The organism is Metallosphaera sedula DSM 5348 (genome assembly GCF_000016605.1).
GTDB lineage: Archaea > Thermoproteota > Thermoprotei_A > Sulfolobales > Sulfolobaceae > Metallosphaera > Metallosphaera sedula.
On the sequence record NC_009440.1, the window covers coordinates 790,390 to 847,737 of the forward strand.

Genomic DNA, 57,348 nt, shown 5'->3' on the forward strand with positions numbered 1-57,348 from the left:
AAAACCGTGTTAAACAGGAAACCAAGGGCAATGGAGTGAATGTAAGCGTCGTAATTTCCCTGCACAAGTGCGGAGATCAAGAGCCATGTCCATGCAGTGGTTAAGGCTATCCTAGGATAGAGCCTTCCCTTTGACCAAGGAATTCCTGAACTGTGAAGCGATAAACCCCATCCTATCACGATGAGAATTGGAGAGATCACGGTACCGTAGCTCAAGATACCTAGGGCTAGCGAAACGTATGCTAGGGTCATCTCATCCTGATTAACTCTCTTTCCCCCAAGAACGAGTCCCAGGTCCCTGCTCATTACCGCGAAAATGGTTAGCGCGGGAAAGGCTAATCCCAGCCAAGGTAAGCCGAAGACGGCCTGGAAACTCACGATAATTGATGTGATGATAAGTGTGTAGAAAAGAAGGTAATTGTAGGCTGTGGGCTTAAGTCCAATCCTTGAGGGAGAGAGGTACACCCTTGAATAATTGATGAGGAGAACGAGTGCAACGATCACTAGATAATAGGACAGAGGATTGTTGAGCTCGTCAAGCAAATTCGATATCAAGGTTAATATCCCAAAGGGCACGATTAACCAAGTAGGAGCTGAAGTTCCTCTCCATTCGTTACTTAAGGCAACAAGTAACTCGTTTCCTATGAGCAGAAGAAAGAAACCATAGACCATCACGAACCAGTGGGCCTGAAAGAAGGTTGTGGGAAGCGGGTAAGGGAAGCCTTGATTATCCATGAAGTTAAGTACTGCTGGTATTCCGCCCAGAAGGAGAAGCGCAATCCCCATTATCAGCAATATAAATCCTGGTTTCATGAGTCCAGTGTAGGAAAAACAAAATATCTATTAATACCCTTAACCTTAAGGGTTCTATCGCTTCACGCGAACCTAGGAACTTGTGGCATGAAGTCCTGATAAGAAAGGCAACGAGGGTATAGTCACGCCAACTATTCCCACAACGTGATACAGAATTAATGTGATTACCAAAAGCGTAAACAAGGCTATAGTCCTCTTGCTTCCCCTCTTTCCCAGATCCCTTATCTCTGAGGCACTTCTCAACTTTTCTCCAGGTCTGAAGAATCTGACACTAGGCTCGATCAGACTGATTGCCAGGGGAGGAAAGAGAAGGGAGAGAGCTCCGGTCACGATCAGGGAAATGCCCCACATTCCCCTGACCACGTTAGCCCCAATGTTCCTGAACGGTAATTTATATTCGACGTAGAGCGCCTCCACCAGGGTATATGCGCACCACACCATGTAGACTGAGATGTCCAGGAGAGTCACGCTCTTGACCACGGAGATCCAAGGTAATAGTAAGGAGGACAGGCCCAACGTTCCCAGTACCTGCGGTAACACGTTAACCTTGGAGTATGATAAGGCGATGGAAAGAAGGAATATCGTGGCTGGAATCAAGAAGTAAGGCCTGAAGAAGAAAAGATAAGGAACCGCGTTAATAATCATCAGGCTCACGTCAAACTTTCCGAGCTTTCTGGCCAACATTTTACTGTACGTGAGGTCCACAGTGACGGCATGAAGCGCTACAAGGGGAGCAAAGAGCAGGAGGAATGGTTTGAGCGAACCAGCTAGAGCTAGTATGTAAGTCAAAAGTAACATGAAATATGCAGCGTGATTTCTCGTCCTCTGCATGTGCAAACTTTCTCGTGGGAAAAAGATAAGATATGACCCTTAAAGATTAGGTTGTGCTAGGTTTAGTTGTTCCCTCTATCTTCTCGACCCTAACCTCCTTCCCTCTAGAGGCTGAGAGCACCAGGGCCACGAGCAGGATGAAGAGTGCTACCACCAAAGCTGCCTTAATACCGTTGAGGAAAGACTGCTCCACACCACCTAACAGATCCGTGGTTCCTAGAAACACCTCAAAGGCCACATACCTGGGTATTGATAGCGACGCAACAGTTAGGGTTAGGACGTAGCTGGACAGCGTTCCTAGATTGGCGAGGGTCCTGAGAAGACCGTTAGCCCCTCCGTAGAACCCCCTCCTAGCGTTTGCCATAACGGCACTGTTGTTTGCTGGATAGAACATGGCTGAACCTAAACCACCTATAACGGAGGCTATAATGATCATGTACAGTGGGGTAGTAATTGTGAGGGTGAGGTAAACCAGTATGGCCCCCATCATCATTGCTATACCTAGCGTAGCTGGTATCCTAGCACCTATCCTGTCTGAAAGCCTGCCAGCAATGGGACCTAGGGCACTGGCAACCACGTAACCTGGGACAAGTAGAAGTGAGGCGTTCAGTGGACTCAAACCCCTAATTCCCTGGAGGTACATGATGATTACGAAAACCACAGAGAGGTATCCAGTGCTCTGGAAAAAGGACGCCAGTATGGAAAAGGAGAGCACCCTGTTCTGAAACGCCTTCAGGTCAATTATGGGGTTTTCAGCTCTCCTCTCGTAAGCCAACATCACCGCAATTAGTATTGCCCCCACACCGATGAGAGATCCGTTAAACAGATCTATGCCTCTCCCAGCCACGTCAGATGCTCCATAGGTTATTGCTGAAAGTCCAGCTAGCAATAGGACCATTCCTGGAATGTCAAGTTTTTGCTTCCTTCTCTCTTGAACGTCTTTGACGTATTTTACCCCTAGAAGGATTGCCACAATTCCGATGGGAACATTGATGTAAAAGATGTATCTCCATCCAACTAGGGTTGTCAGGATTCCGCCCACCACTATCCCAAGAGTTGCCCCCACGTTCCAGCCTATGGAGGTGTAACCGTAAGCCCTTCCCCTTTGATTTGGGGGGAAGGTGTCAGCTATGATTGCCCCAGAATTGGCCTGAAGCATGGAGGCCCCAAAGGCCTGTACAGCCCTAAAAGCTACTAACATGTCAGCGGTAGGAGATAAACCGCAGAGCGCAGATCCCACTGTGAAAATTGCGAAACCTAGATTGTACATCCTAGATCTTCCCAAGATGTCACCAATTCTTCCGAGCTGAGTTGTCATCACTGCGACTACCAACAGGTAAATCAGGATAGTCCAAATGGCGAGATCGAGGTTAGTTCTTAAGTCGGTGGTGATCGTGGGAAGAGCCAAAAGGACGACGGTTGAATCTACGGCAGCCATTAACGTTCCCAGCACTAGGACAAAGAGGATAATCGATCTATTCATAGCTTTAATTCGAGTTCAATCCTTAAATCCTTTGGTTTCAGATGATTAACGAGTTAACGAGAACGCCCAGTGCGTCTCATTGTGAAAATTTATCTTGAGATATTCATTCATGTCCATATGTTAAAGACCATTATCTCCCTCCTTCTCATTTTCCTTTTGGCTGCCCTATCCGTTTACTCCATTAGCTTTGTCTTGCCCTCTCTTTCCTCGATTTACGGGCAAGGAGTATACTTCACCGTTCCATTAAGCTGGATAGGGGGTTCCATAGGCGGAGTTGCCCTCTCCGTGTTAGCCGATAGGTGGAGCAGGAGGCTCTCTCTTCTGGTTTCCATCGTCCTGTTCGTAGTCCCCCTTCTTTTGAACGCCTTTGTGAAGAGTTTGTTCCTGCTTTACGTCCTCTGGTTTCTCATAGGTTTTGGCGTTAATGGTGAAAACGGAATCAGTTACGCCTACGCGGCGGAGCTCTCTCCCCCAAGGTATAGGGGATTTGTGGGGAGTGTGATGCAGGGATTGTACTTTATAGGGGGTCTCTTGGGCCTGCTATGGGCATTTCTCTTTAGGAATCTAGAGATTTACTTCCTATCTCTAGGACTCGTGTCACTGGTCTCGTTTATCCTCTGGTTTCTTATTCCTGAATCAACGCGGAGAAGTCACTCTACCTCAAGAAAGGTAAGCATCTTCAAGGTGCTTATACTCGGATCAATTTTTGCCGTAGGCTCCTTCCTCTTTGTGGTTCCCTTGGTCTCGCTCTCCTTCACATTACTTTCTTCACTCAGGATAGATGCCTTTCTTATCATCTCGATTGCGTTGGCAGTGGGCATGATCAGCTTCACCCTAGCAGGGAGAATCTCGGACAAGATTGGAAGGAAACGGACCACCTTCCTATTCATCGCGATCTCAGTCCCGTTCTCTCTTCTAATGTTACTCACTGCCAACCCCCTTTTGCTGAGCATTTCCCTGATCATACTCATGATTGGTTCCTCATTCTTCGCGTATTTCGGGGTCTGGATGAGTGAGGTCTTTCCGCCTGAGATGAGGGCCACTGGAACAAACCTGGTGTTTTTCCTGGGTAGACTTGTGGGCGGAGGTTTCGGGGTTAGCATAGTCCTTTTGATGCCCTTTGGGCTCAAGAATGACCTGGGAATTGCGTTGATTGCATCGTCTTTACTGGTGTTAGGTTCGGTTATCGGCCTCCCTGAAACCGTGAAGAGGTAGGGGTAATACGGTATACTCCGGTATTTAAGGTAATTCCATGAAGCTAATTAACATGGTCCAGGATAGTGACGTCCTTAACGAGATCCAGAGACTCTACGACGGTAAACCAGTTACCGTATCCCGTTTGAAGAGGAAGTTCCAGGGAGAGGGACTAGAGGAAGTCCTCAAGAGGCTAGAGGAACAGGGAAAGATAAGATCTATTCCCGTTAAGGGTGGGAAGGCTTACGAGCCATCCCTCGATAAGTTGGATCAGGTGCTCAAGGAGATATCTAACCTGAGGGATGAAATAAGGAAATTACAAGAATACCTATTAGAGAGAACCAAGGTTAGTACAGATTCCTTTGACGAGATCTATGAAAGAGTGAGAGATAACCTGGGCTATGCCCATCTTCAGGCAATTCGTGTGGAGATGGGTTTGGGTAAGGAGGAGTTCTACTCGACCCTCCGCGACCACATAGAGAGCCGTTATGACCTAATCGCCGGAGGGGACGAGGGGTACGTGAGGAAGGGCTCCATCTACGGGATAGTTAAGAGAAAGAGGTAAGAACATGATATGCACTGTACCCAAGGTTACCGTAACCACGTGGAACGCTAAGAACGTGGTTCTGGCCGGGCCAACTTACAGGAGATATCTCGAGAAGACCTTACTTGCGGTCAAGAATAAGGACATCGCCTCGGTGATAGGGCAACCTGGAATGGGAAAGACTACCATCCTCAGGAAGACTCAGGAGGAAGCTCCAGGTCTCACCTTCTTCCTAGACCTAGCTAGTAAGGCAGAGATTGAGGACGAGTTCTGGGGTAAGGTGGACCAATTCAAGATAAGGGAACTGGTTCTCCCCACTCTCAGGGGCAAAGCTAACAAGCTAGGTTACGGTTTCCTTAGAAGGCTAACCGGTGTTAAGCTAGAGGATTGGCTACTCAAGGTCTGCAACAAGTATGACGACATACATCTCAGGCTATTCTGTTCGAATTACCCCAAGGACTTTGACGGAATGTTGAAGTTCCTCGGGGACCTGAAGAACGTGATTGACGTTAACCTCATGGTAGATGAGGTGAGGGACTCTCACATACCCAAGATCCACAGGCTGATTAACGCTGGTCTCGGTATCCCAGTAATCATGGCAATTCCCACGGATTCCTACAGTAAGGTTACCGATTTGGCCGTGAGAAGAAGATTGGATGAAAGCAGGGTATCTCTCGATACGGTGCTTACCCAGGAGGACATCAAGGAAATCATAGATGCTTACTGTCATCCCCTAGCAGAGGACCTCTTCCCCATCATATACTCCCTATGGAGTGGGGGAGAACTCAACACAGTCAGTTCCATGTTGCAGTACGTGAAATCACAAGTTGAGAATTTTGAGAGGGAATGTGGGGATAACCTGGATTGTTTCAGGGAGAAACTGAGAAGCTCACACTCCCTTAAGAACCCTGAAGAAGACTCAAGGGAGATGGAGAAGATGGTGAGGGAAGTTCTGTCATCCGAGGGAAAGGAGATGGGTATCTCTTACGTCCATCCAAGGGGGAAAAGGGTTGAGGCCAACGGCAAGTTCATGGTGGTGGGAATATTCTTCATAAAGGACGAACAGGCGGTACTGGGTCAGGTGAAGCTCATGAAAGATGACAGGGAGAGCGATGACGAGATCAACCTTCTGCCTGAGGTAAGGACGGTGGAGCATGAGAAGAGGAACTATCCCGTGGGTAAGAGGTTCGTGATCACGAACTCAGCCAAGTTAAAGGTACCCAACTCCGTGAACAAAATAGAGATCTCAACCTTCGAGGCCGTGCGTATACTTAGAGGGGATGGTGAAATTCTCAGGGAGATAGTCAGACCCCTTCAAGATTTACCTGGTGCAGGGCGAACCCCTGTAGAGAGCACAGCTTAGCTCAAATTTGGCCCATCTATTTTTATCAGGTGCTTAATCCCAGGATTAAATGGAGCTCAAGGAAGTTTGGAAATCTATTTGATGTCATCCTTCATCTTTTCTTCAGTGACACCTTCCTGTTCAAGGAGATTCCAGTTGATGTGGATCAACTTCTTGTGACCTGGGACGGTAAGCTAGTCTCATGTCTTCCCACGGGCACCAGGGGGAACTACCTGTGTAAGGTCTCCTCTCCTCCAGGAGTTCACAGAGTTAGCGTGGAGGTCATTTATGGAGGGAGGAGAATCGTGAAGACGGAAAATGTTCCCCTCATAGATTTCGATATTTCCCTCTCCCTGGATAAGAATTCCTTACTGGTCAAGCTTCTAGGGTATAGCGACCCTGACACGATTTCAGTTAAATTGAATGGAACTCCTCTAACCCCATCGCGTATAGGTCCAGGGGAGTACAGGGTTGATATCACTGAACGTGGAGTGGCTGAAGTTGAGGTATGCATCTCGGGAATTTGTAAGAGGTCAATCATAAACGTCGAACCACACCTATCCCTGAGTGACTGGGATCCATCAGTATGGGTTGGGAGGAACCTCTACGGCTATCAGGTAATGGAATTTCTAGGCGAAGGGGGTTTCAGTTACGTCATGAAAGCCTCCTCTCCCGGAGGAGTTGTGGCACTCAAGATACCGAAACTGACCCAGTCCCCAGCCTCAGGTCTAACTAGAAACGTGATCAATGTCCTGGATGACCTATTCAAGGAGCAGAGTGCCCTCCTCGAGTTGAGTGACTCTCCCTACCTGGTTAAACTTGTGGGCGTTCATTTGGATCGGGACTCAGTGAGGAGGGCCTTGACTGAACCTAGATACTATCTAGAGTATCCACCCATGATAGTTATGGAGTTCATGGCAGGAGGATCCGTGAGTAGATTAGTTAAGGATGACGTCCAGTTTTACTCTGACAACTGGAAGACCGCGGTTTTCATGATAATTTCAAGGATATCCAGCGGTTTGCTCAAAATACACGAGAAGGGTTACGTTCACTGTGACGTGAAGCCATCGAACATTCTTCTAGACAGGGAACCCCCTCCTACAGCAGGTGAGCTATACGAGAGAATGAAGAGGAGGGAGGTTAACCCCAAGCTTGCTGATCTGGGATCAGCGGTTAAGATAGGGGGAGTTCCTCCAGGAGTTACCCTGGAATACTCGTCGTTGGAACAGGTGACCTCCACGAGATACGGCGGGGTCAATCCACGGGACGACGTGTACTCCCTGGGGGCCACAATCTATTACCTTCTCACGAAAAGGTACCTTAATTCCCCCATGATACCCTTCATGGAGAAGGCGCTAGGAGGCGGAGGCCTGGACAACTCGGTGTACGCGTTGAGGGATTACTCTACCCTTGAGGCTGTTGGTCTGGACTCAAAGATAGTGAGGTTCATTAAGGACATGACATCCGAGAATAGGGACAAGAGGCCTAGTTCCTTAGAGGTTTTCAACTTTTTTACGTCGCTGGTGAACTAGGGCGGGAGATCGTGGATGATGACACCTTTGTCGTCTATCCTCTCGAGCTCCTTGTCCAAGGTAAGGAATTTCATGTTGAGGGAAAGGGCTGTGAAGTAAAGGGTAAGGTCTATCATGTCCCTATGTCTATCCTGGTTCAGCCTCGCTAGGTAGAACACCCTAAGGGGAGTTTTGACGCGTTTGAAGCCTGAGAGGCTGAGGAGCCCTTCCTTCACCCTTTTCATGTCCACCCGAGTTCCGGATTTGCTCATCTTCTTGAGTACCCAAAGGGCCTCGAGCATAGAGATCTCGGAGAAAAAGACCTCGTGGGAGGAGAGCCTCTCCAGAGAGCTCTCCGTGCCCTTAACCTCAACCCCCAACACGGGGAGAACGAAGCTGGTGTCGAGAAGAACCCTCATTCCCCCTCGGTCCTAGACTGTTCTTCCTCGCTAATCCTTTCCACTTCTTCTGGCGATATAGTGGCGAACTTCTTGCCGTGAATTGCCAGCCACACAGGATCCCTGATGGGTTTCAGGATCATTTCGTCCCCCCTCACCCTAAGAATGAACCTGGTCCCTTCCTTGAGATCCAATTCCTCGGCAATCCCCTTGGGAATCCTTATCATGTATTTCTTGCCCAATTTTACTTGAGTCTTCATCATTGTTAATTAGTCAGACTAAGTTAAAGGTCTTGCTAAAGAGTGAAGAAAAGTTGGACTCACCACAAGGAAGCCTGACTGTGATATGCTTCAGTTCCTAATAATATAAAAGTACATGAACGTGACTGGAAATACAAAAAAGTTCTAAAGTGATAAAATCACGCAGTCTCTACACTTACTTCTCTAGAGGACTCTTCCAACGGTTTCCTCTTCGTTTCAGGTATGGCTACTAAAGTTATGACCGCAGCAATTGCCGCTATGGTTGCAAGGAAATACACAGCAAACGACTCGCCGTACTCATGGAAAAGTGATGGAAAGACGAAGGATGTCAGAGTGGCTCCTATTCTTCCTGATGCCACTGTTAGTGACTGCACCAGTCCTCTTACCTTGGTTGGAGCAAGCTCTACCCCAAGAATTCCTGATGCGGATACTGAGCCAGGTCCAGCCTGTGACCCCAAGTTCTGCAGTCCGTAAAGGAAGAAGGCTATAATAGGTGAGAAAGATGCCCCAGCTGAACTCTTGTAAAAGGCAAAGGACATTAAGGCAACTGCCATTACCACGAATCCTACAACCTGCAGTGGTTTCCTTCCAACTCTGTCAATCAAGGACAGAGCTATTATCCCTCCAGGTATGGTGAAGGCTCCTTCAATTAAAAGTTGAAATACTCCTGAATTAATTCCTAGACTGCTCGCAATGAGGCTTGGACCAAACAATATTCCCGAGTACGCCACTATGTCAAAGAGGAACCAAAGTATACATGCCGATAGGAAAAGTGCCCAGTTCCTCCTGAAGTACTCGCCGAAGCTAGTGTTATCCTTGAGATTAGAGGTGAGATTTACCTCGGTTCCCGTGACTTCCCTAATTACTCCCTTCACTCCCTCAGTATCTCCCCTTATCCTTCCAAGGAATCTCGCAGTTTCAGGAATCTTTCTTCGCAGATAGATCACAGAAGCTGAGGGTATCGCACCTGCTGCCAGCACAATTCTCCAGACTAGTGAAGGAGGTACCCCTGCCGCCTGTAGGGCAAGATATAGAATAGCTGCTAGCGTCGCGCCAAATCCCCAAAACAAACCAAATCCTAGAGCAATTATCTTTCCCCTATCCTTGGCGTTAGCGTGCTCAGCCATGATCATGGGAGATAGAACGTAGTCGGCACCGACTCCTAGTCCTAAAAGGAACCTAACTATTATCAACTCTGTGGGATCTGTCACGAAGGCCTGTAAGAGGGCTCCCACTGTCATGAGGGTTACGTCGATCCCGTAAAACTTCTTCCTTCCCTGGTTAGATAGCAAACCAAAGATTATGGCGCCTATTGCAGCCCCTGCTAGCGCGGATCCGGAAATTGCCGCAGTAAGGGAAACGTAATCTGGGCTCTTTGACGTTATTCCGAACTCCGAGAGGACTAACAGGAGGACAATACCAATGGAGGAAAGGTCATATCCATCGGTGAAAACACCCATTCCCGTGGTCACAAGGGATTTGATATGGAAAAAGGAAAGCCTTTTCTCGTCTAACGGTTTAAATATATCCTTCATACACCTCACGTATTTTCTATATTTTTTAGCATTATGTATATAATCAATATATGACTCTATAACTCTCTAGTTGCTATATAGTCTATGTATATGGTACGTGCTTGTCCAGAAAAGTTTGCTAAATCAGGATCTTGAACCTACATTTTCAATATGAAACCATAGATCTCGATCAGACTTTTATTCTAGGGCTTAGGTCTAGGCTTATGAATATTGGTCTCATTATATCAATCATTTTCATCGTGATTGACATTCTCATATCCCTATGGAACAGCTATAACGCGGGACAGATATTCAGGGCGAGGAAGACGTTGGGCTTGATTTTCTACTTCTTTGGTGGTTTCCTTCCCATGGGCTACATGGTCTTGCTCGCCCTTACCCTAATACTGGGTTACCTAGGTTATCTCTCGTTCTCTACCTTCACTTTCCTCTTTTCCTTCAGTTTCCTGTTCTTCGGTCTCACGTTCATAATATGGGGGATCATCGCGACAGTAACCTCGGCCATGGCGTTCTCAAGGACCCATAGCTGGACCTCAGGTCTTATCACCATTTATGATGCAGTGGTCACGATCTTTGACGCTTGGGAATACATCTCAGGCTTTTACTCTGCCTGGAAGAGCGTACGTAGAGCCGTAGACAGCAGTGACTTCTCTATTATAGACGTACTTGCCATAGCAGCTCTAGCCTTGGCCATTGGTTTCATTATTACTTATGTTGCCTTCAGGGAGGGAGAGAAGAACTCGAGAATTGCCACCTGGTACTAGCCTCAAACGTTAATATTTTCGATATCGTAATTGATATCATGTTTGGCCAATGGCAAAGGAAGAGAGGGCTCGCAAACCTGATTCTAACGCTTCTGGACTCTAAGGGGGAGATGACAGGAGCCCAGATAATGAGGGAGATTGAGAAGGTCACGCAGGGTATCTGGAGGCCCTCTCCAGGAGCGGTTTATCCGGCACTGGATAAAATGGAGTCAGAGGGTCTCATCACGGTATCAAAGGTGGAAAGGTCACAGCGTTACTACGCAATCACAGAAAAGGGGAAGAGGTTGCTCTCGCCTCAGGGCAGTCTGGAGGTAGTAATAGGAGACCTAGAGTATAACGTTAGATATCTTCTGGATAATAGGGATCTCCTCACCCCAGATCTTAAGGAGAAATTGAAGGAGATCCTCGAGGAGATGGAGGCGATTCTCAAGTGATAGATGTGTCCCACCTATCGAAGACCTTCCAAGTGAAGGGGAAAGAGATCCACGCGTTGAGCGATATAACGTTCGAGGTGAAGACAGGTGAGATATGTGGCCTTGTGGGACATAACGGAGCTGGAAAGACTACCCTTGTAAAGATCCTTTCAACCCTAATAATTCCAGACAGTGGAGAGGCCAGGGTCGAGGGTCATGACGTGGTTAGCGAGGCCAATATTGTCAGAAAGTTGCTGGGCGTTATGACTGTCAGCGAGAGGGCCTTCTACTACAGGCTCACGGGAATGGAGAACCTCATGTTCTTTGCGTCAATCCGAGGTCTTTCCCTAGGGGAGTCAAGGTCAAGGGCGAAGGAACTCTTGGAAATGGTAGGACTCCTAGATTGGAAGGACATCCCTTACATGAAGTATAGCACAGGGATGGCCAGAAAACTCGCTCTAGCCAGGGCATTGATCACCGACCCTCCCGTGATCCTCATGGACGAGCCAACCCTGGGAATGGACCCAATCTCCTCGAGGGAATTTCGTAGGCTAGTTGAGGGGTTGGCCAAGAGAAAGACCGTATTAATGACGTCACATAACATGGCCGAAGTGGAGGACCTGGCCCAGAGGGTAGTAATCCTGAACAGGGGTAGTGTAGTTGCCAGCGGTTCTCCCCAGGAACTAAAGGAGAGGGTGGGAACCATGAAGTTGGTTAGAACAAGGTCACCCGATGCGAGGCTAAGAAAATTCGTTGTGGGACTATCAGATCAGTACTTCTTGGTACGGGTCCCGGAGCACTTCAACGTTGAGGGAGATGAGGTTAGAAGGGAACCCGCCACGTTGGAGGACGTTTTCGTGTCTCTTACGGATGAAGCAGATTCCACGACCAACAGATCTAGGGGAGGTGGAGGTTGGAGAAGATGGGCATCCTAACCAAGTTATATGCCTACATCTACCTGAGAGGATTTAGGATCTGGAGCAGTTACAAGACTCAGATGGTTCTAAATGTTCTATCGTGGGTTTTACCCGTTTTCACCTACTACTTTGTGGGCACTTCTTTGGGCGGAGACCTCGAGAACTTCACAGGTGTTACCAACTACACGGCATTCGTGGTGATTGGGCTAGCGTTTCAAGGTTACGTGTCCTCTACAATAACCACCATAAGTCAGAGACTTAGAAACGAACAGCTTTACGGCACCATAGAGTACTACGTGCTATCAGAGGGTGGAGTTCTCTCCTTTCTTGTTTACTCCGCGTTGTGGGGTTTCACAATAAATTCCGTTAATGCGGGAGTCATCCTGGGGATTGGGGAGATGCTACATGTTCACTTCGAGATTAATCCAGTATCAACCTTGGTAGTTTTCGCCCTACTCCTGTCATCTGCCCTGGGGCTCTCAATGATTTCTGCAGGTTTCACCATGTTGGTGAAGCAGGGAAACCCAATCTCCTTCTTCTTCTCTACCTTTACCACGCTGATGTCGGGGACGGTTTTTCCAGTCACGGTATTGCCAAGCTGGATAAAGGAGATTAGCCTAGCCATACCCCTAACCTGGGCCCTAAACGGTCTCAGACTCACAATGTTAGACGGTTACGGAATAGGCGGAGTGGGGGAGATCGTGTTAGTTCTCGTGCTCTTCAACGCAGTTCTCTTACCGCTGGGTGGATGGTTCTACCTTTACTCCTTTAACAGGTCCAGGAGAAAGGGAACCTTGAGCGAGTATTAACTAAACAGTGAGGGTAGGTTAACTTATACTTGTACATCTCTTTACATCACATGATAAAGATCAAAAGGGTATACGACGAGGCCTCGAGCGACGATGGAGTCAGGGTATTGGTTGATTTGCTGTGGCCCAGGGGACTCAGGAAAGAGGAGGCCAAGATTGACCTCTGGATGAGGCAAGTCGCTCCTTCAGATGAGCTGAGGAAGTGGTTTGGTCACGATCCTAGAAGGTGGGAAGAGTTCAAGCGAAGATATCTAGATGAGCTGAGAAACAACCCCGCCGTGAAGGATCTAGTGGAGCTTGCCAGTAACAGGGATGTGACGCTCCTATTCTCAGCCAGGGACAGGGAAAGAAACAACGCAGTCGTGTTGAAGGAATACGTGGAAGAGGAACTGAAAAGTAGGGGAAAAGGGCTTAAATAAAAAACGTCACTCTTTCTTTTCTTCTTTATCCTTAACTTCCTCCTTGACTTCCTCTCCCTTTCCCTCAGTCGCCACCACTTCAGCGTAGGCTCTCTCTCCATGCATTGCGTAATCTCCGACCTTCAACTCCTCTGGAGGTGCCCTGAGCGGTATGAATAGTCCTATAGCCTTCAAGAGTCCATACGTTACGGCGAAGTCATACACGAAAACTACCAGTGCACCAAGAGCCTGAATACCCACCTGTGCTACGTTGCCATACAGGGCTCCCACTAGGGCAGGATCCACGTACTTAGTTACGTTTGGATCAGCGAATACTCCAGTGAGTATTCCCCCCCACAATTCCCGCAATACCGTGGGTAGAGAAGACGCCAAGGCTGTCATCTACCTTAAGCCTGGGCTCCAACTTGTATAGTGCCAACCAAGGCAGGGAACCAGACGCAATCCCTATTAACATGGAGTAGGAGCCATTGACGTAACCAGCTGCCGGCGTGATCGCCACCAGTCCGGTTATGGCACCGGATGTTGCGCCAATGAGGGAAGGCTTTCCAAAGAACTTCATGTCCATCAACATCCAAGTTATGGCACTCACTGCAGTAGCTATGTTAGTGTTAAGGACAGCTATTGCGGCATCTATCGTGGACCCTCCTGGATCGCCACCGTTGAATCCATCCCATCCTAGCCAGATAAGTCCCGCACCTGCGAGAATTAGGGGTAAGCTGTGGGCCTCAAGTTTCCTCTCAGAGGCAACTCTTGGTCCTACTGCCAGAGCAGCCGCGAGAGCTCCCACGCCAGCATCCACGTGGATAACGTATCCCCCAGAGAAGTCCACAGCACCGAGCTGGTTCAACCAACCACCAGCGAATAGCCAGTAAGCTACAGGGCTGTAAACTAGGAGGGACCAGAGGGGCACAAACACCATCCACGCCTTGAAGTTCATTCTCTCCAGAACTCCACCAGCCAAGAGAACAGGGGTTATGGCCGCGAAGACGAACTGGAAGAAGATATAAGTCGAGGTGGGTATGTCGAGCGGAGTGTTTGCAGGCCCATAAATGGTCTGAGAACCCTCATAGAGTCCGGAAGTTGCAGGTGTAGGGGACCCGAGAATTCCAAATCCGTTTATCTCGAGGAGAGGCTTTCCAAATCCGAAATTGTATCCCGCAATCATCCACACTACTAGAACTGCAGCGAAGGCGTAGAAAACCATCATCGCACTATTTATGGAATACTTTTTCTTGGATAGGCCAGCGTAGTATAGGGCAACGCCTGGCACGCTTTGAAGTCCCACAAAAGTCGCTGCGGTGAGCATCCATGCGTTACTTCCAGTATCTAGCCAGGAGGGAACTGCCACTGCAGGATAATCCGCCGTGTGATTTGCTAAGGCAGTAACTGTGGAATTTAACTGTTCTAGGGTGGAATTTGTAGCCCCTAAAACACTTAAACCTAACAGGAGAGGAATCAGGAGTATACCTAACAGGACTTTTTTCATTTTTTTCTCGAGAGGGATCTTGTTAAATAGCTAAAAAATATACTGACAATTCCAAATGAATAGTTTTCTGAAGTAAGATTAAGTTATTGATGACTTTTAATCTTTTCTCTGGACAAGAGGACGGCGTGACTAAATAGATATCAGGTTATTTCCAAAACCTTGTTAGTTATAGTTTAAATATAATCTCTTTTATCATGACGTTACTCAATTTCTATTATATTATTAATTTCTTTGATCTAAAGTTATTTTGAACCACGATCTGCGCCTTTTCTATGAATCATGTAACCGGGTACACAAGGAGCCTTATAATAAAAGGCAGGAGGCATGTAAGAAATGTATATTAAAAAAGATTAAGATTCTTCTCTACTCTGGCGGAATTTCCTGGAATGAGTATTTGATATCGATATCCTCTTTTCTTAGCCTGTACCATCTCATTACGAAGTAAATGATTATTCCAGCAATGAAAGGAGAAGAGACTATGAGCCAGGTGACCGGATTCATGTTTATTCCTAGGTAAATTGTGGAATTTCCAAACCAATAGAAACCGTATACACTCATGACTATTAGGTCAGCAATGGATATTCCTAGTATTACGGCCCTGTTTCCCTTTAGTTCTAATCCATTTCTTCTGATTGATGCGACTATGGACGCCAGAATGACCACTATGAAGCCGAAGAGCAGAGCCATGGCATCAGCAGTATCCATGCCATAAAAGAAGGCAGAGCTGAGAGGTGTGACAGTGATAACGGTGAGACTACCAATTGTTATTGCTTCGTCGATCAGATGTGCCACCACAGGGGAATGATATCTCTCACTAACATATGAGACAATTGTTGGTAGGGCCTTGTCAAAGGCCACAGCCATAAAATACCTAGATACGAAGAGGGCGACAGCGAACATTATGGCAAGGTACCAGAAGTAAGACCCTATCACAAGAAAGAGATCTAAAGGCAAGTTCCTGAAACTCACTACTACATCAAATATTGGGTTTAGGAGATTAGAATAGTTCGGTCCCAAGACTCCAGCTCCTATGAAAAACTCTGAAGTAAGCGTACTAACTGACGAAGAGATGAAGAAGGTTATTAGCAGACCCGCAACAACAAGAGCTGCTAGTACTCCGATCCTGAACGCCTTACTTCCCCCTCGGACCTCCCCAGCGACTGAAGTGGCTCCATTAACAAATGGAAGGAAACTCGCAGTGAACACCATAAGACCAATTGTAGCTAAGATCGGATTGCTGAAGAGTGGTGTCGCAGAAGAACTCGCCTTCACTATGGAGCTGTAATCGTATCCAGACGCAGTTATCGATGCGGGCGTAACGTAATGCATCAGTATCCCTGTTAATACAAAGGTTACTAAGGCTACAATAGTTATTCCACCCATTATTTGATTGGTATACTTTGGCAGAAAGATGTTTATTGCAATTACTCCTGTGAAGGTAATTGCTCCTATCGCGAGAATTGTGAAGGGGTTCCCTAAGGTAGTTGCCAATGACGTGTAGGAGCCTCCAAAATCTGTCCCCAGTGCCGAAAAACCTGTCTGTAGCTGGCCCACGCCATCGTAAACTATGGCAGCGTCAAATATCATCTGGGAGATGCCGAAGACAAGCCCTGTTCCCACTCCGATAGCAGGATGTAACACTCTACTCGCAAAAACGTAATCTGCAGCAGTTCTCTGAAATTTCTCGCTTATTTTTGTCCATAAATAACCGTGGGGGAGAAGAACTATCCAGCTGAGTAGGGCGCCAATAACCACAAGCCCGTTCGGAGAGATTGAGAGACCCGATAGGTAGGATATTGGAAGGACGTAGAATGCAATGAAGCCCATGCTAATAAACATGGCAGTTAGCCAGTTTATTTCCCTGACTAAACCTGAGGACTCCCTTGCAAAAAGGGAACCCTTAATTCCTTTTTGATCTTCTTTACCGCTTGCCATTGGTTCAAAATTCAATTGACTCCCCTAAAAAGTTCTTTATTTTCTACATAAAAAGAGTATAATAATATAAGTAGAAATATGAAAAGTATTCATTAATAAGAATGGATCAACAATGAACTGGCTATACATGTTTTAATTAAATGGAATCAGATGTAACACATTCTCCTTAACAACGATAAGAGTTCCTAGCATATTACCATGATGGATATCGGGAAAGAATCTAAATTATTTTAAAGTATATGGCGTTGTTATCTAAATTATATTTAACCTTTTCTAGATGCAGTATCTTGAATAATGAATAAATATTAGAATATTGAGAGGAATAAATTTTAACCTTTTCCTAAAGCACCATTTAATGATACAGGTCCAGGTTAAGGCAGAGTATAGCCCACTTAGGAAAGTAGTCGTGGCAACTCCAGGAAATGAGAAAACTAGGTTAACTCCAAAGACGCTTTACGAGCTACAATATGCAGAAATTCCCGATCCAGTAGAGCTGAAACTGGAGCACGACGAGTTTGTGAAGAAGTTAAGGGAGAACGGAGCTGAGGTCATAAACCTGAGGGAAGAGGTCATGAAGCTTAAGGAGGAAGAATTGGTCGCTCTAATAAAGTCTAGTAGCGAGTGTGATATTTTACTAGACAACCTCGATAAAGAGTTGATGGCCGAGATACTGATCTCCGGCCTGACTGCTAAGGAGGCAAAGGAAATGGGAGCCAACGTCTTAATTCCCGAAAATGAAGAATTTTGCGTAAAACCATTAGTTAATATCATGTTTACAAGGGATCCAGGGATGGTACTGGGAGGCACGTATGTCTCTGGAAAGATGAGATGGGAGTCGAGAAGAAGGGAGCCAGAGATCTTCACCGCGATACTTAAACCTAAAAATGTATTGAAAGTGGAAAAAGGATTCTTCGAGGGAGGAGATTTCTTTCCACTAGACGGGAGGCTTCTCATGGGATTTGGAACCAGAAGTAGTGGGTTAGGACTTAGTTACACTGTCCCTAAACTCATGGAGAGTGGAGAAATTGATGAGGCTATACTGGTAAAGCTGGACACACCAGAACTTCATCCCAACAAGGGTATAGGTCATTTAGACACTGTTATGGGTATCCCAGCCCAGGACGTTATAGTCTATTACAAGTCTCTTCTTGATAAATCGAGCGTTTACCTATATAAAGGGAAGGAGATAGTGCGGGACAATAGGGTTCTCAGCGAAGTGATGAAGGATTATTTGGGTCACGATCTAAGGATTGTCAATATAGGGAATGCTGAATATTATGCTGAAGAGAGGGAACATTGGCTTCTAGCTAGTAATATTATTGTAGTAGGTAAAAACAAGATCATAGCCTATGAACATAACAGACTGACCAATAGGCTCATGACGGAGGCGGGTATAGAGATTATAACATTCAAAGGAAATGAAATTATAAAGGAGGGCGGAGAGCGGAGCGGTCCTAGATGCATGACACTCCCACTGCAAAAGTATTGAAATCTAAGTGCTTCAATACATCAAAAGCACTTTATCATAAAATTATCTAAACTATTTTTATATTTTTATAAATCCAATAAGGCTATAAATTCCATAAAATATTAGTATTAGAAAATTAATTCTTAAGGTTCTGTAGTTACCCGTACAATTATTAAGTTTTCAGTAGTTAACGACGGTTGTAATAAGACTTTTTAATTTTTAGAGAGTGTTCTAACGATTAGCCTAGTATACTATTAATGTTTTTGCCAGCAACCCTTTTTAATAGAATAACTTTTAGACAATTCATGCCCCTGTTTAAAAGAAGAGGAAACAACGAAAGTGTAGGCGGAAAGAACAAAACAAGGATTCTATTCACCTCCGACCTTCATGGGTCCGAGACTGCTTTTAGGAAATTTCTGAATGCCGGAGTGATGCAGAAAGTTGATTGCCTTATCATAGGTGGAGATATTGCAGGAAAGTCATTGGTACCTATCATAAATAAGGGAAATGGTTATTTTGTTGTTGAGGATAGGGAGATCAGCGGTAGCTCTCTTAACAACGTTGTCGCGGAATTCCGAAAGAGCGGCGCGTATTATGCGATTCTCTCTAAGGCTGAGCATGAGGAATTAATCAATAACAAAAAGAAACTTGACGAGCTATTTCACGAAAAGATGAAGGAAAACCTAAGGAGTTGGGTTGAGATTGCTCAGGAAAAGCTGAAGGAAAGACGGATTCCAGTCTTCATCAACCTAGGTAACGATGATCCTTCGTTTCTCTTTCAAGTTATTGAGGAGAGCGAATTAATGAGAAAAAGTGAAGGAAATATAATAGACATAGGCGGTCACGAGATGATATCCTTCGGATATGTTAATCCCACACCTTGGAGAACACCTAGAGAAATGTCCGAGGACGAGCTGATGTATAATCTGAGGGGAATGGCTGAGAAGTTAGAGAGGCCAGAAAAGGCAATTTTCAATTTTCACGCTCCTCCATATAATACTTCCCTTGATAATGCACCGTTACTCTCTGCCGACTTGAAACCAGTAGTAAAGGGAGGCGATGTGGTCATGACTCACGTAGGTTCTAAGGCTATTCGCAAGATAATAGAGGAATATCAACCAATGCTAGGCATACACGGACATATTCACGAGTCCAGAGCGTTTGATAAGATCGGAAGGACAGTGATAATAAATCCAGGTAGTGAGTTTAACCAGGGCATACTTCACTCTACACTTATCTTGCTAGAAGATGGGAGAGTTAAAGGTAACCAGTTTATAGTGGGCTGATCTTTGTTAAAGGAAATTCGGGATATCCTATTCTACACCTTTTCCCACCCTTAGCGTAAAAATTTTATTCGGAAACGACCTGTTTTCTTAAGATCCTGATCTCCTTATGCATTGAATCCATAATTTCTCTTAAAATCGAAACTAGTCATTCGTGAAAATTTTAACGTCTCCAAGTTAAGATTTATCACGACTTTTTATATATTTATAATTTTTTGTTTTAAGGCTTAAATTCACGTCCACGTTTTAACACTTATGCCATTGCAAACTAAAATACTATTTACGAGTGACATTCATGGATCAGAAACTGCCTTTAGAAAATCGTTGAACGCAGCCAAGATGTACGATGTAAATTATCTAGTATATGGGGGAGACATGTTCTCAAAGGATTTCATTTTTGTTATGAGGGAAGGAGGAGATTATTATGTTGATGGAAAGAAAGTAAACCTGGAAGCCCTTCAGGAGAACTACATGATAACGGGTAGGATGCCCATAATCATGAGTAAAGAGGAACTAGACTTTACCCTAGGCAATAGGGAAGCCTTGAGGAAGGTAGTACTAGAGAGGCTGGAGGCACAGGTAGATAGGTGGGTAAAGATACAGAGGGAGAAAATGGAGAACTCTAATTTCTTCGTAGTATGGAACTTGGGAAATGATGATCCATTGGAGTTGGATTCTCTACTGAACTCCTATGGCATCGAGACGTGTCAGGGTAAGGTGATAGAGTTGGGCGACCTCAAAATGATATGTGAAGGTTTTGTGAATCCAACTCCCTTTCAGACGTACAGGGAAGTGCCAGACTCCACCCTTTACATAAGGCTTGAGAGATTAATTGAAAAGGTAAATCCTAAGGAAACGGTATTGAATGTTCACGTTCCGCCTTTCAATACAAAATTGGATCTGGCAGTAAATGAGAGAAAGGAAAGATCACACGTAGGTTCTAGATCAGTGCATGACCTGATACAGAAATATCAGCCTTTAGTGGGACTTCACGGCCACATTCATGAGTCTCCCGGGGTAGACAAGATTGGAGAAACGAAAATAGCAAACCCAGGAAGCGAATATCAAAGCGGAATATTTAGGGGAGTCTTAGTAGTTATTGAGAGGCAACTCGAAAAGGGTCTATTGAGGTCATTTAAGGTAAAGGCGATAAGTCTCATTCATGGATAGAGTCTATGTAAAATGTTCACTCCATGATCGAAAGATGGCATGAAAACTAGTTCGCTAAGAATTGTCCCCGCGTCTTAGAAAGGTACTCACATGACCTTCAAGCGTAGTTATATCGAAGTCACTCAATTAGTCGCGACCTTACTTCTAGATTTTGTTCTACGAACCCGATCACAATTCACTTGGGTTCAGGCTGATTCTCCTGTTGAGATCTCATCCTCAAGTTGTATATTCTTTCATTGAAGTATCCTTCTAAGCTATTCCCCAGCCTCATGGCACTAGAGATGATATCGCTGAAGTAACTTACCAGGTTATCCTTAGGTGAATTTATCCTTGACTCCATTTCGTTAACCTCGATCATCAGTTTCTCATTAGCAAAACTTCTTATGTTCTCCCGAAGTAGCTCTAAGGACATCCTAACATATTCGAAGAGCTCCTTCTCACCTTTCAATCCATATCCCTTGGCTATCGAGTCCAAACTGCTGCCATTGTTGACCGCTATTATCGAGATCCTACAAATGTTCTCTATCCTTTCCAGGTACCTTCCCGTCCAGTAAATTCTGTAAGCTAAACTCTTAGTCAGCAACCTTCCTCACCTTAATCATCACATTCTTCAGTTGATCCTTACCAGAGCTCATGAAGCTCCCAACTATTGGACTTACGTCAGCGAAATCTCTTCCTATGGCAAATTTCACATATCCTAGGTTGTAAAACCTTCCTCTTGTTGGATCAACGTCCACGTAAGTTCCGTCTGGCATCATGACCTCAACCCACGCATGAGTAGCCCTTGGATTATCGTTAACCACTCCCATGACGTATCTGGCGGGAATTTTCAGAGCCCTTAAAATCGCTAAGGTAACGTGAGTGTAATCCTGGCAAACCCCCATACCCAGTTTAAAGGCATCATATGCGGTCGTGGTGACGTCAGTTGCTCCAGGGGCATACTTTATTCTGTCCCTTACAAACTTCACGGCGGTCTCTATTACTTCACCCATGCTCTTAACATTCTTTGTCAGTTCACTAGCGATTTTTTGAAAGGGTTCAGGATCCACAAGTTTTGTGGGCAAGAGAAATTGATTGAATCCGTAATCGTAAGGAAAATCGTAGTTAACTCTTATCGCCTTGGTGTCCACCCTTACCAGGCTCTCAGAATAAATTTCCAATCTTTTGTGGACTTCTGTAACCTTTATTTTATAAACTATATTGTCAAAAATATCCCTAAAATACGTCTTATAACCCTGTGGAATGGAATCGACCTCGTGCTTCAAAAGCCGTTGATTATCACCGTCGTAGGGCACTATCCTACAGGTGTTCTCGTTCACGATTACGTCCGCCTCGTACTCGTAAACGCTCCTATAGATTACCTCGTAATCCACACCGGTTTCACCATCCCTCCAGAAGAGTTATTTGTTACCCTACTTCCAACCACACCGACTCGACTTAAAACTGCTGTGGCCACCCTATCGTAATATGTGAAGAAGCGGAAATCTGCAAAAGTCTCGTAAAACGAGTCATTTATCGCAGAGACCACGGTGTCGAAATCGAGAACCTCTTGCGCTATGAAGTTCTCATACTCCTTTACCAACTCCTTTAGGACACTGGCGTTCTCATCCTTCATTATGGAGAGACCAATGCCTCCATAGCCTTCCCTCTTCTTTATCACGTAACTCGAGGGGTTATTAATCACCCTTTGAAGGTTCTCCCTTTCATATAGGCATATGGTAAAGGGCTGTGTAACCTCTTTAAGGGAAATTCCATATCTCTCAGCTAGGAATGGTATCCAAACGAAGGTTGCCTTGTCATCAGCTACTCCGACGCCTGGGGCATTGGCAATGGTAACCCACCCGCGTAGATATGCCCTCATCAAATCTGGAGTGAGCAACTCAAGGTCCTCAATTCTCCTGTATATTATGTCAACGTGAACTTCCCCCTCATCTAACGTCTTTACCACAACTTCTCCCTGGTTCACCTGTATATCCTTGGGCTCTGCCAACACAAACCCGAGTTTGTCAGAAATGAACCTGTGTTCAAAGTAAGCGGAGTTTAGGGGACCGTCCGTTAAAAGCACGATTACGGGATCCTTGCTTCCACTCGCGTAGCGAAGTGTATCGTAAAGATATTCTAAACCCGATGGTTCCTCCACGCTGTAACCCTGAGATAGTTCAGGTAAAAATCGATGAACGTATTCGAATGCCCTATAAGAATAGGCTATTCCTGAGGGCACCCTTACGTTGTCCTCAAGAATGTAGGGTTCACCATTTACTCTAACAATATCAGCACCATTCACATAGATGTATATTCCCTTGGGTGGGGAGAAGTCCATCATTTCCGGTTTGAAAAAGGGTGTAGTCTTGACTATCCAATCAGGTATGTGCACGGATTTCTCCTGGTAAATTTCCTTGACCAAGTGGTTAAGAACTAGGTTCCTTTTAACTAGATAATCGGATATCCTAGAGTAAAAATCTGAACTAATAACTCTAGGAATAACGTCGATGGGTATACCCCTGTACCTTGAAGAAGTATAGAACGTGAAGCCTTCCATGTAAGCTTGTAAGTTCACCAACCTGCTTAAATCAAAAATTTTATTCTCTAGGACGGTAATGTTATCCATTAGTCTGCGATTTATTGGATCCATCAGGAATTCATTGTAGGTTCTGTCTCTAATTATCCTCCTTATTTTCACATGTTCATACTAGATTCTGACAACTTTAAGTATTTCCAGCGTAGAAGATTAAAGAGAATTAAGTGAATCAGGTCCTCCACATTTATAGTATGTCTACAACTGACACGTGGACAAAACGTTCTGACCAACTATAAAATGTAAACATGACTCTTTTATGCCTTGGCAATTAAAGGTTAAATATCATTATAATTAGAAAGTATTTACTATGAAAGGGGAGAATATATAAAATCTATTTTATGTTGAGGGCTTATATATGAAATATAGTGAGAAATTTAAATCACTCTACCCAGAAAGATTTAAGGGAATTTATTCAAGCAGAGGAGATAACGATCTTATCTCCATAAGGATAAGGCAAGGAAAAGAACGGGATCCCTCTAGATGGTGGTACCAGCAACTAGAGGTCTTAGCCAATATATCTAAGAAAGGAGATGGAAGAGTTCATTTTACAACAAGGGGAGATGTAGAACTTTACGGAATTCAGCTATCTGATAAGGAGAAGGTGCTGAGAGAGCTTGAGAGTGTCGAGTTGGATCCAAGGGATTCCTGTGGGGCATCGGTTAGAAACGTCCTTCCATGTCCATCTTACATTTGCCCCTTTGCTAAGACAGATGCAATTAAGGCCTCCCTTGAGATAGCTTCCTTCTTCAGACATAATCCAGAGTACGAATTTCCCAAACTTCCAAAAAGGGTAAAGATCTCTGTCTCGGCATGTGAAAAGGGATGTTCGGTTCCCGTAATAATGGATGTGGGAATTGTAGCCAGAGGTGAAGATCTCTTCGACGTGTGGGTGGGTGGGGGAATTGGAGACCATGATTTTCAGGGCATCAAGCTATTTGAGGGAGTTACGCTCGCTGACGCCAAGAGGATCTCCATAGCGGTTACCAACATCCTGAAGCGAGAGAATGAGAAAAGGGGATTCAAGTGGGTAGTGCAAAAATACGGTTCCGAAAGGGTTAAGGAAATGATCCTGAATGAAATTGAAAAGATTCAGATAGAGCGGATTAAGGGCATACCATCCTCACACCTCAACGCAAAGTTAATGGTTGTTAGAACTAGGGGTGGTTGGCTGAATTGGGAGGAAGTCGAAGAAGTTGCCAAGATTGCAAGGGAGAACTTAGGTTTTGTCTCGCTCTTTAATTCGCAGGCGATATTCATTCCTGTCAGGGAGTTACCTAAAGGTGCAGAGTCCGTTGAATATCCTTACCTTAAAAATGTTGTCGAGGCATGCATTGGAGATGATTATTGCCCTCCTGCAATAATTTCTACTACAAAAATGGCCGAGGATCTGTTAAAAACTGCCTCAGACAGTAAAATGCGTATTCATATCTCCGGCTGTTCCCACTCGTGTGGAAGGCATCAGGTTGCGGATTTAGGATTCAGAGCAGTTATGAGAAACGGGAAAAGAGCTCTGAAAATATATGTAAATGGCAATAATTATAGCATAGGAAAAGTGGTAGGTGAAGTCGACTACGAGGATTACCTTCTAGTTGTGGACAAGTTAAAGGGGATAGACTTAGAAAATATTGAAGAAATAAGGAGAAAATTAATGGAAATTCCTTCCTTTAAAGCTGGTGGTCAGAGTGAGGAATAGGGGATTGGTTTCAGGTACCTTAGCCTTCTTTGCAGGCTTCGCAGCAGTTGCCCTGTTTGGAACGACAGCCTTAAGGATAGGGCCACTCCTTCATCTTAACCTGGTTGAAGTGTCTTGGTTGGTTGCAATTCCAACCTTAACTGGTGCCTTCCTGAGAATTCCCTTTTCGCTTCTAGTAGATAATTTAGGGCGCAAAACCATCCTATTACAGTTGCTCTTGGGATTGCTAGGTCTCTTGGGTATCATCTTCACTCTAATGCATCTAAATTCTCTCTCCAGCCAACTTATCTACTATCTACTCCTGCTCTTTGGTGCCTTGGCGGGGACTGGAATCTCCACATTTTCGAGTGGCGTCACATACGTTTCCTATTTCTTTCCCCAGAAAGAGCAGGGAAAGGCCCTGGGCATTTTTGCGGGATTGGGTAACACAGCCCCAGGCATTTTCACTACACTTCTTCCCTTTGCCCTATCATACCTAGGATTAGTATATTCCTATGTGGCCTGGGCCCTTTTTCTTAGTATAATGATACTAATTTACATATTGGTATCCATAGATCCTCCATTTCTTCATTTCCTGAAGGAGGGGAAGACTAGGAAAGACGCTGAGGCCTTATCTAAATCCATGGGTTTGGACATCGTTCCGTCTCATTCCTTATCAAGATCCCTGGTTAAGGCGTTAAGGAGCCCTAGAATATGGGCTCTAGTCTTCATGTATTTGACCTCATTCGGTGGATTTGAGGCCTTAACAGAATGGCTTCCCCTATATTGGAAAAGCTTCCTTCACCTAACTCCAGTGGAAGCTGGTATCCTTACTGGAACTATTTACTCGCTACTGACTGCTGTAGTAAGGATACCAGGAGGTTGGATTTCAGATAGGATTAATGGAGAGCTAGTGTCAACTATAGCCTACCTAACAATGATAGTAGGAAGCTTGGTCTTCCTCTTCGCGTTTTCCCTTTCCCTAGCAGTAGTTGCGGAAATTATAATTGCTGTGGGAATGGGAATGGCTAACGGCGCAGTGTTTAAACTGGTTCCTAGGTACTCTCCCACTGCAGTCAGCGGAGCTTCAGGCCTCGTGGGCGGATTAGGTTCCGCTGGCGGTCTCCTCCTTCCACCCATAATGGGTTACGTAGCTACGTTGCTGAACTTTCCTGCTTCATTCCTAGTCTTTACTATCCTTGCAATCATCTCCTTAGTTCTATCGGTCCTTCTACTTAGAGCGAGTGAGGCGATGAGGGCATGAGCACCATATGTCCTTACTGCGGGGTGGGCTGCAAACTTCGTGTCAATGGAAAGGTTATTCCTGAAAATTATGTGACTAACAGAGGAATCATGTGTGTTAAGGGAGCCACACTGTTGGATACCTTAGACTCGGGAAGAGTAACATATCCCCTTCAAGATTCCAAGGAAATTACGTGGTCTGAGGCCAAGGAGATTATTTCAAGAAAATTAAAGAAAATATTGAGAATTAAGGGATCCCTAGGAATTTACATTGGGGCTCAGATACCGACAGAGGATCAATACCTGACCGTAAAGTTGGGGAAAGGCCTTCTTGGAACCCCTAACTTCGACTCGAATGTTAGGCTATGCATGGCCAGCGCTGCTCATTCTTTGAAATTTAGCTTCGGTGATCCTTCCCCTACAGCATCATATGACGAGATAGAGAGAGCCGAGACTTTCTTTTTGGTGGGAGTAAATCCAGCATCCAATTTTCCTGTTCTATGGACAAGAATTATCTCTAGAAGAAGGAAGGGAGCAGTGGTGATAGTAGTTGATCCTGTGACAACGGATTCCGCATTACAGGCAGACATTCACGTGAAAATTAAACCAGGAAGGGACATAGTCCTCTTGAATTCCATAGCTAGCGTAATATTGGATTCTGCTAAAATTATTCCAGAGGGGTTTGAGGAATTCAGAGAGATAGCCACTATGTTTCCACCGGAAAGGGTATCGCAACTACTAGGTGTTGATAAGAATGTAATTATATCCATAGCTAAGAGAATAATGGAGAGTAAGACCATCTTTATGTGGGGGATGGGGGTAAATCAAACATATAGGGGAGTCGATACTGGTATCCTGATCTCAACTCTCGCCATGATCACTGGTAACTTAGGCGTACCTGGTACTGGTGTATTACCATTGACTGGACAACATAATTCAATGGGAGCCAGGGAAGCGGGCGCGTTGGCAGGCATGCTTCCGGGATTAAGGTACGTTAATAACGAGCAGGAAGTAAGAGAGGTAGAGGATTATTGGGGTATACCAAGGTATTCCATACCTAGAAGCTATAACACCATCACCGACATGTATAAGTTAATGGAGGAAAGGAAAATTAGGGCCCTATGGATAATAGGGACAAACCCCGTTATCTCCTTGCCCGAGGCCAGTAAATTTAAGGATCTCCTTTCCTATCTAGATCTGGTAATTGTACAGGACTCTTACCTTACAGAAACGGCGAGGGAGGCAGATATAGTTCTTCCTGCAGCTACTTGGTCCGAAAGGGAAGGAATACATACTGCAGGTGATCGAACTGTAGGATATCTATCCAAGCTGAGAAATCCTCCTGGGGAAGCTAAACCTGATTGGGAAATAGTCAGGGAGTTGGGTGTTGCCATGGGATTTGAATTGGAGTACAGGTCAGTGGAGCAAATTTTTAACGAGTTCAAGGAGCTCACGAGAGGAAGAATGGATGATATATCTGACATGACTTACGACGATTTGAAGTATGGGCATAGATGGCCAAATAATCAATCAGTAATTCAACCTAGATTGTTTAGAACCAAGGGGATCGAATACGAGACCGACCTTGAAATAGAAACAAATAATCTCTTCATTATTACAGGCAGAACTAAAATGCATTGGAATACAAGGAGTAGATCCTCTAAGAGCTGGTTACTATCTAGCTTAGGACAAGACGATTACATCTTTCTAGGACAAGAAGAGTGTTCCAAATTGAGCGTAGAAAGTGGAGAGGAAGTTGAAATAAATACTAATGAAGGGCAGATAAAGGCGTTGGTCAAATGCGTTGACTGGGTATCCAATAATACTGCCTTCATGCCATTTCATTGGGGAAGGGCTAACAGGATAATGGATTGGAGGGCCGATCCCATGAGCAAGGAACCAGCCTATAAAATGTTGAGGGCCTTTGTAAGGAAAGCTTGAATTTTATCACGATATGTTTATGATAGTATAGTTTTTGGAACATTAGATAGATAAATCCTATCTAGACTGGATTCGAGTATATTTAGTAGGACTAGTCTAGAACCAGATATTGGTGAGCTCAGTCCATCTACGAAAAATTTTGGTGTATGGCAATATCTCCCTTGAGAACGAGAAATCCCCATCCTTTACGGTGTATATTGTCAGGAGACACTCGTCTCCCATTAGCCAGGGATTAAGGTAATCCCCATCCTTCATTCTAAATACGTCGTAAATCAAGAGTTTATCTCCACTATATATCCTGGTAACAGATTTAACACTTCCCTCAAGGAATCTCTCTCCCGTAGCCCTTCTACCTGGAATATACGCCTCCACAATGGTGGCACTTCCCTCAACGTAAAAGTCACTCTCGATTAGTAAGTTGGCCCTATTGTAGAAGATGAAGGGATGTACTAGGTAGTCCGAGTTAAGGAGCCTAACCTTGGCCCTTATTTTAACGTTTGAGTCTGAGAGAACTTTTGTAGATGCTTGATCAGTGACCCTTTTCCTTTTAACTTCGATGTCATATTCCAACTCGTCGTCATTGGCCAGCACTTCCGAAGGATTGACCAGTATCACAAGATCTTGCGTGAGAATAGCGTTAAGTGTGCCCTTCCTTTCTATGATTAGGCTATCTTCATTGTCCCTTATTTCCAAATACCCTTTCAAGTCCAAGCTCCTCGTCCAGTATTCTTATGAGCTCTCGTGTGCCCTCGCCGGTTTTAAGGCTGATAAATACGCTGGGTTTTCCTCTCCTAACCCTTAGTGAGTCCTCTCTCATCTTATTTAGATCCGCCTGCACATATGGGGCAAGATCTATCTTGTTGACCACTAGGAGATCACTCTCGGTTATCCCAATTCCACCCTTCCCCGGATACTTGTCTCCTGCCGACGTGTCTAAAACAAAAATTGTGAAGTCGGCCAATGACGAACTGAAGGTCGACATAACGTTATCACCCCCACTCTCGATGAACACGAGATCTGGATTTGCTCTCTCCTCAAGTGTTTCTAGAGCCCTGAGGTTGAGGGACGGATCTTCCCTTATGGCAGTGTGTGGGCACCCTCCGGTGACCAAGCCCAGCACGTTTTCCCTAGGTAGAATCCTTAACCTTTCCACTAGGTTATGGTAAATTCTCATGGCATCGTAAGCAGATACCACGTCATTCGTCAAGATTCCAACCTTGATTCCCCTTTCCGAATACTCCTTAGCGAGAAACTCAATCAAGCTAGTTTTTCCAGATCCAACAGGTCCCAGAATACCTACCTTGATCATGACATGAACACCTTTGGCTCCCTTTCCTCATGTTTCTTAGACAACACGTCAAGTAAAGGGGAGAATGGCTCGAACTCCTCCTGTAATGATACAGTCTCCAGTACCCGCGTAATCAGTTTCTGTCCCTGTATGAAGTTTAGCGCTCCCAATCTGACCGCCGAGTACACCATTTGTGCTAACTCAGAATACGCTAGCCCTGCCAGACAGGCTACTTGATCTATCTTCATCGCGACGCAACACCTAGCTATCACCACAGGATAGCTTCCCCTTAGACCTCTTCTAACTTCATTAACAAAATCGTCATTACAAAGTCCCAACATGGCTAGGGACTTGCCCATGTTTATTGATGCCTCTCTCAACTCCCTGGTAAGCTTGGATGCAATAGAGATATCGTTGGCCTTCCACGGATCAGTGAAGGCAATCCTAGCCACTGGGATGTCTCCCTTCTCAATCACATTCCTGAAAGTTGTGACAATGAAGCCCTCCACGTCGATTCCCTCGTAATAGGCTTCCTCAACCCCGAAGGAGTAATTGAAACCACCTAGAGGAAGTGAACCGTCGAAAAGGTGAAAGGCCCTAATGATCGGGATCGACAAACTGGACTACCTCTCCCTCTATGGGTATTTCCACATTGGGAATGAATTTTTTCTCCGTGACCTCTGGCTTGAATTGAGAGAGTAAGTTAGGAAGGTTGGGATTTTCAAGCGGGATATATAGTTCGTTTCCCAACACCATTGCCTTCATGTGAAGGTTACCCACCGCAAATCCAACCCTGAAACTCTCCGTAGGTTCTCTCAGGACTATCCGTATTACTTTCTCCTCCCTCTGAACTAGTCTCCAATATTTACCTTTAAACTCGAATACATCCCCGTCTTTTAGTCCCTTAATGTTTAGAACGTGTATCCCGTCCTCTAGGGTGATCTTTACTCTGCCCATCTCTATTGATCTTCTGTCTGTCACCAATTCCCTCACCTCTTCCCTGACAGGAAGGGAAGTTATTCTCACCACGTTCTCCATGTACCTCACCTAAAACAGGAAGTATAATCTGGTTAGAGGCAATTCCTTAGAAGGCGGGATCTTCGGGACTACCCCATCGACCTTAACCTCATATTTGTCAGGGTCCACCTCTATCTCAGGCGTAGCATCGTTAAGTTTCATGTGAGATTTCGAGATGGTCCTAGTATTTCTTACTGGTACCACTCTCCTCTTGACATTTTTCCCCGCTTCGTTTACCCCATCCAGTGAGGAAAATAGCAGGGATACCGGCGCTGTAAATCCGAACATGGGTTTGTAAAGCACAGGCTGAGCATATGCAATAGAGGCGTTGGTTTCACCCATTAGGGCCCATGAGATGGCTCCGCCCTTGATAACCATGTAGGGCTTCGCGGGGAAAAACCTAGGGTCCCACAGAACAATATCTGCCAGCTTTCCAGGGGACAGGGATCCTACGTACTCTGATATACCGTGGGTTATGGCAGGATTTATGGTTATTTTTGCGAGATATCTCAGGACCCTTTGATTGTCAGGCATGGGGATCAGGTTAAGTTCCTTCATCTTATGAGCAAGCTGGAATGTCCTAATTCCTGTCTCCCCAATCCTTCCCATGGCTTGCGAGTCCGAAGACATCATGCTTATTGCCCCAAGATCGTGGAGGTAATCCTCGGCAGCCATGGTTTCAGCCCTGATTCTGGATTCCGCATAGGACACGTCCTCAGGTACCTTTGGGTTCAGGTGATGAACTGCCATGAGCATCTCCAGGTGTTCCTCATATGTGTGGACTGTGAAGGGTTTAGTGGGATTAGTTGAGGACGGAAGTATGTTGGGTTCTCCTGCAATTTTAATGATGTCTGGAGCGTGACCTCCTCCCGCACCTTCCACGTGATAGGCGTGAATAGTCCTACCGCCAATCGCGCTTAAGGTGTCCTCGAGGAATCCGCTCTCATTAGATGTATCTGTGTGAATAGTGACCTGCACGTCCCTCTGGTCAGCCAAGGTTAAGGTTTCATCAATTACCCTCGGCATGGCTCCCCAGTCCTCATGAATCTTGAATCCACACGCGCCCTGGTTCAGCACTTGCTCCATGCTAACTGACGTTGATGACGCCTTCGCAGTTAGACCGAAGTTTACGGGATACTGGTCCAGGGCAGAAAATATCACTCTCAAGTTCCAAGATCCTGGGGTGACCGTGGTTGCCTTGGTCCCCTCGGCCGGACCGGTACCTCCGCCAATTAAGGTCGTGAAGCCTGCGGAGATCGCATCGTATACCTGCTGTGGGGCAACCCAGTGAACGTGAGTGTCTATGAAACCTGGAGTGGCTATTAACCCCTCTCCAGAAATTACCTCGGTCGACGGTCCCAGCACGAAGTCAACTCCATCCATGGTAAATGGGTTACCACCATGACCTATCCCCACGATGACTCCGTCCTTTATTCCTATGTCGGCTTTAACTATTCCAAGTAAAGGGTCCATTATCACCACATTTGTGATAACGAGATCCATGGACTCCTCTTCCTTCACCGTCGGAAGAAGACCCAATCCGTCACGGGCGGATTTGCCTGCACCAAACACAAGTTCATCACCCTTTCTAATCATGTCCTTCTCGACCGTGATAACTAGGTTTGTGTCACCCAGTCTGATCTTATCCCCCTCTGTTGGTCCGTATAGTTCTGCGTATCTCTCCCTTGAAATTTTCAAGTGAACCCCCTCTCCTTAGCCCTTTGTATTGCCTGCTCCTTGCTATGCAAGCTTCCTTCAGTGAGGCCGTTCAGACCCTCGACCCTGCGGGCCCCACCTATAGGCCTTAACTTTACCACTCTTGCCTGTCCAGGCTCGAATCTCACAGATGTCCCAGAGGGAATGGCCAGTCTCATCCCAAATGCCTTTTCCCTATCGAATTTCAAAGCCCTATTGACCTCAAAGAAGTGATAATGGGAGCCCACTTGAATGGGTCTATCTCCCGTGTTAGTTACCTCTAGCTCTACTTCGTCCTTTGCTATCTCTATCTCTCCTTCAGCGGTAATTATGTGATTAGACCTCCCTGGTATGGGATTTCTGATGGTCACCAACTTGGTCCCATCGGGGAAAGTGGCTTCAACTTGAACCACCTCAAGCATGGAGGGTACCATTTCCATAACGTCATCTTCTGTGAGCAGGTTCTGTGCCTCCTTAATTATTTGAGACATCGGTTTACCCTCTCTTGCACTCTCCAGCACAAAGTCCGTTATTATCGAGAGAGCCTCCACATAATTTAGCTTAAGCCCCTTAGCCTTTCTTCTCCTTGCCACTTCCGCTGCTACAGTGATGAGTAGTTTTTCCTGTTCCCTTGGTGTGAGAAACATTTTTGATCATTATGGAGATTACACAATCAAAAAATAAATATTAAAGGAAATTTCTTAGAACTATTTTAAAAGAGGTTGCGCTATATTAAAAAGATTCTATTAACAAGGCAGATCTAAAGGGGTAAAGAGTGGTCATTTTTCATCTAGGCTTCTACTTCTCCAGATCCCTTAGCCGATTTTATGGCTAGAGCAAAGAATACGGGTGCCAGAGCTAAAGTTGCAATAATCTCATAAATGGTGTTAGAAACCAGAACACTTATAGTTGTTAATACCATAGCATATCCCACGTACCATAATGCTGGTTTCACGGGTCTGTTTATCATGGCCATTACTAGCATGGATACCCCTATGATCAGGGTGCCAAATAGAGTCTTAGGGAATCCCAGCCAAGTATATATGAGGCCAGATGTTATAAATCCAACCATGGAAATGGCCTTATATCCTCTGTTGGAAGTGAGAACATACAGGCTAATAGGCCCTGTTGCGTAACCCAGCACATGAGCTGCAATGAGGTAGCCAATTGACTGCTCAAACGTAGGAGAAACAAATAACAGCACTATCGAAGCTAAGAGGGAGAGTAACGTTGGAATAACAGGAATTCCACGCTTTTCGCTTACCTTTCCCAGTCCCTTGGGAGCACTGCCCACCTTGACCAGAGCATACATGTACCTGCTGATGTCTCCAGCGCCAATTAAAGATGCACCGGAGGGCGAGATTACACCATCTATGATGAAGAGTGCTCCAAGCACTGGTATACCGGCTATTAAAGCGCTTTGAGTTAAAGGCGCACTCATCTTTGAAACGTATCCCCATCCGTGACCTAGAATTTCAGGCGTGAGGGAACCTATGAAAACTATGGGAACAAGGGTGTAGACAATCATGGAAAGCAGGAAGGCAATCAGTATGGCTTTTCCGGTCTGGTTCTTGTTTTTGCTTTCACCAGCATATACCATAGCGCTTCTAAATCCTCCGTACGCGAACATCGTTAACGCTATGGCATCTAGGAAGGTTGATGTGCCCGATTGGGTTGGAATGGTAAAGTTTGAAGGATGAAACGCGAGAATCCCCACAAGAGCTACGTAAAGTGCCAATATCCCAAGCTTGGTGTAAGTTATAACATTCACACTTAGGGACTGAGTTCTAATTCCCATGTAAACTAGGAAGTAAATTGCGGAAACAATGCCTATTTCGACGAGATCACCCGCTAAGGTTGGGGAACCGTTACTCCATAAAGATGGAAAGATGTAGGAAAGGTACTGTAGGGAAGCCTCAGCCTCAATCGGTACCACAAACAACGTTCCTATGAGATAGAGCCATCCTACGGAAGAGGCAAGAACTTTGCCGTGGGTTACATTAACGAATCTTACCTTACTACCCACTACCGGATACATTTTCGCAAGCTGAGAGTACACAAAAACTAAGGGAAGTAACATTATTCCTCCAGCTAACCACACAAGTGGAGTTAGACCACCTGCCATTGATGCGGTTACAGCGGGCAGGAGCAGAATTCCCGATCCTATGATATTGCCCAAGGAAAAGGCTATCATGGAGAGAAGTCCCGCTGACTTACGAAAATTAGGATTATCTACTACGATTCTGTTTAAGTAATTTTTAGTTTCCATGTTAATATGGTCAATAATTGATAGATAATAAGCATTATACGGTAGATTTATTAAAGACATTCATTATTAAGGTGAAGTTATTGAATACTATCTATTGTTATCTCTAATTAATTATAGCGGAAGTGAAGAGTTTAAACATAATGATAATATGATTTTATCTAGTTTATCTCGTATACGGCTGGAGAATTGTTTCGGAGGAGATACGTGTCTCCTTTGACGATTCTGGGTCTCATGATGAAGATCAATGATGTTCTACCATTGATTTATACTCCTCAATCCTCTATCGCGGAAAGTTTTTGAGCTCCTTGTCCTTCAAAGGAATCGTGAGTTGGCGATTGATTCTTCCATTTTTATTGACTAGTTAATAATTACCCTAAGAAGAATTTTAGTTTTCCATGCGAAGTCTTACCAATACCTGTGGCTTTCAAGATACTTAGTATTCCTGTTGTCGACAACAGGCAGATGTGGGAAAGTCGATTGATTAATAGATCTTACTTGTAGTTTTCATAATTTTACGCTGTATTTTTCATGGATTTTAGGGATTTTTAAGATTGATACATTAGAGTTCGAGACCGTAATAGGTGCGTTACTCCGTCTAGTTGGTCTCCAACTCCAGATTTCCGTTAGACAAATTACTCCTCTCACACTACACTTCATATGATTCACGAGATTAATTTGAGGTTCGTTAAGGCATTCCTACTGGACGTCAGGGGAAAGCTAATACTGGTAGATTCCGGGACTCGCGGTAATGGGGCCAGGATACTGGAAGAGGTAAGAAGAGTGGGAAAGGATCCAAAAAGGATTGAGGCAGTAATATACACTCACTCCCATGGTGATCATATAGGGAGTGCGGGGGAACTGAGGCTATCTAGAAACCTGATACATGAGAACGGGATAAAGTACCTCACTAACGGAATGGGAAGAAAACCAGTTCTTCACTCCTCACTGCTTAAGTTGGCTTTCGCTCTCGGCTCGCCATTCTTCAACTCCAAGCTCACCCCCGTGTTTGGGGCAGAGCCCTTGAAGGAGGGAGAGGTCTTCCCGGGAGTTATAGTGATATATACCCCAGGTCACACCGACGACTCCATCTCCATCTACGTCGAGGATGAAAAGGCCCTACTAGTCGGAGACATGCTACAGGGCACTAAAAATGGCCTCAGGTTACCCCTGATTTACGAGGACCTTGAGCAACTCAGGAAAAGCGTGGAGAAGGTGAAGCAGTTCAAGGTGGAGAGGGTTTACGTTTCCCATGGGATTAGCGGTCCCCCAAGATGGCCCCTCTAGGCTTTCTCCTCCATACGTATCTCTTTCCCCCTAAGGAAGGAGAAGAACGTGGCCACAGCCAGCACCACTGCCGAGATCAAGAAGGCGTAATGAAGCCCTACCACGAAAATAGAGGAGAGCCCACCATCTAACTTGGAGGTTCCCAAGAATATCTTAAAGGCCACCTCCTTAGGAATTGCAGCCGCTGCCACCGAAAGTGTTATCACGTAGCTCAGAATTATTCCCACGTTTCCAAGGGTCCTCGAGAGACCTGAGACTGAACCAAAGTATCCCTTGGGAGCACTTGACATTATGGCACTGGTGTTAGATGGCCAGAACATCCCTGAACCCACACCATTAATCCCAGAAATTAGCAGTATCCATGTGTAAGGAGTTTCCGGCGTTAGCACGAAATAGAACATTATCACAGACAGCATGATGATGGCTATCCCTCCGGTGGCAAACCATCTGGAACCATACCTATCGGTTAACTTACCCATGTAGGGTGCTAGGAAGCTGGCCACAACATAACCTGGAAGAAGTAACAGGGACGCATCTAGGGGAGATAGCCCCCTTACGCCCTGAAGGTACATGATGAGGAGAAAGGTGATGGCTAGTCCCCCTATTGCCTGCAGGAAGGTAGCGGTCAAGGAGTAACCCAGGAGCCTGTACCTAAACATCTTTAGGTCTATCACGGGACTCTTCGCCCTACTCTCGTTAAAGATGAAGGCCCCAACGAGTATTATCCCCACGACCAGTATTCCCAGATTCAGGGAATCAACCCCGACGCTCGCCATTACAATGGAAGAATAGGAAACGAGAACCAGTGCAACTCCAAGGAGTACTGCTCCCGTGACGTCAAGTTCCCTTTTCACCTTGTTGACGTCCTTAATGTACTTCACACCAAGGATAGTTGCTACAACCCCTATGGGGACATTAATGTAAAAGATGTAAGGCCATCCAAAGAAAGTGGTCAAGGTTCCTCCCAAGACTATTCCTAGAAGGGCTCCTATGTTCCAACCCAGTGAAGTGTAACCGTAAGCCCTCCCCATCATGTTAGGGGGAAAGTGATCTGCAACTATTGCCCCGCTGTTTGCAGTCATCATCGCCCCTCCAACCCCCTGAATTAGTCTAAATGCAATTAACAGATAAATGGAGTTTGACAATCCACATAACGCTGAGGCAACGGTGAAAATTACGAAACCCAGGTTAAAGATCTTGGCCCTCCCGTAAATATCCCCTATTCTTCCAGTCTGAGTTGTGAGTATGGCCGTTACCAGCAGGTAAGCCAAGAGAACCCAAATTGCCGTAAAGAGATCTGCGTGTAAATCCTGAGCAATTTGAGGCAAGGCCAAGAGAACAATGGTTCCGTCAACCGCGGCCATTAACGTCCCAAGGACAAGTACTAGAAGGATTACTGTTCTATTCATAAGTAAATTGGGGACCTCACTAGCTTAAAAACTTAACTACTTAATTATTAACTATTTTAGTAATAACTTTAACTCTTAACAGGGTGTAAATAGCAAGATAGTGTAAATTCTACAAATTTATGCGTTTCCATCTAGGCGTTTATACAGATTTTGAGACGTTTCAAGGTCGGCACGGATCCTCACGACGGTAACTCTCGGATTAGGGCAAAACTTGAAGCAGATTCTTGTTACCTTCTCTGTCCTAACCGCCCGGGTGTAAAGCGGTAAGTAGTTTTCCTAAAGCAGAGAACTCTTCAAGATGTTTAGATGTAAATTGAACAGTATAAAAACAAATTCACCCTTTTATCTGAACAGTGAGGAGAATCCTCACGTTCTCGTTTACAGTCATCTGCATCAATAAAAATCTTCTTATATAGATGGGATAAAAATTAAAAATAATGTTGAATCATCTGGAATTAGTCTGACAACAGAAAAAGAACTTATATTCATAGTATCGAAAAAAGATATGCCAATAAACATAGGAGGAGGATTGCCTGATCCCAGAACGTTCCCCTGGGAGCGTATGGGTGAGATTGTAGATTACCTTATCAGAGAAAGGAGCGAAACAACCCTGCAGTATGCCCCAAGTGAAGGTATAGAGGAGGTCAGGAAAGAGATATCCAATTTTGTTAGGAAGAGAGGATTCTCCTTGGAGGAGGATCAGATACTTATAACGGGAGGAGCTAAGGAGGCCATATACTTACTCTCTGAACTTTTCTCGCAGAACATGGTAGCCTCTGAGGAACCCACGTTTCAGGGATTCATAAGTACCATGAGTTACAGAGGGTTAAGGGCATATCCAATCCCTTGGGATGAATACGGTCCCATGACCGACGTCCTCGAGAAGAGGTTAAAGGCACTTCGAATGTGGGCAGACCCAGTGAAGTACTTTTACGTAGTCCCAGTTCACAACCCGACGGGGAGAGTCATGACCAAGGATAGGCGCAAACACCTCCTTGAGTTGGCCAGTGACTTCAACTTTCAGATCATTGAGGATGACATATATGGGTTCTACATGTATGACGATCCTCCCTATCCTGCACTTAAATCCCTTGATAAGGAAGGAAGAGTAATCTACATCTCAAGTTTTAGTAAGATCATTTCTCCAGGGCTCAGGGTAGGCTTCATAGGCTATGAGGGAAGGGAGATCGAAAAGTTAGCTACTATCAAGAGCGAAATTAATCATCAAGTTTCTACACTGGATCAACTTATCGTGGGGGAAATGCTCAGGAGAGACCTCGTGGACGCCGTAGTCGAGAACTCCGTACTCCTTTACAGGAAAAAGAGGAACGTCATGCTCGACGCAATAGAGGAATATTTCCCGTCCAGCACTGGGTGCAGTTACACAGAGGGAGGTTTCTTCACTCTATGCAGAAAAGAGGCACTAGACTCGTCATCCCTGCTCAAGGAGGCCTTGAAAAGGGACGTTAAGTTCATTCCTGGAGAGAAGTTCTTCTACTCTAGCGAACAGGGAAGAAATTCCTTTAGACTTAGTTTCAGTTTCGCTAAGGAGGAAGAAATAGTGGAAGGTGTGAGGATACTTGGTGAGCTGTTGAAGGGAATTAAATGAAGTGAACAGACCAGAAATCCAAGAAAATCAGAAGTTTATGTTTATTCCTCCCTGCTGGCCACTGGGAAGGAATGGGATTAGCGCACTAGCTAACTGTTCTGCGGTCAGCGTGTGAAGCCATACCCTACCTGGGCCAGTAATGGTCACGAAGAACAGTCCCTCGTGGGCGAAGAACACTGACCTCAGGCCTCCAACTAGCTGGACCGAATAGTTCATTCCCTCCTGAAAGGCCATTAGGTGCGAGGCCTCCACCTGGATCGTCTCGCCCGGCGCAAGATCACGCACAATTAACCCGCCATACGAGTGAAGGAATACATTCCCCACTCCCCTGAATCTAGCTAGGAAAAGCCCCTCTCCACCTAACCATCCTGCGGTAAGTCTGGCCATTGTTGCGTCATATTCAATGCTAGTCTCCGCCCCTAGGAAGGAGTGGGCCTCTACCAGAATTGATCCGCCCTGTAACTGTATTGGTACAATCTTCCCGGGAAATATCCCTGAGAGTATAACGTCTCCCGGTCCGTAAAACTCCGTAACGAAGAAAGAACCTCCCGTCAACACCCTCTTAAGACCTGAAAGGAAACCTCCCCTCATTCTGGTCTGCATGTTCACCGATGCGGTCTTCATTATCATGTGACCTGCATCGGCGTAAAAACCCTCCTGAGGTGCAAGTTGAACTTTCAGGTACTGGAGATCGTCCCCCATTATCTGATATTGTGGCATACACTCAGTAGGTATTCTCCCCTTTATCTATTTAGTCTTCAGGATCTTGATCCTGTACGTGTTTCCCTCCTTGACTGACACGCAGGGGTAACCCCTGCTTTCGCAGATCTTTGGTATTGTCACGTTCATGGGCTCCTCGTCGCTAATTACCTCCAGAACTTGGCCCGGTTTCATGTGATTCAACTTCTTCACTATCTCAATTTGAGGTTCCGGACATGCCTCCCCCCTCAGGTCCAGAACGTCATCTGGTTTCCTATCCTGAAGTTCGTTACTCATGGTATCAACTCTTTCTTTCAAATATTAAGCTTCTCCCATTTTTAAGGGAAATATCTCGTTTTGATAAAAACAAGATTATGGACAATCATCCTCAAGGAGTGTTATGCTCATGTCGTCGGTATAATCTATGATGCAGAAGAACTCCAGATGTTCGTCCTTGTTCTGGAAACCGTGCTTCACCCCACCATTTATGAAAATGAAATCGCCCTCGTGTAGCTCGTATACCTGGTCCCCAACACATACTGCGCATTTCCCCTTCGTGATCACCACTGTCTCTTGATATTTGTGTACATGCATTCCAATTCTGCCGTGGGGAAGGAGGGTGAACTTCCTCACAGCGTAATGGGCACCGTGATCGGAGGTGACCAACCATTGAATGAACGCGTCCCTGGACCCCTTTATCTTGACCTCTGATCGTGGGACTTGGGAAATCCTAGAGATGTGAAAGTCCATGAAGGTAGATGTGTCCGGGAGTAAAAATATGTTCACGTTTGTTGCACGTAACGAGATCCTGTGGAGTTGGGGAGTTGGATAAGCTAGGTTATTTAGTCGTGAAAACCACATCTCCTCAATGATTCTCACTGCCGATCCCTCCACGTTCAGGGGCACTTGGCGTCGGCTAAGGTACCCTCCCTACGGGCTGAGGAAAGTCGAGTCGATCTCCGGAGGTAAGATAGTGCCCCCAGAGCAACTGGGGAAATATCGTAACGAGATACTAGGCCTTTACGTGAACGATCCGCTGGGTCAATCGGAGATCGGTAAGGCAATATCCTACGTTATTCAGGACGATCCTCCCTACGTGAAGTCCTTCAAGCTCTTTGGGAGGAGATTGAGGGAGATCAAGGAGAGGAATTCCCTGAAGGTTGTGGTTGGGGGACCCGGGGCATGGCAACTCACGGGTAAGGATTGGATTGACTCCATACTCATTGGAGAGGCCGAGGAGAACCTGGAGGAGGCCTTGAAGGGGAGTGGGATAATTTACGGGAGGAAGGCTGAACATTTCGTTGCAATAAGGGCACCCTCAGGACTAGCGGAAGTTGAGGTGAACAGGGGGAATAGAAGAGTGCCCGAGCACGTGATCGAGGAGGAGATGAGAATACAGGGTTTGGCCCACGGAAAGGTTAATCTGATCACGACTGACCTCCTGAGCTACGGGGAGGAGAGGGAAGTGGTGAACCTTCTGCTCAGAGCCAGGAGATTCGGGGAGGTCACCTTCTCCAACCTGAACTCGTTGACGGCAATGAACTTCGATCTGGGAAAGATTAGGGAGGCCTTGAACCTCAATGAGAACCATTGGATCTCACCCGTCCTCAACAGCGTCCAGGGATCCTGCGTGTACTCCCTTGAGGCAGAGGTGCTGAAGTCCCTGAATAAAAACTACATTTACCCCATGGTTTACGTTGATGAGGAAAGGGCCGACGAGTTCCTGGAGTATAGGGCCATAATCGTGCCACTTCCCAAAACTGAGAGGTATTACGAGGTCCTGTACAGGGTTTGGCAACACGACAGGACCCTGGTGAAGGTACCCTTCTCGTACGTGGTAGATTACGTCCTGAGAAAGGCCGTGGAAACGAGGGGAGAGAATCTGAGGAGATTGAACAGGCTTAATCTGGTTAAGGACCTGTTCTCGGCGTCCTTCTTCAGGTTAGTCCAGTTTGTAAGCTAGGCCTGGGAGCGTGTCCCGGAGGGATCTGGGTGACCCAACGTATCACGTGAAGTGTCTCAATCACAGGGGACCAGTCGATGTAGTCAGGCGGATTCGGAGAACAGGATGCCTCCCGGCTTGAGCGAAAAGATCTCCCCGTGTAACCACACGAGAGCTCGGCTCTCAAAGGATAAACGGGGTTTGCGACCGCGTGATTGCTCACCGTCTATTGGCGGTTCTGCTCCATATTACCTGCCCCTTCATCCTGATTTCCATAACCCTATGAATGGGTATCACGGTATCATCATCTAGGTAAATGTAGGTGTTATCCACTCTCTCTATCCTTGGAAACGGAATTTCCACCAGCCCCTTGAATCTATCCACGATCAACACCGAGTAATTCTCCAGATCCCGCCTTGTCCACAGGATCCTGTTAAGTTCGTCCTTGATGGTCACATTGTATCATCGTGGGACAAAGCTAAATTCTCGTCGTGCACATGAGCCAGGGATCTCAAGGGAGGTAGTAACACTTTTTACTTTCCACGAGGTAGTAATGATATGAGCTGGGTCACAGTGTCTACCAAGGTGAGAAGGGAACTGCTGGAAAAGGCCAAGGAGTACGGAGTTAACGTGTCTGAAGTGCTTAGGAGGGCGTTAGAGAACGAGGTGAGGGAGAGGGAGAGGGAACAGGCCAGAAGGAGCGCTGCCCTAATTGCTGAAAGGCTTAGCGTGTCAAGGGAAGACGTGATCCGCATAATCAGGGAGAGCAGGGACAAGGATGGCAAGGTACGTGATTGATGCAAGCTCGATCATTGAGGTTGTGATGAGATTACGCGAGGATGCCATATCTTTTCTGGAGGAATGCGTCAGCGCGGATCTGGTGCTTTACGAGATTGGTAACTTCCTTTGGAAGACGCGATACTCTGAACTTCTGGAGCCATTTAGACATGTCCTTGAGTTCATACCGCTGGAGAGCGTTGGGTTGAACCATGAGGTCCTCAAGATCGCCAATGACGAGAGGTTAACCTACTATGACGCGGTCTACCTTTACCTCAGTAGGAGGAGAGGACTTCAGCTAATAAGTGAAGACAATGACCTGGTTAGAAGGGGAGCCATAACGGTTCAACAGGCACTTGGGAAATGAGGAGCCAGTTCAACAGTATTCCTCAAGTTTCCTAAGGTAATCATTAACGTTCCTTCTGCTGGACTCGTCACGGAGATATCCTTGATCCAGGGAATTCCTCTGAGCACAATAAACTAGAACCGCCTTCATCTTGTCTTCCTCGCTCCTCTGGAGCTTCCAGGCCTCCAAGTAACTGATAATAACCTCCTCGGGAGGGGATATATACACCCAATAGGACCCGTCCACCACCAGTTTTAGAGGCTCCTTTCTCCTGTCATAAACGTTAGATACAATGTCTATTCCCCTTTCCGAAATCTCTCTAATTCTGGGCAGCATTATCTTCAATCCAAGGTCGGAGATCCTGGACAATACCCTCCTAACAACTTCAACGTTTCCCTCCACAATGATGTCCACATCCCCGGTTCTGTAGCCTCTTCCCGAGAATATCTATGCTGCGAATCCTCCAACAATGGTTACTCTACCCTCACCCTTCTCCTCAAGGAAGGAATTAAGGATCGCCAAGAACTTTAGGAACCTATCGGTCTCGCTTCCCCTTAACTCCTTAATGCTCAGTAATATCCTCCTATACAGTTCGTCCTCCAATACACTTCCCCGCCAACCCTGAAACATCCCAGTTCCTTCATAAGCTCCACGTTCTCCTCAGCGAGTTTAGCGAGCCTTTTCAGGCCAGCCTCTGACACCTTGTTACCTCTATATCTAGGCCTCTCCTCCAGTAGTCTTATTATTATCTTGGGATCCACATGATGATTTCGACATTGAGACAAAAGAATCTAACTCAAAATTATATCTACTCTGGAAGATCCCGGTCTTCCAAAGCCATAAATTTCAGGTTTTCACACGCTCTCTGATTAATTAATGACTTATGAAAGGTTTTAAATCGCGTCTGCAGTAAAGTCAAGTGTGAATTTTAATCAGATCGAGGTGGAATCGCTCTCCAGGCTAAAGACCTCCGCGTTTCTCGGCATTCTGGGCTCAGTGATAGTGGCAGTGTACTCTATAACGTATTACCTGGTATTTCTGCCAAATGCCCTTGTCCAAGGTCAAGTTCAACCTTTACCCATCACAAGGTTCCTGATAATCCCTAACATCGTAGTTGATCTGATAGCTGGAGTAATTCAGCTACTGGTTTTCTATCATGCCAGGCAAGGATTCAAGGGGCTCTCTAGCCTTAACATTCCAACCAAGAATGGGATAACCGGAGCCACGATCCTCATGATATTTGCCATAGTGGGCCTTCTGGGGGTGGTGCCATCACTTATCTTTTTACAATCTGTGGCATTACCATCTCTGACCTTTGTTAGGCCAGGGCCTCCTCCGTCACCCTCATCTCTGATACTGTTGGGAATCTTGGCTATAGCCCTCTTGATCTTCGCTATAGTAGGATTTGTTGGGCTCGTCTTAGTCATCATAAGCGAGTATTCCCTTGGAACTAGGTACGGAGAGGGATTCATTAAGCTTGGATCGATCCTTCAGGTAATTCCTTTCCTCAATTTTATTGGATATATTCTACTCTACCTTGGATTTTCTAACTCAGTTAACAAGGTGAGATCAGGGACCTTTCAAGCTCCCCAACAATCTCAACCGGTTTATCAGGTAGGCCTGGGCACCCTCTCACCGAGCGGGGTAGCTAGGTTCACGCTGTACTCTGTAAGGAGTGTGAGTATAACCTCCGCGTCGCTTGGGTTGCTCAATCAACAGGTCGTGGCTCAATCAATTTCCACGTCAAACCTTAACCCTGGTACAAACGTTATCGAGGTCAACTTCGGTCCCCTACAGTTGATGGCTGGTAGCTACTACGTGGACCTAACCCTCAGTGATGGGACATCCGTAAGGGTTTACGTTGTCCTTAGCTCATCCAGTTAAGGAACCAAAACCTGATTCGATCTCTTCATCCCTAGACTCAAATTGGATGGTCACGTGGGTCACGTTGAACTTGTCCCTTAATATCCTCTCGACCTCCCTTCTCTTTTCGTCAATTTGTCCAAGGGTTACATTAGGCTCCTCAATGACGTGCAGGGTTGCCACCCTCATGTGAGGGCATATATTCCATACGTGAACGTGGTGAACTGTCCGGAAAACTGATTTGAGGCTGTCCTCAACCTCCTTCACGTTCACGGGAGATCTCTCCATCAACGTGTAGATCCCCTCCTTAACGTTTCCAAGGCTAGTTAGTGCCAAAACTCCCAGTACTAGGAATGAGCCGAGGGGGTCAACCCACGGAAGTCCAGTGATCAGGACTACGAACCCCACGACTGCCCCTAAGGCAAAGGTAAGGGAGTCAAGGAGTGCGTGAATCCTTATCCCCTCCTTGATCTCATCTCCGTGTTCCGTTGACGAGAGGATCGAGAATCCCAACGCCACGAGGGAGGCCATCATCACGATCCACGGGTTATCGCTCACCCTGAGAACCAGCAGAGTCACGGAGAACACTAAACCGATCACCACTCCCACCACGACGGTAATCACGTTCAGGAGCGAGTACAGCACCTCTAGCCTGTGCATGCCGTAGGTGTAGATGTTGTCCCTCCTGTCCAGAACCCTTGACGCCATCCAGGTCAGGGTGACCACGATCGCATCCAGCACGGAGTGAAGGGACTCCGAGCCCAAGGTCGCGCTCCTACCCACGAAGGAGAGAACCAGCAGAAACGCAGTGGTTGACCAGAACCCCAGAAGACTTCTCATGGATAAAGCTTGATTTCAAATTATATAAACTTTCTTTAGGGATGTCCTAATTGCATTAATTTCCTCAAGTCAAGACTTACTTGCGTTCATCACGAGGATTGAGTGAGGTTGGACCCCTACGGGCTCAAGAAAAACGGGCAGGGTGACGTTTTGCGGTACGTTGTCTATCACTAGCTCAACGGTGATGTTCTTGTGAAGGATCAGGGGAGTGGAGTTCTGAAGCCTGAAGACGCCGTTCGGAGGACCCTGATTCATGGGAGCGTAGGTCACCCCCTCGATGGTCACGGTTTGAAAGGGTCTGAAATACACCAGGCAAACCACCCCCTCATGGGCGTAAATTCCCGGAACCAAGGTAGTCACGTTGAGGTTCCCGCCAAGGCTCGAGTTGGAGGGAACTGGGACCTGGTTGGGAAGGTGGGTCACGATAACTTCTGTGATCACGGAGACCAAGAATATCAGAGTTATCCCAATGACGAATGCTCTGTTCATGGGTTGAAGTAGACTTCCCAGCTTTTAGGGAAGCGTTAAAGTCTCTATAATCCCTTCCGCAGTCTCCCGAAGGACCCACTACAAAATGGCGAAAAAAGCAACTTTAGGGCGGAAAGCTTTAACTATCCAACAAGGATACACTTTACTTATGAAAGCTATTCTATTTGAGAAATCTGGATTGGAAAACCTAAGGGTAGGTGAGGTAAAAGATCCCGAACCCGGATCACATGATGTTGTAATAAGGGTAAAGGAATCTGGGGTGAACCCCATCGACTACTTTGTCGTGGCAGGTATACAGGTGAAGCCCATGCCCCACATTCCAGGTGCAGAGGTGTATGGAGAGGTAGAGAAGGTAGGGGATCACGTGAAGACCGTGAAACCTGGGGACAAGGTGGTGGTGTATAACAGGGTGTTTGACGGCAACTGTGATATGTGCCTACGCGGGGATGAGATGTTGTGCAGAAATGGTGGAATCATGAGCCTGGTGACCCAAGGGGGCTGGGCAGAAAAGATGGTGGTACCGGAGAAGAACCTCGTGAAGGTAAACCTGGATTCGGCACTGGCCGCAAGCTTACCCGTAGCAGCACTCACCTCGTACCACGCCCTTAAGGAGACTGAGGTTGGAGTCGGGAAGACAGTGGTAGTGTTTGGGGCCTCAGGGAACACCGGTATGTTCGCAGTTCAGTTGGCCAAGAAGATGGGAGCGAGGGTGATAGCGGTGTCAAGAAAGTCATGGCTTAAGGAATTTGGGGCAGACGAGATCGCAGATTACTCCAACATGAAAGAGGTTGTGGAGAAGGCCACGAACGGGAGGATGGCCGACGTGGTGATTAACTCGCTGGGTACCTCGGCCTGGGACGCTTCCATGAGCGTCTTGGGACGAAGGGGGAAACTGGTTGTCTTCGGCACCCTAACCGGGGCTGAGGTCAAGCTCAACCTATCAGCAGTATATTCAGCTCATGGACAAATTGTGGGGACTACTGGTGGAACCAGGGCAGAGCTTGTGGAGTTGGCAGAGATCTGCTCCGACTGCAAGGTTAAGGTTCACAGGGAGTACCCTCTGGAGAAGGCAGCGGAGGCACTTAGGGAGCTCAACTCTGGAGGTAGGGATGGAAGGATAATGTTGAAGATCCAATGAATGTGACCTATGTTTTCTTCCATGATCACGTCAAGTTCTCTTCATTTTCTCGGTAACTCTGGGTAGTACCAGGTAGACGCAAAGGTCTCCACACATGGTGCATGAACCGAGAGGCTTGTCTTTGTATTGAGTGTAGATCTGTTTCGCCCTATCCTGATCGAAGGTGAGCGAGAACATCTTCAACCAATTGAGAGAGGCCCTAGCCACGCTCATTTCTCTGTCCTTTTCCCTAGCCCTCTCCCCGAGTTTAATCGTATCCCCCACATGGGCAGCTATCTTAAATGCTATGAGTCCCTCCTTCACTTGTTCTGGGGTAGGCAAGGAAAGATGTTCTGCAGGTGTAAGATAACATAACATATCAGCTCCGTGAGCTGAGGCGACTGCACCTCCTATGGCTCCGGCAATGTGATCATAGCCTGCAGCTATATCGGTAGGTAAAATTCCTAGGACGTAATATGGAACTCCTCCAGAGAGTTCCTTCTCAAGTTTTATGTCCATCTCTATCTGATCTAAGGGCATGTGACCAGGTCCCTCTATCATTACCTGGACTCCCTTTTCGACCGCCCTCCTGGCCAACCTAGCGTTATTTATGAGCTCAGCTACCTGGAACTCGTCATGCGCATCAGCAATTCCTCCAGGTCTGAGCGCATCTCCAAGGCTCAGGGTAACATCATATTCCCTTGCTATTTCCAGGAGATAATCGAACTCTGAATAAAGCGGGTTCTCCCTTTGATTATGTAGGGACCATGCAGCCATGATAGTTCCACCCCTGCTCACGATACCTGCCACTCTTTTCTTCTCAACTAGTTTTCTGGAGAGCTCGAGGGTAATTCCAGTGTGAACAGTGATGAAGTCAACTCCGTCATCTAACTGTTTCCTTATCACCCTGAAAAGTTCATCAGGCGTGAAGTCGATTACGTACTTCCTTCTTGTGACCATCTCATAATATACCTGATAAATGGGGACCGTCCCCACGGGCATTTCTGCGTGTTCTATTACCATCCTCCTCATGGAATCTATGTCACCGCCATCGGTTAGGTCCATTAGGGAATCCGCTCCGTATCTATTCGCTATCTCCACCTTCCTCAGTTCCTCTTCTATATTGTAATGATCAGTCGAGGCACCAATATTAACGTTCACCTTCGTTGAGAGCCCCTCCCCTACTGCGGTGTACTTCCTCAAGTTTCTTTTCAAGTTCTTGAGAATTACTACTCTGCCTGTAGCGACCCTATCCCTAATCTTTTCCGGAGATACTCCCTCGATTTCAGCGATCTTCCTCATCTCCTCGGTGACATTTCCCCTTCTCGCCTCGAGGATTTGTGTCATATATAATAACATTATAAAGTAAGTTATAAGAATATCGTCTAGTTAGATCATTAGATAATAGTTTATTTCTCATTGAACCAGGACATGGAGGACAAGGGCAAGTTCTTCATGCAAAACGGGAGGTTCTATTCAAATCATGTGAGATTATGAAAGTCGAGGATGTATATGATCCTTAAATCGAAAAGTAAAAATCTCAATGAAAAGTCTTAGTAAAAAGTTCTAATTAATTCTTTTTAAATTACGCTGTTTTCAACAAGCTATTAATACGACAATTGAATCTATTCACGAAATCCTAACCTAAATTTTAAGGAAAATCTTACGATCATCAAACTAGTTTTTTACAATTTATTCCAGGCTAAATGTACTGTTAAAAAGATATATCGAAAACTATTAATATGTGACTACCTGGCAAATCCTATGGACAGGAAAGCTCGGGAGACCTTAATTATTCTAATATCCGTGTCGCTTCTCATTAACTACGTTGAGACCATGGTAGTCCCGGCCGTCCCCAAAATTCAACAGGACTTTGCGACCACAGAGACCCTGGTAGCCTGGGTAACCTCGGCATTTACCATCGTGGGGGCAGTGGTCTCGCCGGTTTTCGGTAAGCTCGGAGATCTTTACGGGAAGAGGAGAGTTTATCTCCTTTCCATGGTTTTCTATACCTTCGCGGTGGTAATGGCTGGTTTCTCCCCAAACATTTACTTTCTGATTGCGGCTAGGGCTATCCAGGGACTTGGTTTCGCCATGTTTCCGCTGAGCTTGGCAATAATCACGGACATTCTCCCGCCTGAGATGATAGCAACGGCACAGGGTATCATAAGTGGAACCATGGGGATAGGGACTGCGCTCGGACTAGTCGTGGGTGCCTTCATTGATCAGGATCTAGGCTGGCAGTACGCCTTTCACATCGCGTTCGTGATTTCCCTCATCCTCCTATTCGCTGCGGTGAAGTTAGTTCCAGAGACGGGGGTTAGAAAGAAGGCGATGATAGATTACGTGGGGTTTGGGACCCTCACTGCCGGTGTCACGCTGATCCTGATTTACCTAACCCAGGAGTCAAGTTGGGGATGGTTTTCCCCGCAGTCATTGTCGCTCTTGATCCCTGGTATGGTTTTCCTTGGCTTCTTTGGATGGTATGAGCAGAGAGTTAAGAATCCCGTAATAGAGCTTAGGCTCCTTAAGATCAGGAACGTTATGGTGGCCAACATCGCGGGCCTTATCTCCGGGATTATGATCCTGGCCCTGTTTTACGGGATAATATACTACACCCAACTGCCTCACCCCTTTGGCCTCGGCCTCGACATAATCTCAGCCGGGTTGACCCTGGCTCCCTCTACCCTTGTGATGTTCGTGGTGGGTCCAATTCTAGGAAGAATGATAAATAGGGTTGGGCCGAAACCCATCATTGCCGTGGGTTCCCTGGTCATGATGCTAGGTTTCTATCTCTTAATAGTAAATAGGGCAACTCCCCTAGACGTTACCATGGACACTGTGGTGGGCATGCTAGGCCTTCTCTGCCTCATGATTCCCATAGTGAACATGATATCCGTGTCTCTACCTCCCGAGGATAGGGGAGTGGGCATAGGGATGAACACGTTGATTAGGAACATAGGTAGCGCTGTTGGGCCAGTGATCACGACCTCCATAATGTCGAGCTATCAGGGGGCCTTTGTTCTTCCCTTCGACGGGACTTACATGGTTGAGATACTCCCAAGTTCAACGGCTTTCGACCTCATATTTACCGTGGGAATAGGGATGGCAATCCTGAACCTGTTAATATCTTTGACCGTTAAGAACTATAGGTTCCAGGCTAAGCCAACAAAGGAGGTGGTAGTTGAGGCCAAGTGAGATTAGAGTAGGTCATCTGAGCTGAGAACCTCTAGTCCGTATTTCTTCAACCTAGAAAAGTGGCGCGCGTTATTCGTGACCAGCGTGAGCCCATTTGCGATGCAGATGCTACCTATGATGAGGTCTGGGTCGCTTAAGGGTCTTCCCTCTCTCCTTAGCTCAGCGTAAATTTTGGAGGCCGTCATCACGGACCTGTTATCTAGACAGAGAACCGTAAAATTCTCCTCGAGATCTCGCTTGAAGTCTGCTACATCCTTTCCCAGGAACGCTATTCCCCTCAGAAATTCAAAGAGCGAGATACAAGTTGTATAGTATCCTGAAACCTTTCCCTTGAGATTCCTTGAGTATACGAGTATTAGGGCGTCAGTGTCTAGGCACTTCTCCTTCTCCACGATCTCCTTCCCTCTCTAGTTAGTCGGATCAGGGTTTCAGCCTCGTTCTCGCTCAGGGTAAGATTTGGCGACGCGATCATGTTCTTGAAAACTTCCCTGAAAAAGTCGTCCCAGCTAAGGGCCATACCCCTCTCTATTTCCATTCTCCTCCTTAGTTTTTCGAGTTGTGACTTCACGTCCTCGCTTACGGCAATTGTAGTGTAAGTCATTATGTAATTATATGATTAAGATAATTTAAGTCCACTTGATTTTGTGTGCCCCTAGAGGGCAAGCAATAGTTATAACCTAGTTATAAAGCAAGTTATATCATGTCCAGCTTTGATAAGTTCTCTGAAAAATACGACACGTGGTTCCTCAATAACAGGAATGTGTTAATGTCAGAGCTCTTGCTTGTCGAGAAAATGTTGAGAGGGGAAAGGAAAATACTCAGCGTTGGATGCGGTAGCGGGCTCTTTGAATCGCTTCTAAGAGAGAGGGGGATAATGATAGAGGACTGTGTGGAACCCTCAGAGATGGGTAAGATTGCCGAGGCTAGGGGCCTGAGGGTGAAGAGAGGTTACGCGGAGGAGCTTCCTGTCCATGAGAAATATGACGCGGTGTTAATGAACGGGGTTATTCACTACCTCAGGGATCCAGCGAAGGCCTTACTTGAGGCTAACAGGGTGCTCAGGGAAGGAGGACATCTAATCCTCTGCTGGGTTGCCGGAGAAGGATCATATGGACTCCTGTATAGGCTGGCGTCACTAGTGGGTTGGAAAGAGCTAGAGGGAGTTTCGCCAAAATCTCCTTATCCTCTCGAATTTGTGAGGGAAGCTAAATGGCAAACAGTGGGGGAAGTCAGGTCACTTCTCAGGAATGCAGGGTTTGAGGAGGTGTTGATAATGCAGACCTTAACGAGACATCCAAAGTACTCTAACGATGAGGCAGAGGATCCCTCGCAGGGTTATGATAGGGGAGACTATGTATGTATAAAGGCCAGGAAAACATAGTCTAGGATAAATTTTTGTATCATGAGAATCCCTTATGAAAACTATTTTAGAGCCTGATAGCGTACTATCCAGATTTGCTTTTGATAGATTATATATTTACTTCATTAAATTTTGCCTAGCCGATTGACTCACAAGATCACTTCATGTCACGCTAACTACATGGACCCCACAAGGAAGTCGGCTCTCCCATGTAGTTATAGAGCCAGAACTTCTGTAAGGACAGCAATGCCCTGGGGGACGTCCCTCGCCTTACCTTCTGAGCATTATCTTGGCTTATACGATCAGGATCCTAAGGAACTGGTGAAGGAGGCCATGCTATCGGGTTCATCCATTCTAGCTGAAGAGATCGCATTGAGAGTTGCAACAATATTCCAAGACTAATGGTATGTTCACAGTTTTTAATTAGTATAATTTTTATTTACTATGTTTCATAGAAGACCTACATACACCTTAGTACGCAGGCTCCTATTTAGGTAGAGCTTTAGGAATTTGAACCATGATGCGTGGGATAGAAAGTCGTGTCGATGTTCATAACTGAAATTATTTGAGTATCATGATCAAAACCCTCCCTTCTAAAGGCATAGGCAAGTTCTATGTTACTTAATCCTTATTGCTGTAACCTCGGAATTAACACTAATCATTCTTCTACCGTTTTCATCAATACGTATCAACGACTTGATGTAGACTGGAGGTGAGAATGTAACTATGTTGTCTGTGGAAACTATCTTGGTTCCCCAATACTCGTACTCCCCGTTTCCATACACTAACAGTCCATGATCTGACAGGGGAATTATGGCTCCCTCCCTAACGTAGATTGGCAACTCATCTTTGGATCTTACCCATCCCTGCATTACTTCCCCAGTCCAGAAGTCTGCCCACTTTTCAGGAAGGTACACGTCCCTGCTATCCTCTCTCCCCATGAGAGGGGCATACAATAGGAATTTCCCCACTAGATACTCGTCATCGATCCTGTAGGTGTCCTCGTCTTCCTGATACTCGTAAAAGAGAGGCCTGATTATGGGATGTCCAGTTCTATGCGCCTCCTCAGCCAGTGCGTAAAGGTAGGGCAGGAACATTTTTCTGGTCTCCATGACCCTCTTCACCTTCTCCTTGTACATGCTAGGTAGGAACACAGGTTCACTATCTACTCCATCCTTGCTCTTATGCGTCCTGAAGAAGGGAAAGAACATCGCCAACTGAAAGTGCCTAACGAGCATCTCAGGCGAGTTCTCGATCTCTGGAAATTCTCTACCCTGAAATCCTCCTATGTCCATTCCGACGTAAGGTACACCGGACATCGAAAGCCCTAAAACTAGCTGTAGCTGTAACTTCAGCTGATTCCAGGAGGCGGTATTATCCCCTGTCCAGATTCCCGCGTATCTTTGGATCCCTGCGTAGCCCGACCTACTTAAGATAAACATCTCCCTTCTCGCCCTCGACACCCCATCAAAGGTGGCCATGGCCTCATAATAGGGATACGCGTTCCTGACCTTCCCGTGTTTGACTTTCCTCCCTTTCAGGACGTGTACCACGTTCTCGGGAAAGACGTAGGAGAAAGGAGTCTCCCTAACCTGGAAGTCCCTACAGGCTTGCCTCAACCTGAAAAGCTCCGTGAAGTCCGTTGGCTCGTTCATGTCCAACCAGATTCCGTCTATCCCCTGCTCCACCCACTCCCTTACTAGTTCTGCCCACCACCCTCGGGCATCCTCTCGGAAGAAGTCAGGGTACACACAGTTACCTGGCCACAGTTTCCCCACGAACAGGTCTCCGTTCTCCGTCTCACAGTACTTACCGAGTCCCAACTTGAATACCTCGTAGTTCTGGTCTGCCCTCACGCTGTGGTCCACGATCGTGATTACCTTGACCCCTCTCGAGTGAACTTCCTCAAGGAATTTCTTCGGGTCAGGGAACCTCTTGGGGTGCCAGGTAAACAACTTGAATTGATCCATGAAATCGATGTCCAGGAAGATTGCCGACACGGGAAACCCATCCTTCCTGAGTAGGTCAAGAAGTTCTAGGATGTGGGTGTCAGGGTAATATGAGTACCTCGATATCATGTAACCAAGGGCCCACTCAGGGGGAAGGAAGGGTAACCCCGTGAGGGATACATATCTCTCGATCACCTGTTCTATTCTAGGTCCCTCAAAGACGTAGAGTTCCACGTAATCCTCGGGTATGGTTATCCTTATTTCGTCGTAGTGATCCCTTCCCACGTCAAAGACTAACCTGGAGGCCGAGTTGACGAAATAGCCTGTGGCAACTCCTCCTCTCACCACTATCATGAAGGGAATGTTCACGTACATGGGGTCGGAGTACTTGTGATATGCCCCAGCATCGACGTTATACATCACGTATTTACCTCGTTTTCTATCCAGTTCAAAGGCCTTCTCTCCGTGTCCTAAAACGTGATCCTTGATGCCTAGGGGTTTGATGAGGGTTAGCCCTTCCTCCTCCTCGAGCTCGAGATCGAAATCCTGCAGGGATTTGTAGCTAAGCTTTCCCTGAAATTGGAAATCAACTGGAGGGAAGGGATCGTTTATAAGGAACTGGTAAGTTCCTTCCTTCTCAAAAGCCTTTATCATGGGAGAAATGGGATGAGGGAGATCTTGAACTTTCTGGTTTACTCTTTAGACTAGATCGAGAGATGAAACTCGTATGGATCAATTTTCGAACTAGAACTTATCATTTATCCGTGATTCTATTCGTTGAATAGTTATGATCGTCAATGATATTGACTAGAACAGTGAATCAATAGTATAATATCGTGAGTTTGAATTTATGATCTCATTATAACATTCCTACGAATAATCTCTCTAATTGTATTACATTAAAGCGAAATTTTACTTATGAATTTCTCGAGTTAAGACATGTCTGCGTTACGAATTTCGTCTTTAGAAGGAATACGATCCACCTTAGAGTAGGCTCGCTTATGGATCCAGTAAGAGCTTGTGCGGAGTAAACCCGGGCCCCATCTAGGGCTTATAGGGGCCATGGACCCTGTATCCGTAAAGCTGACTAGACCTTATACCTAGGAACGTATGCCAAATATCCGCCGTCCTATTTCTTACCTCCATCACCTCCTTAGGGTATCTCTGATCTGAGAGGTAGAGGACTAGCTCTATCTTTTCTGCGTTCTCTGAGAGGATTGAGAAATTAACTCCGTCTTCGTCCTCGATCCAATTCGCTCCTAGCGGGAACGGTTCTCCAGGTCTTAATGGCCTATCCTTAGTTTTGAGCATGAAATGCATTTCAAGCTTCTAAATTTATGTTATTACCGTCAATGTAAGGGTAGGGTACGAGGTCTGAAGGGCGAAATTACTGTAAACGATCTAGAGCAAACTTCTCTACTTTTAGCTAAGATCTCGTTATGGACTCATCAATGATCCTTGTAAGGCAAAGGATTTCTATGTCTCTGATCTCTTTAACCAAGAGGAACCATAATTCTTTTTGGGCTCCCGATCATAACGCATTCCGACTTAGGTCGATCTCTCACTTCCAACGGTGGACATGAAATTAACGCAATTTTGGGAGTCACGGTTCCGGTATTTGGCTATGTTTCTATTTCAGCCTTCAATGTAGAATTTTCTAAGTTTCTATGGGTATGCGTCTCCATAGCTTCGGCATTGTGATATATTTTCAATACAATCAGATTGCATCCCTTTCTTGGTGAGCATTTATCCATAACAATGTGACACCATGAGCGTTATGATGCTACGAACGCACTCTAAGGACATTAGAGAAAACATTATTACTTAAAGGCCACCTTTGTAGAACTTGACATGCATGAGTGGTCCATAGCTGATGCTATCTTGCGTACGGTAGAGGATATGATAGAGGGAAAGGAGGGAAAAGTCTCCAAAATAGTACTGGGTATTCCTAGCATATCTTTTCTGGACGTGGAGATATTAACTGAAGCATTTGATGAACTTAAGAAAAACACAAGTTTAAGCAACTCTCGGCTGGAGGTTAAGATAAGGGCGCCAGTTTTTACATGTCACAGGTGTGGATCTACCTTCTCCTTAGACGAGATAAAATCTCAAGTAGACGGCTTGAGGTCTGAATTTGGCGAGGAGTATCCGCTTCATCTCATTCCCATGTTAGGCCCTTCGTTCTTAAGATGCCCCCACTGTGGTTCCCACGACATTTCGGGGAACGATGACATAGTTGTGGAGAGGGTTGAATTTGAACCCACTGTTGAACCTAGCTAGGAAAAAACTTCAGGGAAGGAAGACCATCGCAGTCATGAGTGCTAAGGGAGGAGTTGGAAAGAGTGTAGTCTCCTCTTTACTTGCCATCGCGCTTTCGAGGGAGTATAACACCTTACTTATTGATCTTGACATACACACTATGGCACTCCCAAAGCTGTTCGGATATGAGGGATCGCTTCATGAAGTTAGAAAAGAGGGTATAGTACCTTTCACGATAAATGAGAAATTGAAATTACTAACGTTGGGTGGAGTGGTCAGGAATAAGACGGTGATATTACCGGGGAGGAACCAGGAAAAGGTTATGGAATCTCTATTGGGAACAGGGGCCATTAATGAGGAGCTAGTAATCTTTGATTTACCACCTGGTCTAGGGGACGAAATCTTAGTACTGGAGAAGGTTACGGATTTCCTTCCAGTGGTTGTTACCAATCCGTCAGAGCTCTCAGTTAAAGTAGTGAAGTATCTTCTGGATTACCTAGCCGAACTGGGAAAAGATCCATTACTAGTTGCGAATATGTCATATATTAAATGCGGGTCACAGATAATTAGGCCTTTTGGAAATTTGAGTCTACATGGAATGGGGAGAAAGCAACCTCAAATAATTGAGCTACCAATGGATGAAACTCTAAATGAATTTATAGGTAAGATCCATGAGTACAAAGGGGAACTATTGGATGGAATAAATAAGCTGAGTATAATGATAAACGAGAGAATGCACCAAACCTAGATATGCCCTGGACAGAATTCGTAGCTTCTCAAACGAAGGACTCGCGTTGGGCGCTATTTGAAAGGGGCTTAATCTCGCCTCCTAAGATATACTGACACAACGTTCCTTACTGAGTGTTGATTATATTATCTACCACAAATATACAATCTTAATGTGAAATCGTTTAGAATAACAGCATCGGGGATAGTCCAAGGAGTGGGATTTAGGCCATTTGTATTTAGGACTGCATTAAAAAGCGGTGTAAGTGGATTTGTAAGAAATCTGAGCGGAAGTGAAGTGGAAATTGTAATCCAGGGAAGTCAGGATAGTATTTCAAAGTTCTTCTCGCTGTTCTTCCTAAATCTCCCTCCCCAGTCCAGATTAGAGCAAATCACAATAACGCCACTTGAGGGAGATATTCTTCAAGGTTTTAAGATACTAAAGAGCGAGAAAATGAGATACGAGGCAAGTCAAATCCCCCCAGATTTTTCAGTGTGCTCGGAATGCATCAGGGAGGTTTTAGACCCTGGGAACAGACGTTATAGATATCCTTTTAACAGTTGCGTAAATTGTGGCCCTAGATTTTCCATGATGAGGAAGGTTCCATATGATAGGGAAAACACAGCTATGGTGGAGTTCCCCCTATGCGACGAGTGTGCCCAGGAATACAATGATCCAGATAATGAAAGGAGATTTGACGCCCAAGGTATAAGTTGTCCAAAATGTGGACCTAGGCTTTATATAGAGGATATGCGCGGTAATCGTTTAGAAGGCGACCCCATAAAACTTGCTGGAAAGCTATTGACAGAGGGTAAAATCATCGCCATTAAGGGAATAGGAGGATTTCATATAGCATGCGATCCATTTGATGACGATGTTGTTCTTACATTGAGAGCCAGGAAGGGAAGGCCCTCTAAGCCCTTTGCAGTTATGTCGATTTCCAGTGATATTATATCAAATTTCGCTGAAATAAATCCGCTTGAAAAGGATATCCTAGAATCCCCTGAAAGGCCAATAGTCCTCCTCAAGAAGAGGGAGGATTCGCCGATCTCCAAGCACGTATCTCCTGGACTCGATAGGGAAGGCTTTTTCCTATATTACACGCCACTACACTACATGTTACTTAGCGAAGTTAAGGGTAACACGCTGGTAATGACTAGTGCCAACAGACATGGGTATCCCATGTGTACTACCGAGTCTTGCGTTA

At 45.8% G+C, this 57,348-nt stretch carries 59 protein-coding genes and 2 pseudogenes (2 of these 61 cut by a window edge); 28 read left to right on the forward strand and 33 right to left on the reverse strand.

The window, feature by feature from the left end; translation table 11 throughout:
• The 3 genes from MSED_RS04365 to MSED_RS04375 all read right to left on the reverse strand — a co-directional run.
• Positions 1-812, reverse strand: partial view of a hypothetical protein gene (locus MSED_RS04365; protein WP_012020817.1) — the 5' portion only. The gene continues 286 nt to the left of window position 1, outside the view; only the first 812 of its 1,098 coding nucleotides appear in the window; the start codon lies at positions 810-812; the stop codon falls past the left edge of the window.
• 72 nt (positions 813-884) lie between these two features.
• Entirely contained in the window at positions 885-1,643 is a 759-nt protein-coding gene (locus MSED_RS04370) for a hypothetical protein (protein WP_012020818.1), read from the reverse strand.
• A 46-nt stretch (positions 1,644-1,689) separates the two neighbouring features.
• Positions 1,690-3,126, reverse strand: coding sequence for an MFS transporter (locus tag MSED_RS04375; RefSeq protein WP_012020819.1), 1,437 nt, complete (start codon positions 3,124-3,126; stop codon positions 1,690-1,692).
• Positions 3,127-3,243: 117 nt separating this feature from the next.
• Here MSED_RS04375 and MSED_RS04380 point away from each other — a divergent pair, with 117 nt between their 5' ends.
• Genes MSED_RS04380 through MSED_RS04395 form a run of 4 tightly spaced genes read left to right on the forward strand, consistent with a single transcriptional unit; the run spans position 3,244 to position 7,738 of the window.
• Positions 3,244-4,341, forward strand: coding sequence for an MFS transporter (locus MSED_RS04380; protein ID WP_012020820.1), 1,098 nt, complete (start codon positions 3,244-3,246; stop codon positions 4,339-4,341).
• Positions 4,342-4,393: 52 nt separating this feature from the next.
• Positions 4,394-4,885, forward strand: coding sequence for a hypothetical protein (locus MSED_RS04385; RefSeq protein WP_048060275.1), 492 nt, complete (start codon positions 4,394-4,396; stop codon positions 4,883-4,885).
• Positions 4,886-4,889: 4 nt separating this feature from the next.
• Entirely contained in the window at positions 4,890-6,227 is a 1,338-nt protein-coding gene (locus MSED_RS04390) for a hypothetical protein (protein WP_012020822.1), read from the forward strand.
• Between the two features lie 29 nt (positions 6,228-6,256).
• Positions 6,257-7,738, forward strand: a complete 1,482-nt coding sequence (locus MSED_RS04395; RefSeq protein WP_012020823.1) for a protein kinase domain-containing protein — start codon at positions 6,257-6,259, stop codon at positions 7,736-7,738.
• Here the strand turns inward: MSED_RS04395 and MSED_RS04400 are convergent.
• From MSED_RS04400 to MSED_RS04410, 3 genes are all read right to left on the reverse strand, one after another.
• Positions 7,735-8,136, reverse strand: coding sequence for a PIN domain-containing protein (locus MSED_RS04400; RefSeq protein ID WP_012020824.1), 402 nt, complete (start codon positions 8,134-8,136; stop codon positions 7,735-7,737). The genes MSED_RS04395 and MSED_RS04400 overlap by 4 nt on opposite strands.
• The gene (locus MSED_RS04405) at positions 8,133-8,375 is read right to left on the reverse strand and encodes an AbrB/MazE/SpoVT family DNA-binding domain-containing protein (RefSeq protein ID WP_144418741.1); all 243 of its coding nucleotides are present in this window, start codon (positions 8,373-8,375) and stop codon (positions 8,133-8,135) included. The genes MSED_RS04400 and MSED_RS04405 overlap by 4 nt, the downstream gene beginning before the upstream one ends.
• Before the next feature lie 158 nt (positions 8,376-8,533).
• Positions 8,534-9,910 carry an MFS transporter gene (locus tag MSED_RS04410; protein WP_012020826.1) on the reverse strand — a complete coding sequence of 459 codons (1,377 nt, stop codon included), beginning with the start codon at positions 9,908-9,910 and terminating at the stop codon, positions 8,534-8,536.
• A 203-nt stretch (positions 9,911-10,113) separates the two neighbouring features.
• Here MSED_RS04410 and MSED_RS04415 point away from each other — a divergent pair, with 203 nt between their 5' ends.
• Genes MSED_RS04415 through MSED_RS04435 form a run of 5 tightly spaced genes read left to right on the forward strand, consistent with a single transcriptional unit; the run spans position 10,114 to position 13,229 of the window.
• Positions 10,114-10,671 (forward strand): hypothetical protein, encoded by a 558-nt coding sequence (locus MSED_RS04415; RefSeq protein ID WP_012020827.1) that lies wholly within the window; start codon positions 10,114-10,116, stop codon positions 10,669-10,671.
• Positions 10,672-10,709: 38 nt separating this feature from the next.
• Positions 10,710-11,105 (forward strand): PadR family transcriptional regulator, encoded by a 396-nt coding sequence (locus MSED_RS04420; RefSeq protein ID WP_012020828.1) that lies wholly within the window; start codon positions 10,710-10,712, stop codon positions 11,103-11,105.
• Entirely contained in the window at positions 11,102-12,019 is a 918-nt protein-coding gene (locus MSED_RS04425; RefSeq protein WP_012020829.1) for an ABC transporter ATP-binding protein, read from the forward strand. Before MSED_RS04420 ends, MSED_RS04425 begins: the two co-directional genes overlap by 4 nt.
• Positions 12,007-12,810 (forward strand): ABC transporter permease, encoded by an 804-nt coding sequence (locus MSED_RS04430; protein ID WP_012020830.1) that lies wholly within the window; start codon positions 12,007-12,009, stop codon positions 12,808-12,810. Before MSED_RS04425 ends, MSED_RS04430 begins: the two co-directional genes overlap by 13 nt.
• 50 nt (positions 12,811-12,860) lie before the next feature.
• Positions 12,861-13,229 carry a DUF488 domain-containing protein gene (locus MSED_RS04435; protein ID WP_048060017.1) on the forward strand — a complete coding sequence of 123 codons (369 nt, stop codon included), beginning with the start codon at positions 12,861-12,863 and terminating at the stop codon, positions 13,227-13,229.
• A 6-nt stretch (positions 13,230-13,235) separates the two neighbouring features.
• Here MSED_RS04435 and MSED_RS04440 read toward each other — a convergent pair.
• Positions 13,236-14,715 (reverse strand): annotated as a pseudogene (locus MSED_RS04440) (ammonium transporter).
• Positions 14,716-15,078: 363 nt separating this feature from the next.
• Entirely contained in the window at positions 15,079-16,665 is a 1,587-nt protein-coding gene (locus MSED_RS04445; protein ID WP_012020832.1) for an APC family permease, read from the reverse strand.
• Between the two features lie 340 nt (positions 16,666-17,005).
• Here MSED_RS04445 and MSED_RS04450 point away from each other — a divergent pair, with 340 nt between their 5' ends.
• From MSED_RS04450 to MSED_RS04460, 3 genes are all read left to right on the forward strand, one after another.
• Positions 17,006-18,139 carry an arginine deiminase family protein gene (locus MSED_RS04450; protein ID WP_012020833.1) on the forward strand — a complete coding sequence of 378 codons (1,134 nt, stop codon included), beginning with the start codon at positions 17,006-17,008 and terminating at the stop codon, positions 18,137-18,139.
• Between the two features lie 284 nt (positions 18,140-18,423).
• Entirely contained in the window at positions 18,424-19,404 is a 981-nt protein-coding gene (locus tag MSED_RS04455; RefSeq protein ID WP_048060018.1) for a metallophosphoesterase family protein, read from the forward strand.
• Between the two features lie 252 nt (positions 19,405-19,656).
• A complete protein-coding gene (locus MSED_RS04460; protein WP_012020835.1) occupies positions 19,657-20,571 on the forward strand; it encodes a metallophosphoesterase family protein in 915 nt (304 codons plus the stop codon).
• Positions 20,572-20,746: 175 nt separating this feature from the next.
• On the opposite strand, the gene MSED_RS04465 is transcribed toward MSED_RS04460, so the two are convergent.
• From MSED_RS04465 to MSED_RS04475, 3 genes are read right to left on the reverse strand one after another with little or no spacing between them, the layout of a single operon-like run.
• Complete coding sequence (locus tag MSED_RS04465; RefSeq protein WP_012020836.1) at positions 20,747-21,154, reverse strand: alpha-E domain-containing protein; 408 nt, start codon at positions 21,152-21,154, stop codon at positions 20,747-20,749.
• The gene (locus MSED_RS04470) at positions 21,144-21,944 is read right to left on the reverse strand and encodes a transglutaminase family protein (protein WP_012020837.1); all 801 of its coding nucleotides are present in this window, start codon (positions 21,942-21,944) and stop codon (positions 21,144-21,146) included. The genes MSED_RS04465 and MSED_RS04470 overlap by 11 nt, the downstream gene beginning before the upstream one ends.
• Positions 21,929-23,251: a circularly permuted type 2 ATP-grasp protein gene (locus tag MSED_RS04475; RefSeq protein ID WP_048060019.1), complete on the reverse strand. Its 1,323-nt coding sequence runs from the start codon at positions 23,249-23,251 to the stop codon at positions 21,929-21,931. The genes MSED_RS04470 and MSED_RS04475 overlap by 16 nt, the downstream gene beginning before the upstream one ends.
• Positions 23,252-23,504: 253 nt before the next feature.
• Here MSED_RS04475 and MSED_RS04480 point away from each other — a divergent pair, with 253 nt between their 5' ends.
• From MSED_RS04480 to MSED_RS04490, 3 genes are read left to right on the forward strand one after another with little or no spacing between them, the layout of a single operon-like run.
• Positions 23,505-24,842 carry a nitrate/sulfite reductase gene (locus MSED_RS04480; RefSeq protein ID WP_012020839.1) on the forward strand — a complete coding sequence of 446 codons (1,338 nt, stop codon included), beginning with the start codon at positions 23,505-23,507 and terminating at the stop codon, positions 24,840-24,842.
• Positions 24,832-26,085, forward strand: coding sequence for an MFS transporter (locus MSED_RS04485; RefSeq protein ID WP_012020840.1), 1,254 nt, complete (start codon positions 24,832-24,834; stop codon positions 26,083-26,085). The genes MSED_RS04480 and MSED_RS04485 overlap by 11 nt, the downstream gene beginning before the upstream one ends.
• Complete coding sequence (locus MSED_RS04490) at positions 26,082-28,004, forward strand: molybdopterin oxidoreductase family protein (RefSeq protein ID WP_012020841.1); 1,923 nt, start codon at positions 26,082-26,084, stop codon at positions 28,002-28,004. The genes MSED_RS04485 and MSED_RS04490 overlap by 4 nt, the downstream gene beginning before the upstream one ends.
• Before the next feature lie 96 nt (positions 28,005-28,100).
• Here MSED_RS04490 and MSED_RS04495 read toward each other — a convergent pair whose 3' ends face one another.
• The 7 genes from MSED_RS04495 to MSED_RS04525 form a co-directional block, all read right to left on the reverse strand.
• Positions 28,101-28,709, reverse strand: a complete 609-nt coding sequence (locus tag MSED_RS04495) for an urease accessory protein UreD (protein ID WP_048060021.1) — start codon at positions 28,707-28,709, stop codon at positions 28,101-28,103.
• A complete protein-coding gene (ureG, locus tag MSED_RS04500; RefSeq protein WP_012020843.1) occupies positions 28,678-29,313 on the reverse strand; it encodes an urease accessory protein UreG in 636 nt (211 codons plus the stop codon). The genes MSED_RS04495 and ureG overlap by 32 nt, the downstream gene beginning before the upstream one ends.
• On the reverse strand, positions 29,310-29,909 hold the full coding sequence (locus MSED_RS04505; protein WP_012020844.1) for an urease accessory protein UreF: 600 nt from the start codon (positions 29,907-29,909) through the stop codon (positions 29,310-29,312). Before MSED_RS04505 ends, ureG begins: the two co-directional genes overlap by 4 nt.
• On the reverse strand, positions 29,890-30,330 hold the full coding sequence (locus tag MSED_RS04510) for an urease accessory protein UreE (protein ID WP_012020845.1): 441 nt from the start codon (positions 30,328-30,330) through the stop codon (positions 29,890-29,892). The genes MSED_RS04505 and MSED_RS04510 overlap by 20 nt, the downstream gene beginning before the upstream one ends.
• Before the next feature lie 9 nt (positions 30,331-30,339).
• Positions 30,340-32,007, reverse strand: coding sequence for an urease subunit alpha (ureC, locus tag MSED_RS04515; RefSeq protein ID WP_012020846.1), 1,668 nt, complete (start codon positions 32,005-32,007; stop codon positions 30,340-30,342).
• Positions 32,004-32,651, reverse strand: a complete 648-nt coding sequence (locus tag MSED_RS04520; RefSeq protein WP_012020847.1) for an urease subunit gamma — start codon at positions 32,649-32,651, stop codon at positions 32,004-32,006. The genes ureC and MSED_RS04520 overlap by 4 nt, the downstream gene beginning before the upstream one ends.
• 143 nt (positions 32,652-32,794) lie before the next feature.
• Positions 32,795-34,273: an APC family permease gene (locus tag MSED_RS04525; protein WP_048060023.1), complete on the reverse strand. Its 1,479-nt coding sequence runs from the start codon at positions 34,271-34,273 to the stop codon at positions 32,795-32,797.
• 657 nt (positions 34,274-34,930) lie between these two features.
• Here MSED_RS04525 and MSED_RS04530 point away from each other — a divergent pair.
• Entirely contained in the window at positions 34,931-35,557 is a 627-nt protein-coding gene (locus MSED_RS04530; protein WP_012020849.1) for an MBL fold metallo-hydrolase, read from the forward strand.
• Here MSED_RS04530 and MSED_RS04535 read toward each other — a convergent pair.
• Positions 35,554-36,966, reverse strand: a complete 1,413-nt coding sequence (locus tag MSED_RS04535; protein ID WP_012020850.1) for an MFS transporter — start codon at positions 36,964-36,966, stop codon at positions 35,554-35,556. The two genes, MSED_RS04530 and MSED_RS04535, sit on opposite strands and share 4 nt — an antisense overlap.
• Before the next feature lie 505 nt (positions 36,967-37,471).
• On the opposite strand from MSED_RS04535, the gene MSED_RS04540 reads away from it, so the two are divergent.
• A complete protein-coding gene (locus MSED_RS04540) occupies positions 37,472-38,575 on the forward strand; it encodes an aminotransferase-like domain-containing protein (RefSeq protein WP_012020851.1) in 1,104 nt (367 codons plus the stop codon).
• A gap of 27 nt (positions 38,576-38,602) precedes the next feature.
• On the opposite strand, the gene MSED_RS04545 is transcribed toward MSED_RS04540, so the two are convergent.
• From MSED_RS04545 to MSED_RS04555, 3 genes are all read right to left on the reverse strand, one after another.
• Entirely contained in the window at positions 38,603-39,295 is a 693-nt protein-coding gene (locus tag MSED_RS04545) for a TIGR00266 family protein (protein WP_012020852.1), read from the reverse strand.
• A gap of 27 nt (positions 39,296-39,322) precedes the next feature.
• The gene (locus MSED_RS04550) at positions 39,323-39,571 is read right to left on the reverse strand and encodes a sulfurtransferase TusA family protein (RefSeq protein WP_048060024.1); all 249 of its coding nucleotides are present in this window, start codon (positions 39,569-39,571) and stop codon (positions 39,323-39,325) included.
• 75 nt (positions 39,572-39,646) lie between these two features.
• Positions 39,647-40,024: a cupin domain-containing protein gene (locus tag MSED_RS04555; protein WP_012020854.1), complete on the reverse strand. Its 378-nt coding sequence runs from the start codon at positions 40,022-40,024 to the stop codon at positions 39,647-39,649.
• 118 nt (positions 40,025-40,142) lie between these two features.
• On the opposite strand from MSED_RS04555, the gene MSED_RS04560 reads away from it, so the two are divergent.
• Positions 40,143-41,237: a hypothetical protein gene (locus MSED_RS04560; protein WP_012020855.1), complete on the forward strand. Its 1,095-nt coding sequence runs from the start codon at positions 40,143-40,145 to the stop codon at positions 41,235-41,237.
• Between the two features lie 198 nt (positions 41,238-41,435).
• On the opposite strand, the gene MSED_RS04565 is transcribed toward MSED_RS04560, so the two are convergent.
• Positions 41,436-41,672: a DUF504 domain-containing protein gene (locus MSED_RS04565; RefSeq protein ID WP_012020856.1), complete on the reverse strand. Its 237-nt coding sequence runs from the start codon at positions 41,670-41,672 to the stop codon at positions 41,436-41,438.
• Between the two features lie 102 nt (positions 41,673-41,774).
• Here MSED_RS04565 and MSED_RS04570 point away from each other — a divergent pair, with 102 nt between their 5' ends.
• Entirely contained in the window at positions 41,775-42,014 is a 240-nt protein-coding gene (locus MSED_RS04570) for a type II toxin-antitoxin system CcdA family antitoxin (protein WP_012020857.1), read from the forward strand.
• Positions 41,995-42,360 carry a type II toxin-antitoxin system VapC family toxin gene (locus tag MSED_RS04575; RefSeq protein ID WP_012020858.1) on the forward strand — a complete coding sequence of 122 codons (366 nt, stop codon included), beginning with the start codon at positions 41,995-41,997 and terminating at the stop codon, positions 42,358-42,360. Before MSED_RS04570 ends, MSED_RS04575 begins: the two co-directional genes overlap by 20 nt.
• A gap of 9 nt (positions 42,361-42,369) precedes the next feature.
• On the opposite strand, the gene MSED_RS04580 is transcribed toward MSED_RS04575, so the two are convergent.
• The 3 genes from MSED_RS04580 to MSED_RS04585 are packed head-to-tail and all read right to left on the reverse strand — an operon-like array spanning position 42,370 to position 43,100.
• Positions 42,370-42,753 (reverse strand): hypothetical protein, encoded by a 384-nt coding sequence (locus MSED_RS04580; protein ID WP_012020859.1) that lies wholly within the window; start codon positions 42,751-42,753, stop codon positions 42,370-42,372.
• Positions 42,754-42,786: 33 nt separating this feature from the next.
• On the reverse strand, positions 42,787-42,942 hold the full coding sequence (locus tag MSED_RS12435; protein WP_225938864.1) for a hypothetical protein: 156 nt from the start codon (positions 42,940-42,942) through the stop codon (positions 42,787-42,789).
• Positions 42,909-43,100, reverse strand: a complete 192-nt coding sequence (locus MSED_RS04585) for a hypothetical protein (protein WP_012020860.1) — start codon at positions 43,098-43,100, stop codon at positions 42,909-42,911. Before MSED_RS04585 ends, MSED_RS12435 begins: the two co-directional genes overlap by 34 nt.
• A 160-nt stretch (positions 43,101-43,260) precedes the next feature.
• Between MSED_RS04585 and MSED_RS04590 the strand changes: the two genes are divergently transcribed.
• Positions 43,261-44,223 (forward strand): DUF973 family protein, encoded by a 963-nt coding sequence (locus MSED_RS04590; protein WP_012020861.1) that lies wholly within the window; start codon positions 43,261-43,263, stop codon positions 44,221-44,223.
• On the opposite strand, the gene MSED_RS04595 is transcribed toward MSED_RS04590, so the two are convergent.
• Together MSED_RS04595 and MSED_RS04600 are read right to left on the reverse strand one after the other, a co-directional pair.
• Positions 44,212-45,042, reverse strand: a complete 831-nt coding sequence (locus tag MSED_RS04595) for a cation diffusion facilitator family transporter (protein ID WP_012020862.1) — start codon at positions 45,040-45,042, stop codon at positions 44,212-44,214. The genes MSED_RS04590 and MSED_RS04595 overlap by 12 nt on opposite strands.
• 69 nt (positions 45,043-45,111) lie before the next feature.
• Positions 45,112-45,531, reverse strand: a complete 420-nt coding sequence (locus MSED_RS04600; protein ID WP_012020863.1) for a hypothetical protein — start codon at positions 45,529-45,531, stop codon at positions 45,112-45,114.
• A 148-nt stretch (positions 45,532-45,679) separates the two neighbouring features.
• Between MSED_RS04600 and MSED_RS04605 the strand changes: the two genes are divergently transcribed.
• Positions 45,680-46,669 (forward strand): alcohol dehydrogenase catalytic domain-containing protein, encoded by a 990-nt coding sequence (locus MSED_RS04605; protein WP_048060025.1) that lies wholly within the window; start codon positions 45,680-45,682, stop codon positions 46,667-46,669.
• A gap of 30 nt (positions 46,670-46,699) precedes the next feature.
• Here MSED_RS04605 and thiC read toward each other — a convergent pair whose 3' ends face one another.
• The gene (thiC, locus tag MSED_RS04610) at positions 46,700-47,995 is read right to left on the reverse strand and encodes a phosphomethylpyrimidine synthase ThiC (protein WP_048060026.1); all 1,296 of its coding nucleotides are present in this window, start codon (positions 47,993-47,995) and stop codon (positions 46,700-46,702) included.
• A 417-nt stretch (positions 47,996-48,412) separates the two neighbouring features.
• Here thiC and MSED_RS04615 point away from each other — a divergent pair, with 417 nt between their 5' ends.
• Positions 48,413-49,846: an MFS transporter gene (locus MSED_RS04615; protein WP_012020866.1), complete on the forward strand. Its 1,434-nt coding sequence runs from the start codon at positions 48,413-48,415 to the stop codon at positions 49,844-49,846.
• Positions 49,847-49,848: 2 nt separating this feature from the next.
• Here the strand turns inward: MSED_RS04615 and MSED_RS04620 are convergent, their stop codons facing one another.
• Positions 49,849-50,238, reverse strand: a complete 390-nt coding sequence (locus tag MSED_RS04620; protein ID WP_012020867.1) for a type II toxin-antitoxin system VapC family toxin — start codon at positions 50,236-50,238, stop codon at positions 49,849-49,851.
• The gene (locus tag MSED_RS04625) at positions 50,217-50,447 is read right to left on the reverse strand and encodes a hypothetical protein (RefSeq protein WP_012020868.1); all 231 of its coding nucleotides are present in this window, start codon (positions 50,445-50,447) and stop codon (positions 50,217-50,219) included. Before MSED_RS04625 ends, MSED_RS04620 begins: the two co-directional genes overlap by 22 nt.
• 99 nt (positions 50,448-50,546) lie before the next feature.
• On the opposite strand from MSED_RS04625, the gene MSED_RS04630 reads away from it, so the two are divergent.
• Together MSED_RS04630 and MSED_RS12145 are read left to right on the forward strand one after the other, a co-directional pair.
• Positions 50,547-51,227 (forward strand): class I SAM-dependent methyltransferase, encoded by a 681-nt coding sequence (locus MSED_RS04630; protein WP_012020869.1) that lies wholly within the window; start codon positions 50,547-50,549, stop codon positions 51,225-51,227.
• Positions 51,228-51,350: 123 nt separating this feature from the next.
• On the forward strand, positions 51,351-51,608 hold the full coding sequence (locus MSED_RS12145) for a hypothetical protein (RefSeq protein ID WP_144418745.1): 258 nt from the start codon (positions 51,351-51,353) through the stop codon (positions 51,606-51,608).
• Between the two features lie 215 nt (positions 51,609-51,823).
• Here the strand turns inward: MSED_RS12145 and malA are convergent, their stop codons facing one another.
• Positions 51,824-53,809: an alpha-glucosidase MalA gene (gene malA, locus MSED_RS04635; protein ID WP_012020870.1), complete on the reverse strand. Its 1,986-nt coding sequence runs from the start codon at positions 53,807-53,809 to the stop codon at positions 51,824-51,826.
• Positions 53,810-54,202: 393 nt separating this feature from the next.
• A pseudogene (locus MSED_RS04640) lies at positions 54,203-54,475 on the reverse strand (glycogen debranching protein GlgX); the annotation flags it as partial.
• A gap of 531 nt (positions 54,476-55,006) precedes the next feature.
• Between MSED_RS04640 and MSED_RS04645 the strand changes: the two are divergent.
• The 3 genes from MSED_RS04645 to hypF all read left to right on the forward strand — a co-directional run.
• On the forward strand, positions 55,007-55,435 hold the full coding sequence (locus MSED_RS04645; RefSeq protein WP_012020872.1) for a hydrogenase maturation nickel metallochaperone HypA/HybF: 429 nt from the start codon (positions 55,007-55,009) through the stop codon (positions 55,433-55,435).
• Positions 55,410-56,162, forward strand: coding sequence for a P-loop NTPase (locus MSED_RS04650; RefSeq protein WP_144418746.1), 753 nt, complete (start codon positions 55,410-55,412; stop codon positions 56,160-56,162). The genes MSED_RS04645 and MSED_RS04650 overlap by 26 nt, the downstream gene beginning before the upstream one ends.
• A 153-nt stretch (positions 56,163-56,315) precedes the next feature.
• Positions 56,316-57,348: the 5' end (the start) of a carbamoyltransferase HypF gene (hypF, locus tag MSED_RS04655; protein WP_012020874.1), read on the forward strand. 1,199 nt of this gene lie beyond the right edge of the window; only the first 1,033 of its 2,232 coding nucleotides appear in the window; its start codon is at positions 56,316-56,318; the stop codon falls past the right edge of the window.

What these genes read in the sequence shown, in the direction of transcription:
- MSED_RS04370 (WP_012020818.1), bottom strand. Translation starts at nt 1,643, where the DNA reads ATGCAGAGGACGAGAAATCACGCTGCATATTTCATGTTACTTTTGACT.
- MSED_RS04375 (WP_012020819.1), bottom strand. Translation starts at nt 3,126, where the DNA reads ATGAATAGATCGATTATCCTCTTTGTCCTAGTGCTGGGAACGTTAATG.
- MSED_RS04380 (WP_012020820.1), top strand. Translation starts at nt 3,244, where the DNA reads ATGTTAAAGACCATTATCTCCCTCCTTCTCATTTTCCTTTTGGCTGCC.
- MSED_RS04385 (WP_048060275.1), top strand. Translation starts at nt 4,394, where the DNA reads ATGGTCCAGGATAGTGACGTCCTTAACGAGATCCAGAGACTCTACGAC.
- MSED_RS04390 (WP_012020822.1), top strand. Translation starts at nt 4,890, where the DNA reads ATGATATGCACTGTACCCAAGGTTACCGTAACCACGTGGAACGCTAAG.
- MSED_RS04400 (WP_012020824.1), bottom strand. Translation starts at nt 8,136, where the DNA reads ATGAGGGTTCTTCTCGACACCAGCTTCGTTCTCCCCGTGTTGGGGGTT.
- MSED_RS04405 (WP_144418741.1), bottom strand. Translation starts at nt 8,375, where the DNA reads ATGAAGACTCAAGTAAAATTGGGCAAGAAATACATGATAAGGATTCCC.
- MSED_RS04410 (WP_012020826.1), bottom strand. Translation starts at nt 9,910, where the DNA reads ATGAAGGATATATTTAAACCGTTAGACGAGAAAAGGCTTTCCTTTTTC.
- MSED_RS04415 (WP_012020827.1), top strand. Translation starts at nt 10,114, where the DNA reads ATGAATATTGGTCTCATTATATCAATCATTTTCATCGTGATTGACATT.
- MSED_RS04420 (WP_012020828.1), top strand. Translation starts at nt 10,710, where the DNA reads ATGTTTGGCCAATGGCAAAGGAAGAGAGGGCTCGCAAACCTGATTCTA.
- MSED_RS04430 (WP_012020830.1), top strand. Translation starts at nt 12,007, where the DNA reads ATGGGCATCCTAACCAAGTTATATGCCTACATCTACCTGAGAGGATTT.
- MSED_RS04435 (WP_048060017.1), top strand. Translation starts at nt 12,861, where the DNA reads ATGATAAAGATCAAAAGGGTATACGACGAGGCCTCGAGCGACGATGGA.
- MSED_RS04450 (WP_012020833.1), top strand. Translation starts at nt 17,006, where the DNA reads ATGATACAGGTCCAGGTTAAGGCAGAGTATAGCCCACTTAGGAAAGTA.
- MSED_RS04455 (WP_048060018.1), top strand. Translation starts at nt 18,424, where the DNA reads ATGCCCCTGTTTAAAAGAAGAGGAAACAACGAAAGTGTAGGCGGAAAG.
- MSED_RS04460 (WP_012020835.1), top strand. Translation starts at nt 19,657, where the DNA reads ATGCCATTGCAAACTAAAATACTATTTACGAGTGACATTCATGGATCA.
- MSED_RS04480 (WP_012020839.1), top strand. Translation starts at nt 23,505, where the DNA reads ATGAAATATAGTGAGAAATTTAAATCACTCTACCCAGAAAGATTTAAG.
- MSED_RS04490 (WP_012020841.1), top strand. Translation starts at nt 26,082, where the DNA reads ATGAGCACCATATGTCCTTACTGCGGGGTGGGCTGCAAACTTCGTGTC.
- ureG (WP_012020843.1), bottom strand. Translation starts at nt 29,313, where the DNA reads ATGATCAAGGTAGGTATTCTGGGACCTGTTGGATCTGGAAAAACTAGC.
- MSED_RS04510 (WP_012020845.1), bottom strand. Translation starts at nt 30,330, where the DNA reads ATGGAGAACGTGGTGAGAATAACTTCCCTTCCTGTCAGGGAAGAGGTG.
- MSED_RS04520 (WP_012020847.1), bottom strand. Translation starts at nt 32,651, where the DNA reads ATGTTTCTCACACCAAGGGAACAGGAAAAACTACTCATCACTGTAGCA.
- MSED_RS04525 (WP_048060023.1), bottom strand. Translation starts at nt 34,273, where the DNA reads ATGGAAACTAAAAATTACTTAAACAGAATCGTAGTAGATAATCCTAAT.
- MSED_RS04530 (WP_012020849.1), top strand. Translation starts at nt 34,931, where the DNA reads ATGATTCACGAGATTAATTTGAGGTTCGTTAAGGCATTCCTACTGGAC.
- MSED_RS04535 (WP_012020850.1), bottom strand. Translation starts at nt 36,966, where the DNA reads ATGAATAGAACAGTAATCCTTCTAGTACTTGTCCTTGGGACGTTAATG.
- MSED_RS04540 (WP_012020851.1), top strand. Translation starts at nt 37,472, where the DNA reads ATGCCAATAAACATAGGAGGAGGATTGCCTGATCCCAGAACGTTCCCC.
- MSED_RS04545 (WP_012020852.1), bottom strand. Translation starts at nt 39,295, where the DNA reads ATGCCACAATATCAGATAATGGGGGACGATCTCCAGTACCTGAAAGTT.
- MSED_RS04550 (WP_048060024.1), bottom strand. Translation starts at nt 39,571, where the DNA reads ATGAGTAACGAACTTCAGGATAGGAAACCAGATGACGTTCTGGACCTG.
- MSED_RS04555 (WP_012020854.1), bottom strand. Translation starts at nt 40,024, where the DNA reads ATGGACTTTCACATCTCTAGGATTTCCCAAGTCCCACGATCAGAGGTC.
- MSED_RS04560 (WP_012020855.1), top strand. Translation starts at nt 40,143, where the DNA reads ATGATTCTCACTGCCGATCCCTCCACGTTCAGGGGCACTTGGCGTCGG.
- MSED_RS04570 (WP_012020857.1), top strand. Translation starts at nt 41,775, where the DNA reads ATGAGCTGGGTCACAGTGTCTACCAAGGTGAGAAGGGAACTGCTGGAA.
- MSED_RS04575 (WP_012020858.1), top strand. Translation starts at nt 41,995, where the DNA reads ATGGCAAGGTACGTGATTGATGCAAGCTCGATCATTGAGGTTGTGATG.
- MSED_RS04595 (WP_012020862.1), bottom strand. Translation starts at nt 45,042, where the DNA reads ATGAGAAGTCTTCTGGGGTTCTGGTCAACCACTGCGTTTCTGCTGGTT.
- MSED_RS04600 (WP_012020863.1), bottom strand. Translation starts at nt 45,531, where the DNA reads ATGAACAGAGCATTCGTCATTGGGATAACTCTGATATTCTTGGTCTCC.
- MSED_RS04605 (WP_048060025.1), top strand. Translation starts at nt 45,680, where the DNA reads ATGAAAGCTATTCTATTTGAGAAATCTGGATTGGAAAACCTAAGGGTA.
- thiC (WP_048060026.1), bottom strand. Translation starts at nt 47,995, where the DNA reads ATGACACAAATCCTCGAGGCGAGAAGGGGAAATGTCACCGAGGAGATG.
- MSED_RS04615 (WP_012020866.1), top strand. Translation starts at nt 48,413, where the DNA reads ATGGACAGGAAAGCTCGGGAGACCTTAATTATTCTAATATCCGTGTCG.
- MSED_RS04625 (WP_012020868.1), bottom strand. Translation starts at nt 50,447, where the DNA reads ATGACTTACACTACAATTGCCGTAAGCGAGGACGTGAAGTCACAACTC.
- MSED_RS04630 (WP_012020869.1), top strand. Translation starts at nt 50,547, where the DNA reads ATGTCCAGCTTTGATAAGTTCTCTGAAAAATACGACACGTGGTTCCTC.
- malA (WP_012020870.1), bottom strand. Translation starts at nt 53,809, where the DNA reads ATGATAAAGGCTTTTGAGAAGGAAGGAACTTACCAGTTCCTTATAAAC.
- MSED_RS04645 (WP_012020872.1), top strand. Translation starts at nt 55,007, where the DNA reads ATGCATGAGTGGTCCATAGCTGATGCTATCTTGCGTACGGTAGAGGAT.